Genomic DNA, 57,671 nt, shown 5'->3' with positions numbered 1-57,671 from the left:
CCCCATAACAATCACTGATCAGCCCGATGGGTATATGCAGCATTTCGTTAAGCAATTTGCCAAAGTAATAGCCTGTAGCACTAAAATTAGCCACAAACTCAGGCGAGGCTACGTGCCAGTCAGAAGGTTTGCTGTTTTCCTGTGCCTCGGTTACAGATGACCTTGGGACTGTATAAATGCGGATATGATCATTGCCCGATTTTAAAATTGCCTCAGTTGAACCAGCAACCGGCTGGCTTTTAAAGCCTTTCATTGGCATTTCCATATTTGACTGCCCGGTGCAAAGCCAAACCTCACCAATCAGCACGTTGTGCAGTTTAATGGTAGAATCACCCTTTATGGTTACAGTGTAGGGGCCGCCATAAACGGGAGTTGTTACTTTTACCAGCCATTTGCCGTTTGAATTTGCTTTTATGCTATAACTTTTCTTATTCCATGAGGTTGTTACCGTTACATTGGCGCCTGCTTTGGCCCAGCCCCAAACAGGTACCCGGCTCTGCTGTTGCAGCACCATATTATCAGTAAAAATCGACGGTAATTTTATTTGTGCATGTACAGCAATGTTAAAAAGCAAGACAAACGCTGCTAAGGTGAGTGATCTGATTTTCATCCGCATTATTTATTCAGTTTATTGGCGCGTTTGGCTTCAAGCCATCCGCTGAACAGTAAATTTTTATTAAGCTCCGGCTTAGGGAAAAATAAGCTGGCAATATAGCCAATAATAATTACCACTAAATGGCTATAAACGCCCAGCATGTATTTGTGTTGAGCAAAGTTATATTGCCCCATATCAAGCAGGATATGCTTATCGCTTCCCAATCCAATTTTTGTTGAGGTTAAGAAAGCATAGGCGGTGAATATGATACAGGCAATAATACCTATGTTAAGTCCCTGGCGATTTGCGCGGCTGCTAAATAGCCCTAAAAGAAATATACCCGCAATGCCCCCCGAAAATATGGCATACAATGTAAATACTATGCCTAATGCACCTTCATCACCCGCCAGTAGGTATAGGGTGGCAATAAGTACCGCGCCCAGGCCGGCTGCCACAACTATCCATCTGCCTGCCGTCAGGTATTCTTTATCTGTTTTATTGGGCCTGAATTTTTTGTAGTAATCCTCCACACCAATGGCCGACAGGCAATTCAGATCGGCGCCAAGGCTTGATATAGCCGCTGATATTAATGCCGCCAGTATTAAACCCACTACACCCGGCGGCAGTTTGCTCATAATAAAATAGGGGAAAACCGCGTCGGCTTTCATGCCCGGCGGCAAAGGGTTTTGTTGATAAAATACAAATAAAGCCGTGCCAATGAACATGAAAAGCGCCCATAACGGTACCGTTAAAGCTACACCCATTATAGATGCCCTGATGGCTGCCTTATCGGTTTTGGCGGTAAGGTAACGCTGTACCATAGTTTGATCGGTGCCGTATTTTTGTATGGCATAAAATACGCCATTGATAGCCATTACTACAAAGGTGAGTTTTTTAAAATCCCACGTATAAGGGCCGAAATTATTTTTATGGTTGATGCTGGCGATATGCCACAGCTCGGGAAACCCGCCTTTTATAGAAAAGATGAGGATGATAAAAGATACTATCCCGCCGCCTATCAGCAAAAATCCCTGTACCACATCGGCCCAGATCACGGCCTCAATACCGCCTATAAGCGTTATCACGATAATTACTATGCCAATGATCCAGATAATGGCATACGTATTTGTGTTGGTCATACTGGAAAGCGCCAGGGCCAGCAAAAAAAATACGGTGCCCATTTTTGAAAAATGCGTTAATACAAAGCTTATTGAGCTATAAAAGCGTGCAAAAGTGCCGAAACGTTTTTCAAAGTACTCATAGGTGCTTACTCCAATTACTTCGCGGTAAAGCGGAACAACGAACCATACCATCAATAACAGTATTATGGGTACCATTAACCCCTGCACCAGTAATATCCAGTTTGAAGAAAAGCCCTCGCCGGGGTAGGCCAGGAAGGTTACACTGCTGATGAGGGTTGCCATGAGCGACATGCCAATTGCCCAGGCGGGTATTGATCCGCGCGATACAAAATATTTTTTTGTTGAATTTTGTCCCTTTGAAAACCTTAAACCTATGGTTAATGAAATAGCCAGTGCTATGGCTATAATAATATAATCTATCAGGTGCAGGGTTTCATGTTTCATATTTAGCTATCAGTTAGTTGGTTGCCCAGACAGAGGCCGGCCACTTGTAGCTGCCGGGTTTTAAAGTTACATATAATTGGTTATCGCCGGCCACATTTGTCCTGATTACTCCCGCGCTGATCTGTTGCAGCGGATGTAATTTTGTGATGTTCAACTGGGCCAATATGGCCCAGGCGGTGGCTCCGCCTTCAATCAGCAGTTCATTTAAATGTACCTGTTGGTTTATATATTTTATGATATTACCCATTTTTCCCGCAAGCTGTACCGGATCAATGGGTTGCTCCCGCAGCGTATCGGAACTTATGGCTATAATGGCATTGCGATGGTCTGTAAGGTATTGTATTATCAGATCAAGATAATTTTCATATAAATGAGCCTTAACATCGTTAACAATGACCCTGGCCGGTATGTGAACCACCGGAATGTTATGTATTAACCCATCTATCACAGGGTACTTGCCCTGGTTAAATGTACTGCCAAATACAAACAAACGGGGTAGTAACGCCCCGGGAGCTTTTGCCGAAACAACATGTTTTTCGTAAAACAAAGCGAGCAGGCTGTTAAACAAGCCTGATGCTCCGGCGATAAGTGTTTTATTGTCGGCAAGTTCGGCCCAGTATACAAGGTCATGCGGGTCTGGGGCTTCGCCTATAACGATGCCGGTTTCGGGGAGCCGCTCATCCGTTTTTAATATGGGTAAGGTTTCATTGGCCCTGAGCATAACCCTTACGTTTGATGAAATTACCGGGAACGCCGGATCATGCGCGTAATTACTTAGGTGTACCGGTTTACCATTATAATAATAGATGCCGTTAATTACCTTTTTTCCGTGCTGCGGGTTGCCCGGAACAATCAATGCCCTTTTTAAGTGAGCCGCCTCCATCTGGCTTTCAATCTCATCCAAAACATGGCCGCGCAGTGCCGAATCTATCTTTTTAAATATTATTTGTGGCTTAAGCGCTACAAGCTGCCTGGTAAGATTGCTTATTATACTTTTAGCCTCGCTTTTGCGTAATGAACGTGTATCTGTAGCTATGATCAGCAGATCAGCGGTACAGGCAGGGTCAACAATAGTATTTATTTCTGTTTTTAGCTGATAATCCAGTCCTATACCAGCCAGTTCGGCTGCTCCGGTAAGGTCATCTGCAATTACAGCTATCATTGTTTTATTTAACTTTGTTTACTGAGCCTTACAGCCGATTCAATAGCCAATATCATGGCATCGCAGCTTGCAACACCCTTTCCTGCTATTTCAAAAGCGGTACCATGATCAACCGACGTACGGATGATAGGCAGCCCCATAGTTATGTTTACTCCTTTTACGCTATCCATTTGCTGTTTTTGGGCATTCCATTTAAAGCCGGTAAGCTTAAAAGGGATGTGCCCCTGGTCATGATACATGGCCACTATACCGCCATAATAGCCGGTTGAAGCCTTTGAAAACAATGTGTCGGCAGGTACGGGGCCTTCCACATCGTAACCTGCTGCCAGGGCTTCCTGTACCGCGGGCAAAATCTCCTGGTCATCCTCCGTACCAAACAGGCCTGAATCGCCGGCATGGGGGTTTAGCCCGGCAACGCCTATTTTTAAATTGGTTTCGCCCAATTGTATCAATCCGTTATGCAGCAGTTCAATTACCTGCACAATTCTTTCTTTTTTCACCAGGTCACAAGCCTGCCTTAACGAAACATGGGTTGAAACGTGGATAACCTTCATGTTCTCTTCTACCAAAAGCATAGCATACTTTTTGGTGCCGGTAAAATGCGCGTATATTTCTGTATGCCCGGCAAAATGATGCCCAGCCTCGTTAACCGATTTCTTGTTAATAGGCCCCGTAACCGTGGCATCAACATCGCCCGCAAGCGCGAGGTCAATTACTTTTTTAACCGCCTCAAAGGAGGCGTTGCCCGCCATGGCCGATATTTCGCCAAAGCTCAATTGGTTCATATCTACATTTTGCAGATCATAAACATCGGGCTGGCCATATATGAACCGGGCATCCTTAATGTTTTTTACAGGATTGATTTTGGCATCGATCCCCAGCCTGTTTATAATATCATTAAAAACGGCGGCATCGCCAATAATTACCGGGTTACATATTTCCAATATATGTTTGTTAAGAAGAGCCTTAATGGCTATTTCGGGGCCAATGCTGGCCGGATCGCCCATTGTAATTCCTATAATTGGTTTTCCGGTTTTCATTGATATATAGGCAGATTAAGGTTTTCCTGGGTAATGATATTTTGCAGCGCCTGCTGTAAACCGGCGGCATCATCAGCAGATACTTTTTCCAACGGCGGCATCACGTAATCCCGGCATAAACCCGCGCTTTGCATTAATGATTTTAACGCGGCCAGCGACCCGCCCAATAAACGTTTGCTTTGATAAAGATCGCCCAAAATATTGGAGTGCTTTTGCAGCGCAAGGGCCGCCTGCTCATCATTATTGTCTGCTGCTACCAGCATTTTATAATAAATATCAGGGAACAAGTTACCAGTACTTGGAACAAGGCCGTCGCCCCCCGCAAATAAGGCGTGCACAGATTGTGCTCCCCACCCCAAAAAGTGGCTGAAATCGGTCCGGTTAGCCCATAATTCAAGCGATTGCTTTAAACGGTCATGGTTGCGTTCAGAGTCTTTTGTACCTACAATACGGTCATGAAAACTCAGCTCATTCAATAAGGATAAAGGAATAGAGGTATGCGTAGTTGCGGGTATATTATAAATGATGAGCGGCAAAGGAATCTGATCGGCCAGATTTTCAAAATATATCCTGATTTCCTGTTCAGTTAAGGTAAAATAGGCAGGCAGGTGAACAACAGCCACGTCAACGCCTTCGTCGGCGCATTGTTTGGCCATAGTTACCGAGTCGGCCAAACAATTGGACGATATACCTGCATAAAGCAATTTGTTTGGCTGTTTAAGTTTTGAGGCCAGCTTTATAAAATCAAGCTTTACATCATTGGGCAAAGACGATGCCTCGCCGGTTGTGCCGAGTATAAACGGGACACCCCCATAATTGAAGATATTGTCAAAAATTTTTTCAACCGCTTCATGATCCAGCTTGTAATTTTCAGTAAGTGGCGTAATTGTTGGCACCACCAAGCCATTATATTTCTTTTTTAATTTCATTCTTTTTTAATAAGCTGCCTCATAAATGCCGATGGCATCAGCAAGATCTATCGTACGTGGGTTATTTTTTAGCAATCGGGTAATTTTCATGGCATCGGCGGCCATTGCCGGTATGGCAGCCCTGTTTATTCCGGCTTCGCCAAGCCTGGCTGGCAGACCGCACTGGGCTATCAGTTCCCTGATCCTGTCAACTCCGGCATATGCTGTATTTAAATCGGTCGCGCCGCTGTTAACGCCCAAAGCCCGGGCAACATCAGCATAGCGGGCAGGTGCCGCGGGTATGTTAAACTCCATTACATAAGGCAGCAACAGGGCGTTTGACAATCCATGAGCCATATGGAACATGCTGCCCAGCGGATATGACAAGGCATGAACCCCCGCTGTATTTACAGGCCCCAAACAAAAGCCTCCCAAAAGACTGCCAATGGCAAGCTGTGTACGCGCGGTTTCATCATGGGCATTGGTAATGGCCCTTACAAGGCTGGCCGAAATAAGCCTCATGCCCTCATAAGCATACATGTCAATAAATGGATGCGCAAACAGGTTGGTATATGCTTCAAGGCAATGCGTAAGGGCATCAAGCCCGGTTGCCGCTGTAATATCGGGCGGCAAATTATAAGTTAACGCGGGGTCTATGATAACCACGTCGGGCACAAGGTGCGGACTGATGATGCCTTTTTTTTGATTGTCGGCATTATCTATCAGGATAGCATTGGGCGATACTTCGCTGCCGGTACCGGCGGTAGTAGGTACGCATATCAGTTTTATACGCCGGTTTTTAAGCAGGCCAATTCCTGTTATTTCATTTAGGGTTTGGGTGTTATCAATTTGTGCTGCCGCCAGTTTGGCTATATCAAGCACACTGCCACCGCCTATACCTACAACCACATCAACAGGTTTATCGGTAACAGACCTTAGCAGCGAGCCAAAATCCTGAAACGATGGTTCCTGAATTATTGAGGTATTTATATGAACATTTATCCCTTGTTCCCTGAGTGTTTGTATTACCGGGTCAAGCGTTGCTAAAAGTACATTAATGGTAATTATCAACACATTGGAATGCCCGGCTGCAACCACCTCATCGGTCAGTTTCCCGAGCGTGTTTTTCCCGATAAGTATTTGGGCCGGAAACCTGACAGTGATGTCCCGGTAAGCATTATCTGTTTGTATCATATATTTTTTATATATGTGATATTTAAATTGGATACCATAAGCGATGAATGAACAGCGGTTTGGTCAATTGGTTGATATAAACAAAGATGTACAAAGACACTCCACATTTTTATCCATGTGTTATCAAATTATTGTACGATATTATCTAAAGCAGATTGGCCCCGGTCCGTTTAAAAAAATAACAGATGAATATAATATTCAGCTTGTTGGCTCCAATATTTGTCGCGTATCAGTTGTAAACCACTCTGCCAGGGGTAATGGTCGTTTTGGTAAAGGCAATTAATAAGTACAGGAAAGCTGTTAAAGCCTCAGGACAATTTATTATAGAAAAGCGATGGCGTTATTGAGGCGCGAAGAACGCTCTTTGCATACTCAGGCGGGGAAGTTTACGACGTTCCGGAAGGATACACACGTTTCAGACCGGGCATTTATATATTTTAATTTGAGGTATCAAAACTGGCGTATGCCCGCACCGGAAAGGTACCCGCGCCTTTAAATTTTGGCGGTACGGCATTAAACTGGTATCCGCTTGCGGGTAATTTATCAAGGTTGCATAAATGTTCCACTATCAATATTTCGGCACCAAGCAAAGTGGTATGCACCGGGCGGCTTTTGCCGGCGGTGTCATCAATATTATGGCTGTCAATACCCACCAGCTTTACCCCGCAATCTTTCAAATGCCCGGCAGCATTGGCAGTAAGGTAGGGGTGACCATCAAAATACTGTGGAGTATTCCAGTGTTTGGCCCAGCCAGTATGAACCAGCACAGCTTTGTTCCTGATCTCCAGGCCGGTAAAAAAGCTTTCATCAATCCTGGTTATGTTTTCTGCATTAATGGTGATGGCTTCCAGGCCGGCAAAGCGCTCCAGTTCAATTTCCGACAGATCTTTACCATGTTCAAAACGGTGAAAGGGACAATCGATATAAGTTCCGGTATTGGTTACCATTTCTATTTTACCTATCTGAAACTCGGTTCCCGGTTCGTAATTGGCCCTTGACTGTTCCCGGCTCAGGTAATCACAGACAATAGGCGAGGGCAGGCCCTTGTAAGTGACCAATCCATCAAAAATAGTATGGCTAAGGTCAATGTATTTATCATTGGGCAATATATTAACGGGTTGGCGTTTATGCTTTTCATTAATGTAATATTTATTTAAAATATCAATCTTGCCAACCATTAACAGTTGCATATCATTAACAATATAATCGGCCAGTTGTTGGTCGGTAATGGTATCGCCTGCAATATCAAGCCTGAAATCCTGTCCCTGGATGCCACCGCCATTGGTAAAGGAAATATTAAAATCAAAAACTACTCTTTTATCATTCATGGTTTTTCAGGTTGTTTGCAAATATTTGCGGATAAGAAATATAAGGCTAAATATACCTATTGCCGAAATAACTGAGCTCACCGTTATAGCATGTACAATAGCGGTAACGCCTCCATTGGCCATGGCGCCGAATACGGCAACGCCCATAGCGCCGGCGGCTTGCCGGCTGGTATTTAAAACCGCCGACGCCGTGCCCGACCGCGTTTTGGCAACTGTGGACAAAATACCGGTGGTCATGGCTGGTACAGCAAGACCCATACCCATTGGAATAGTAATAAAAGGAATAAACAACTGCCAGTATGGTGTTCCCGAACCAGCTATCAGTAAACCGGCAAAACCTATAGAGCCAATGGTTAACCCTGTTAAAATGGGCACACGCGTACCATATTTTGCCATAAGCCTGCCGCTGATAAGATTTGAAATAATAAATCCGGCCGTAAGGGGCAAAAAGGCCATCCCGGCTGTTAAAGATGAATAGTGCAATACATCCTGCAGATACAGGCTTAATACAAACACGGTTCCATAATATGTTGCATTTAGTACAATGCCCATTAATACCAACACATTAAAGGTAGACGATGTAAACAGGTCAAGCGGAAGAATGGGCGATGCGGCCCTTTGCTCTATCCGCAGGAACAGCAAAAACATTATGGCGCTGAATATTAAGCTCCCGTATATGACCGGATTGTTAAAACCCAGATGGTGCAATTCAATAATAGCGGCAATAAGGGCAGTAAGCGCCAGCATCCAGGTAAACTGGCCGGGGATGTCAAATCCTTTGTTCACGTGTTTTTCGCTGTCCTTTAGTTTTATACTTAATAGGATGCCTGCCAGGCAAATGGGGATGTTTACAAAAAATATCATTCGCCAGTTGCTGATGTGCAACAATAATCCGCCAAGGATGGGGCCTGCAGCAATGGAAACACCACCGGCGGCTGTCCACCAGGCTACGGCCTTGCTGCGCCGGGTTGGATCATGCGCGAAGCTCTGATTTAAAATTGACAGCGAACTGGGTATCATAGCCGCCGCGCCAATGCCCTGCAAAACCCTGAAACCGATTAAGCTAAAAGGGTTCCATGAAAGGCCGCAGCCCACAGAAGCTATCCCGAACGTTAACAACCCGAACTTAAACAAGCGTTTTGAACCAAGCAGATCGCTCATGCCGCCGGCAGATAACATAAGCACGGCAAAGGCAATGGTATAAGCATCAACTATCCACTGCAATTCGCTGATATCAGCCTTAAATGACCGGGATATCTGCGGCAGCGCAATGTTAACAATGGATACATCAAGTTGCGATACCACAAATGCCAGGCTGGTTGTGCCAACTATAAAAATAAAAGGGGATGGAGTTTTACCTTTAGTTTTTACCGGCTGTGTCATGTTGTAGATATATATTATGGTACGGCCGCAAATATAGAAACCCATTAACGGATAAAGTTCGGTTTAAAATGAAATGTGATGTTCATATTATATATAGATAAATATTTTTAATGTTTCTTTTTATAAAGATCTATTGCTTAGTATATTTAGATTTTACGGTTGAAGCATTCCCCTTGCTTTATTATATCTGCATAAAACAAAATGAAAAACATCCGCAGAAGAACATTCATTAAAAATACATTGCTGGCAGGTGCTGGCACCATTTTGGCCCCGCAGATCATGCAGGCAGCTCAAAGCGAAGAGAGCAAACCACACCACACCGGTGGAACTGGTTTGGCAAACGGTAAAAAAGTTATAGTGGCTGGAGCGGGTATTACTGGCCTGTGCTGCGCATATGAACTGATGAAGAGCGGGCATGATGTTATTGTACTGGAAGCCAGCGGAAGGTACGGCGGCCATGTGTTTACCGGCCGCGATGGTTTGGCCGATGGCTTATATGCCGATTACGGTGCCGACCATATAACCAAACCCGGTTATGAACGTTTTTTTGAATACGCGGATGAATTTAAATTAAAGGTGATCCCATATCCGCACGCTGAAGGTTCTGAAGCTGCCCCCGACAGCAATTCGCTTAAAATGATAGGCGGTAAGTTTTATACCCCCGATATGCTGAAAGACCCGGCTGTGCTAACCAGGTTTGGTTTTAATAAAAAGGAGGTGGAATTCCTATCTGTTAACCCGTTTTATGCTTTAAGTCCGTTTTACCTGAAACCTTATCTGAGCAAATTTACCGATCCGTACCAGCCTTTTGGGGTTGGATATGATGAATATGATAAAATACCGATTGCCGAAATTTATAAAAAAGAAGGAGCTTCACCGGCGGCACTCCGGTTTATGGGCGGCGCAACCACCAATGCCCTGTACGTGTTATGGCGCACAGCGATCATGGATTTTCGCGGCATACCGGCATCAGAGGGCGATACCTATCACCTGAAAGACGGGAATGAACAACTGCCCATTGCTTTTGCCAGGCGTTTGGGCACACGCGTAAAATTAAACCACCCCGTTACAGCCATTAAGCATAGCAGTACAGGTGTAACGGTTTCCTGCAGGCCATACGGTTCTGCCAGGGTACAGGAAATAAAAGCCGATGTATTGGTTAACTGTATCACTTTGCCCATATTTAAAAATATCCCAGTTAGCCCTCCGCTATCGCCGGCCAAGCAATATGTGGTTAATCGCATGGGTTACTCTTCGCATCCGTTTTATGTGTTTGAGGCCAGCTCAAAGTTTTGGCTCGATGACGGGTTTAAAAGCATCAATATGGAATTTGAACACCCCGATATATCTTCCATATGGGAAGAAACCAACGAGGTAGACACAAACCGTGTTATTCTAAAAGCTTTCGGCCCCGGTGGGATTTCGCCCGAGCGTGTTTTGGCGGCGTTCCGATCGGTTTACCCTGGCAAGCATGATACTATTGAGCAGGCATTAACAAAGGACTGGACAAAAGATACGTTTGCTCCCGCTTGCGAAATGCAGCCATTCCCGATAGGTACCATGCACAAATTCTGGCCGCAGGTTATGCTGCCCGAAGGCCGGATATATTTTGCCGGAACTTATGCCGACAACATGAGTCGCGGTATGGAGTCATGCATCCGGTCGGCACAAAGGGTAGCGCAGGAAATCAGTAAAATTTAACACTTTTTGGCCACGTTTAATGTTAAATTTGATGTTTTTTGATACAAAAAGAATGCAAAACAACTCAATTTAACACTGTATATGGGCTTAATTTTTTTAGGGTACCTGGTTAATGTGCGGCACAGAAAATTTTAATCCCATAATGCCAATCATGATCAGCGAAATAAAGAAGGCTTCTGTCCAGGTTATGGTTTTGTTGAAAAAGGCCGTTTCGGCAATTTTAATAAGCACCAGCGTGGCGGCAGTCCAAATGGCATAGGCTGTTGCTGTGGATAGCTCTTTAATAGCCAGCGAAAAAAAGTACACATTGCACACACCAAAAACAATATAGCCAAGCAGGGGCGCCAGTAAAGGCAAGCTTTGATCAACTTTGTAAAAATTATGCCAGGTGAGCAGTTTCAGGTCGCTTAGTTTAAAAAACTTAACCGAAAATGTCCATGCGGTTTCAAAAACCGCTGCTATGATAATGTATATCCAGGCCAAAGTTTATAGATTATTGCAAAATTTCTTGTTGTTCCTGTTTTGTTAAAGGTGTATCGAATATGTCGGTCCGGGGGGCAGCATCAGCTTTTGAGCTGTTTCTTTTCCACAGGCTTTGTAAAGCTGATAACAGGGCAGGCCTTAATCCATAATAACGTTTAAACCACTTGTATTTCAATAGTTTGTTCTCATCAAAACGTTTAACCGAAAAGGCATGCTGCAAAAAGTAATCTTTAGGATATTCATAGCCCAGGCCCCAGTTTTCGCGTTTGTTACCCGGCGCATGCCCAGGATCATAAGCCGTACCAAACAGGTGGTCCCAAATGGAAAATTTGGTGGAAAAGTTGGCATGAAAGACCTCCCGGTAATTGGCATGGTGCCATAAATGCAATTCGGGTGTGTTAATGATGTATTTAAGCTTGCCCAGCTTCACATTTATATTGGCATGAATGAACATGCCGAACATGGCATCGAGCAAGGCTTTAATGGGTATTACCGCCGGATCCGCTCCCAGTAAAACAATGGGGGCAAATTCAATGGTCTGGTTAATAATGATCTCGATTATATGCGAACGCGAACCGGATAGAAAATCAACTTCTTTGCCTGAATGATGGGCCTCATGTATGCGCCAGAATACTTTGTTGCTATGCTGAAAACGATGGAACAGGTAAATGTAAAGGTCATGCGTTACCAGGAAAAAGAGCACCTGCACAGCAATGGGCCAGTCTTTCACAAATTGAATGGCCGACCAATTGAAATGATGCTGAACAGGAGCGATCAGGTAATCAAATATCAGGATCTTTAAAAAATAACTCTGTATAAGCGTATACCAAACCAGGTCTATCCAAAATCCCTCCCTGAAAAAAGACAAACCTTTGCGATAGGGCGATATCCTTTCCCAGGCAATGATCAGTATTACCCATAAAACCAGTATGGTAGTGGTAACAGTAAGCAGTTTATCCTGTGGCATTGTATTAATTTATGCTTTAAAAAACACATATCCCGCGTCATTGCATCGTGCCTCGCGATTACGGTCTTTTTTTATTTTTAAACAGCTTCTAAGATTTCTTTTCGTTCCTCACCGAGCTGATATTTTTAGTTGTGTTTTGACGGTTATTTCGTTTAAATTGCAGTCCATCCGCCGTCAACTACCAGGTTGGCGCCGGTCATGTATGCCGAAGCATCGCTTGCCAGGAATATTAACGCACCCTGGTAATCATCAGCTTTAGCCATACGACCCAGCGGGGTTTTTGCAGCATAGTTCTCCACAAAAAAATCATTCTGGTTATTTTCAACCCCGCCCGGCGAAAGGGTGTTTACCCGTACGCCTTTATTGCCCCAGTAAGACGCTAAAAAGCGGGTAAAATTTATAACCGCACCTTTGGTTACCGGATACGCTGCCGATTTATAAAAATCCTGTTCGCCCTGCCGGTTTTTATATATCGACTGATCGGGCCCCACTATGCCGTAGGTTGAGGCTACATTAATGATACTGCCCGAACCTTGTTGCGCCATTACAGTACCAAACACCTGCGAACACAGGAACACCCCGGTTACATTAACATTAAGCGATTGCTGAAATGCATTGAGCGGATAATTTTCAAACGCCGAAAGCTCTTTGGCCATTGCCGGGTTCTCAAACATATCATTAATAGCCGCGTTATTTACCAGGATGTCAATACTACCATAGCGGGTCAATATCTTATCGCGGGCCATTATTAATGAGCTTTGACTGGTTACATCAACCATTAAGCCCCCATGTTGTTCGCCCAGGCCCGCTGCAAAAGCTTCAACCTTTTTCTCATCCAAATCAGCTGCCACCACATTGGCACCTGCCATAACCAAGGCTTCGCAATGTTTTTTACCAATGAGGCCCAGGGCTCCGGTTACAATAGCCGTTTTGCCCTTTAAAGAAAATAGTTCCATATAAACTACAATGCAGCAGCTTTAGGCCTGATGTTGTAATTGCTCACCTTTCTGAAAACTGCTTCAAGCACTTCGCCTTTCAGGTAGTTTTTGATGTTGCCGCTCAAAATGGCTTCTTTAACTACCGGCAAAACATCGCGATAGGCTAAAAGCGTATAATCAATATCTTCGGTGGTATGGCTGTAACACATATTATGAAACCCCGCCCAAAGTATTCCACGTTTTATCATCTCCTGCTGCATCAATGTTTTTAGCTCCAGCGCATTGCCAGCTTCGGGGGTAAAAGTTACCATGCTGCGGCAATTGAAACCAATACAACGGGTGTATTGATCCATGCCAAACTCAATTGCCAACTGGTTGTAGCCATCCTTAAGCAGTGCCCCGTTTTGATCAAGGTATTGCGGTACGTTTTTATCGCGCAGCTCATTGATGGTGGCAACACAGGCCGCCAGCGATAAAGCCTCGCCGCCAAAAGTGGTATAACTGAATACGTTTGAATTAAATAGTTCCATTACATCGGCACGGCCGGTAAGCAGGGCTATGGGCATACCATTTGCACAGGCTTTTGAAAAAACTGCCAGATCGGCCTTTACGTTAAAATATTCCTGCGCCCCGCCCAGTGCAATGCGGAAACCCGTCCACATTTCATCAAAAATAAGCAGGGTGCCGTTTTCGCGGCATACATCGGCCAGTTGCTGTAAAAAGCCCGGCTTAGGTGCTTCAAAAATAAAAGGTTCCAATATCAGGGCGGCAACGGTTTCGTCAAGCGCGGCTTTTATTGACTCAATATCATTGTACTCAAAAGTATAAGTAAGCTCCTGTATGGTTTCGGGGATACCGGCATTGCGGCTGGTAATGCCTATATACCAGTCATGCCAGCCGTGGTAACCGCAGCAAAATACCTTGTCGCGACCGGTAAAGGCGCGGGCAACCCGTATGGCAGCCGAGCAAACATCGGCACCGGTTTTTGATATTTTAACCGCCTGAGCATTAGGAACCACTTGTTGTACCAGTTCGGCCAGTTCAACTTCAAGCGGGTGCATTAATGAAAAAGTAATGCCATCATTTAACTGCGCGCGGATGGCATCATCAACGGCAGGATAGGCATAACCCAAAGAAACAGGACCTATGGCCGCATTAAAATCAATATATTCATTACCGTCGGCATCCCAAACATGTGAGCCTTTGCCTTTTACCAGGTATTTTGGCGCCACCCCGTTGCTAAACTGACCCGGACCTTTGGCCAGGGTTTGGGTAACCGGTTTTTGTACTTTTAAAGCGCGTTCAAACAACTTGTTTGATTCGCTGATGTCAGGAAAATTATTTGTCAGCTGTATTTTATTAGCCATGATGTACGGTATTTATTCTGAAAAGGCATGAGTTAAAGGAGCTGGCTGCAGGTGTCCGGTTTGATGATTTAATATTCTTTGCGCTATTTGCTTGCCGGTAAAGCCCTCATACTGCAGGGTATCAGCCAGCAGGGCTGGTTTAAACCATTTTTCGCGCAAGGCTATGGGCAGTACTTTAGCGGTTAGCTGGTGTTTCAGCAGCACTTCGGCTACAATGGTATAAAGCCCGCCGGTTAAAAAATGGTCTTCCAACGTAACTATCAGGTTAGTGGTGGCAACCGTTTTTAAAATAACTTCTTCGTCAACAGGTTTAAGGCTGCGCATGTTGACCAGCCCAACAGAAAAACCTTCATTTTTTAGTATGTCCACGGCTATAAGGGCCTGTTCAAACAGTAAGCCATAGGTTAAGATGGTTACATTGCTGCCGGTACATACGACTTCGGCCTTGCCCAGCTCGAAGGGCTCGTGCTCATAGCCGGTTTGGCGGGTATTGATACGGGTGTACGCGGGATTGGGCGATTGCCATATCTGCGGCAGCATTTTTATCAGATCGTCCTCATCGGCAGGGGCAAACACTGTTACATTGGGGATACCTCTCATGATCGATACATCCTCAATAGCCTGGTGGGTTGGTCCGTTGGCATCTGATAAAAAGCCGGGTATAAAGCCGCTCAGTTTAACAGGTAAATTGGCTATACCCAAATCGGTACGTACAAACTCAAATGAACGCATGGTTAAAAAAGCAGCCAGCGCGTGTACTACGGGAATACGGCTGCGCAATGCCAGCCCGGCTGCCGCGCCTATCATGGTTTGCTCAGTAATACCTGTATCAATAAAGCGTTTTCCTAAAATAGCGGGGAGGTTACGCACCAGCGCACGGTTCTCGGCCGTCATCACTACCACCTGTTCATTCTGCAGGGCTGTTGCTGTTAATAATTCTTCGTAAGTCATATGCTTATCTTACAATTAAAGTTTCTGATGTTAATGAGGTAGTATGCTCGCCATACAATTCCAGCAGGAGCTGATCGATCTCCGGCGCCGAGAAGTTACAGAACCAGCGGTCGGCCCGTTCCTCAATACTGGGCAGCCCCTTGCCTCTAACGGTATCGGCAATTACAACATTGAGTTTTCCTTTTTGAAATGGGTAGGCGTTAAAGGCATCATGCAACTCTGTATAGCTATGGCCGTTTATACGCTTTACCGCCGCGCCAAATGATTCAAATTTTTGTATAAGCGGTTCAAGCGGAATCAGGTCTTCGGTGCGCATATTAGCCTGAAAATGGTTGCGGTCGATCACAAAGATCAGATTATCTAAACCATAGGCATTGGCCACCAGCACCGATTCCCAGCAGGAACCCTCGTTCAGCTCGCCATCGCCCATAATGCATACTACTTTATTATCGCTTCCGCATATTTTCAGATCCATAGCCACACCCATAGCTACTGATGGCAAATGACCTAACGAACCCGAATGAAACTCAATACCGGGGATATTGGTGTTTGGGTGCCAGTATACGTGGTCATCTGATGAAAGGTGTTTGCTGAGCCTTTCTTTTTGCAGGAAACCCAGTTCGGTTAATGTACCATATAAAGCAGGCACGTCATGCCCCTTTGACAGAAACAGGTAATCGCGGTTGGGATCGTTTAAATTAAATGGAGTGACATTTAAAAATTCGGTGTACAGGAACACGATCAGGTCGACCGCCGAAAGTGAAGCTCCGATGAAACAGCCACCTGCCGTTGACATGCGAACAATATGCTCCCTTACCCGCAGAGCGATAGCTTGTGTTTCCTGGTATTGATGTTCTTTATTTTCCACTGTATATGTTTTTTTGGTTCAGCTGTCTAACAAAAAGCCGGATATTTGCCTGGTTTGCTCCGGATGTATGGTTTTTAATTCGTTTAAATGATAGCGATACCAGTTAACCCCGGCGTATTCGGCGTTGATCTGGTAAATGTGGGGTTTGCGGTTAAGCAACCGGATAATATCAAGACAGGAGAAGTTTTTATTGTGCTGGTAAAGTTCTTCAAATACCGTTTTGATAAAATTATAGTCTTCCAGATAGTCAATAGTAAAACGATGCGACATGGAATAGTCCAAACCGGTTTCCCAGCTCACATTACCAATACTGAACAGTTGCGGGTTTTCCCATATATGAGGCGTAGTGTGCTCCAGTTCCATGCTTTTATCCGCGTTTTTCCAGGTTTGTTTTAAGCAATCCATCGTCATGATCTCCACATCGTTGCCATCGGGATAAGTAGCCGGGTGCAGGTTACTCACATAGTCATACATTCCCCTGTGCTTAAAGTAATAACTAAGTACATCGTCAATGATACGTGGGTCTATCAACGGGCAATCAGAAGGGATCTTTAATACCACATCAGCCTGATGTATCACAGCTGCCTGGTAGTGGCGGTCAAGCAGGTTATACTGGTCGCCCCTGTAATAAGGGACATCCAGCATATTTGCCTCCTCCACAATGATATCATCATCAGGACTAACCGTAGTGGCAATCACTATAGTTGCCTTATGCTGTATCATTTGCAGCCGCTCTATCATTAACGCCAACAGGCTTTTGCCCATTACAGGCAACATTACTTTACCAGGTAAACGGCTTGATGCCATACGCGCCTGTACAATGATCAACACTTTATCTGCCATTTATTTGTGTATTTGGTTTGTCAATAATTAGTCGTTTAAATTTCTGATAACTGGCCGGTTAAAGCCCTTTTGGGGTCAAAATCCTTTTTATGGCCGGTATGGTTAATATATTCGCGGCATATCTCGGCTATGTTTTTAGCCGAACTGCCCCCGTTTTGCAGCGGACTGAGCTTTTTTAACTGCTCAAGGTTAAACCATGAATGCACCTTTTTGCCTAAAGCGATACCGGTGTACACCACTGTAGAGTACTGGGTTATTAATTCGCTGCAATTAGCTATCATGTGCTGTGTATTTCCGGTGCTGAAAATCATTGTTCCGGCGGGGGCGTACCTGCGGATCTCCTTTTCTGCGCGTTTTACTATCTCATTAGGATGAAGCTTAAAAAGCATCGGCCGTCCATTGGCTATCTGCACAGCCTTTTTAATAAAGGCCGGCCGGTTTTCAAAGCGGTAGGTTTCGCGCATATCAGTAGTAGCCACCATAACATAGTTATGGTGCGGAAAATCATTATTTAAAAACTGGGCAAGGTTATCATAATTGGGCATGCCGGTAACTACTGTTTTTTTGCCGTCGGCGCCTTTTTCAATAAAAAACTCCTCATACCCGGCAGACGCTAAACAATAAACATCGCACACGTTTGAAGAGCCGTTCAATGAAGTGTTTCCGCAAAGAAAAGGGGGCAAACCCAGGCTTTTTACCAACTTGCTCATGATGGTGTACTTATCAACCATGCCTTCCTGTACCCAAATGGTTTTGAATTGGCGCATACGCGCGGGTACCACCAGGTCTGAGCAGTAAACTACCAGATCATAATGGTTTAATTTTGCTCCCTGGTCAATTTGCAGGTTATGCTGGCGCAGGTATTTTTCGGCAGTTGTTTTAAACTGGCCTGATAATACAGTTCCATTTAGTAATGTGGTATGTTTTATGAGCAGGTTTAATATACGGTTATCTGTAAACAGCTGGCTAAACCAGCAATCAAAGTCGGGGAGTTCTGTCGCTATCTGGTGCATTTGCGATGTTTGGTTTACAGAACCGGTGATAAACAGTATTTTCTGCATCTATAATGATCGATATTTGTTTGTGAGGTAAATATTTACTGCAAATACGCTTTATGCCGTACTAAATGGGGGTAGAAATTTATAATAATACGCTCCGCATTTTTAAGTTACCGCGATAATTAAATGTATGGCTGTTACTTTTATATAATGATAACTTTAGGTTATGATATAATTAATTATGTATTAATACAGTTTAAACTGAATGTTTAAAAAATACACAGGGTTTACTTATTTTACATTTGCCGAGAAGGTAACCCGGCTGGTAAGGAAGTTTTTAAGTTCGGGAAGCTTATCGGTATTAATCAGATCGACGCCGCACTCCAGCAGTTCGTTCCACACAACCGGGTTTTCTGGCGAGGCCCATAGCCTTACTTTTTTACCGTACCTGTGCGCCATGGCGACATAGTTGCGCAGTCGCTGTTTTTGCGGTACAGGGAATGCGCCGTTGCCGTTCCAGTTTACCAGTTTTGAATACCGACAGCTTGCGGTACGGTAAACATCAGTTGATGATGTATCCTGCTGAACTTTCAGCAAATCCTCATCTATAAACGCGAGGCGGTTTTGCTCGCTTTTTAGTATGTTAAACGGTTTGTGACCGGTTATTACAATAGTAACCTGGCGCTGCACAAATACGCCATCCTCATACCCGGAAAGTATGCTTTTATATTTTTCAAGCACCACTGACAGCGCCTCATAAGTTTTAGCGGCATTTGATTTGATATCGATCATGAGCGTGAGCGGATAAACAATGCGGGGCGCCTGCCCGTTTGTGCCATTGATACATGCCGCGAGTGGGTCAAGATAAAGGCGCTCCAGTGTGCGGTGCCTTTTAAAAAGCGGGAACAGGTGGGCAACAATTAATTTGCCATGCCTTAAGTAAACATCTGCTTCTATGTGTGTGTAACCGTTATCAAGCGCGTCATAAAGCGGGCGTTTGTGCCAGTAGTCATTATGCGCGAAGGCATTGGCGAGCGGGATGTTTTGAGAGCAGGAATTAAAGGCAGAAAATACCAGAAGAGCTAATAACAATGATTTAAGGTGCTTTTGGCAAAGGCTTGCTGCTTGCATCATTAATTGTTTTTGTTGCCCAAAGGTACCTGTTAAGTATATTTAGAATGTTAGCTTATAGTTAAAGAATCTTTTATTTATATTAATATTCAGTAAACAAAAAGGGGTTGCTTAATAAGCAACCCCTTTTTTTACTTGTTCATGTATTTTATTAATAACCCGGGTTTTGTTTCAGGTTAGGATTTGTTTTTAACTCGGTAGAAGGAATAGGGTATAACCTGCGGGTTGGGTCGGTATTCATTTTCAGATCATCCGTTTTCCCCCCGGCAACCGGCAGCGGATATTCTTTTTCAAACAGACCGTAGCGAATCAGGTCATTGCGGCGCCATGCTTCCCATGAAAGCTCACGTGCACGTTCATCCAGCAAGCCATCAAGGTCAATTGATGTAGCAGTTTCAGCATGAGCGCGGGTACGCAGTTTGTTTACCAGCGTTAACGGGGTTTGTGTTTCGCCGTTTATGGTGGTTGGTGTGGCTCCGCGCAGTATAGCTTCGGCCTTCATGAGGTATATATCGGCTAAACGGAATACGGGTACGTCATTACTGTTTAAGCGGGTGGCCTGTATGATATTAACATCCGGATAGTATTTGATTGACCTTACACCCTCTGACTGTGAGGTAAGTATACTGTTACCCAAATCCATCGGTTTTAATCCGGTTAGGGTTAATGTAGGTATAATGTTAACTTGTGTGTTTGGCGGAACCCCATTTGCTGCAGGATAGTAAACCGGCTGATTGGTAAAGCCGCCATTGCCATCCGGATAAAATTGCGGGCCGGCCAGCCATGTTTTTGAACGGTCGTCTCCCGGGATGTTAAAACGGTTGTAAAACTCCGGAGTAGTGCTCATGGCAATACTTAAATTTACATTGAAACCATAGGCCTGTGCCAGGTAAAAGAAGAACCCGAAACGGGTAAACTGGTTGCCCGGTATTTGCTGGTCATAAGGAACGGCAAATATGGTTTCATTGATCGTAGGACCATTATTGGGTAAAAATATATCCCTGTATCTGGCATCCAGAAAATAATTGGTATTAGCCTGTACGCTATCGCACATGGTTACTGTTTCCTGGTAGCGGTTAGTTCCAACATATACACCAGAGTTCAGGTACATTTTTGCCAACAAGGCAAATACCATTCCCTTAGTAGGGCGGCCATATTGCATTGTATTTGTTACCGAGCTATTGCTTTTGGCAGGTAGCAAAGGTAAAACAGCCTTTAATTCACTTTCAATAAAAGCGTACACTTTGGCACGTGGTTGTGTTGCCGGTTGTCCGTTTACGGGGAAATCAGTAATGATTGGCACATTACCATACAGGTCCATCATAAAGTACAAGTATAATGCGCGCATGGCTTTAACCTCGGCAATTGATGATTGCTTTTTTGCCTCAGATGACGGAGATGAATTGATAACGCTAATGATACGGTTACAGGTGTTAATACCACCAAAACCCCATTGCCAAACCCCAATAACGTTCGGATGGTCAAAAGTCCAGGTATGATAATGTAATTGCCTGTATTGGCCACCGTCGTCAAAGTTACCGTCGCGGGCAGGTAAAATAGCCTCGTCGGTTGATAGGTCCTGCATCCTCCAGTAAGGAACAGCGTAGCTTGATGACAGGTTTGAATAAATGGTGCCCAGCAATGCCGTATAATCGGCATCGGTTACCGGGAAATTTGATTTTACGTATTGCGATTCAACAGGTACATCTAATTTTGTACAAGAGAATGTGCCCATCGTCACAACTATCGCGGCACATAATATGAATATCTTTTTCATTTTTGTTTGTTTAACTGTTATTAAAATGATGCGTTTATGCCTAAGCTGAAAGTGCGTGTTTTAGGATAAAAGTTTCTGTTATCGATCCCGGGAGTTAAACCGCCCATATCAATTTCCGGGTCAACGCCGCGGTATTTTGTAATGATGAAAAGATTATTACCTGAGGCATAAAAACGCAGGCTCTTAAACGCCTGGATATGTGGCTTAATGGTATAACCAAGGGTAGCGTTATCCAAACGCAGGTAGGAACCGCTTTCAAGGAAACGATCAGAGATCAGATAAGCATTGATATCTTTGAATGATTCGCCTAAAGTAAATTGTGGAATATTTTGGATTTTTGAGTCGGCGGGGTTATTTAAACCGGCAAGTGTTGCATTTAAAATTTTGTTACCATACACGCCGCGAACCAGGAAGTTAAGGTCGAAGTTTTTATAGAAGAAACTGTTGCTCCAACCATAAATAAGTTTGGGCTGTGCATCGTATTTAATAAACTGATCGTTGGTAGACGGCTGCGCTGCTATTACTGACCCATTGGCAGTTTGATAAGTACTTATACCGTCGGCGTTTTTACCCATATAATGCCAGAGGTCAAAAGTGCCAATAGCATAGCCCGGTTGTATGATCTGGCTATAAAGAAACGATTGTCCTTTGCCGCCCAACTGAGCAGTTTGTATGGAAGGAAGTGTAAACTGGTTATTTGATAAACTTTGCACCACGTTTTTGTTATGTGAAAAGTTTAGTGAGGTACGCCAGGTAAAGCTTTGTGATTTTATCGGTATGGCATTCAGAACAACCTCAACACCACTATTTTTAATTTTACCTACGTTAGCCGTATAGAATGGATAAAAATACAGCGTTGTTGATACCGGATAGGTATATATCAGATCAGATGTTTTCTTGATATAATAATCAACAGAACCAGTGATGCGGTTGTTGAGTATGCCAAAATCCAAACCAATGTTGGTAGTGGCCGTACTTTCCCATTTCAGGTCCGGATTGTCATTACGCACCGGGCCAATAGGGTTAACAATATTGCCGTTGTTTAGAAATTTACCACCACCCGGAGGTACGCCGTAAATTAACTGGGCGGTAAAAGCATCGAATCCTAAACTGTTACCTGATACGCCATAGCCAGCCCTAAATTTCAGATCACTGATAACCGGAACCGATTTCATGAAATCTTCGCTAATTATTTTCCAGCCTACAGAAACCGCAGGGAAATAACCGTGACGTGTGTTTAAACCAAATGCCGACGAACCATCTTCTCTTAATGATGCCTGTACAAGGTACTTATCAGCAAACTGGTAATTTGCACGTGCATAAAAAGATATTAACCTTAAAGTAGAAATATAGGTTGGCGGGGTAGTGCCGTTTATATTATAATTTGGATTAAAAACAATTTGCGAAAGCTGGGTAGGGTTAGAGAAAGCTAAGTAATTATAGGCCAGAGCGTCATTGGAGAAGTTTTGAGTTTGTACACCAAAGCCATCGTTATTACGGTCCTGCTGGTAGGTATACCCACCTAATAACTTTAATGAATGCTGACCAAAAATACGGTCATAGTTAAAATAAGCTTCCACAACGTTACTGGTATTGGTATAGGCGCTACGCACCGCTACCCCATTTTGGTTAACATATATACCCGATTTGCTGGTAGAGTAGGTATTAACGTTGTTTTGTTCTTTTTGGGTTGACCCTGATATAGTAAATTTTAAACCGTTTAAGATATCAACCGAAGCAAAACCATTGATCAGCGTTTTGTTGTTTTCTGTCCTTGTAAAGTTATTATCAATTAAAGATAGCGGATTCAATGGCCCGCTGCCTGTACGGGTGAAGTTTTCTTTGTAAGAGCCATCAGGGTTAAACGGACTAACTGTTGGTAAATAGAATAAAATACCCGATAATACCTGGCTTTGGAATATATCGTTGTTTTTGGTCGCACTGTTGGTAAGGGTAATGCCCAGCTTTAAACGATCGTTAAAAAAACGCTGGTTGATATAGCCTTTGTAAATGGTACGCTGCAAACTACTGTTTTTCAGTATGCCGTTATTTTTTAAATAGTTTACGCTTGCACCGTATTCTGAATTGGTACCCGCGCCACCATATGAAATGTTATGGTTTTGAGAATAACCGGTTCTTTCGGCCAGCTTTTGCCAATCGGTATTTGACCCATCATCATCAGCCACGCTCAATTTAGGCACACCATTATCGGTTAAATATTTGCGCAGTTCGTCGCCGGTAAGTACATCAATGTTTTTTGATACCTTTTCCATAGCGCCATAAGCGCTGTATGTTAAGCGGGTCTGACCGGTTTTAGCCTTGCGTGTAGTAACAATAATTACACCGTTCGCGGCACGTGAACCGTATATAGCTGTTGACGACGCGTCTTTTAATACATCGATACTCTCGATATCGGCAGGTGCCAAAAGGTCAATCGATGCTCCCGGTACGCCATCAATTACATAAAATGGCTGTTGCGCGGCGCCTTCGCGAAGGGTTGAGGGCCCCCTTAAAATAGTTGACGGTTGTTTGTTAGGGTCGCCGCTTTTGGTAATGTTCAAGCCCGCTACCTTACCTTGTAACAACTCGGCAGGAGTAGTTAATACACCGGCGTTAAAATCTTCGGCCTTTACCGAAGTTATGGCGCCCGTAACATCCTTGCGGCTTGATGTGCCATAACCAATAACTACCACATCTTTTAGTTGTTTGGTATCAGTTACAAGGGTAACGTTAATTGCTGTTTTGTTTCCAACGGTAACTTCTTTTGGTACCGAACCCAGGAACGTAAATTTTAAAACGTCATCAGGACCGTTGACGGTAACTGTGTAGCCGCCGTTATTATTAGTAGAGGTTCCTTTGCCCGAACTTTTAACCGTTACCACAACGCCCGGCAAAGGGGTGTTGGTTTCGTCGGTTACGGTTCCTTTTACAATAGTGCCGGTTTGTGAAAACGCCTGCAATGAGGTGAGTAGTACAGCGCAAGCTATCATTAAGCATTGCCTGTATAGGTGGTTTTTTTTAAAAAAACTTGGGTAAATTTTTTTCATAAATGAATTATATAAATTATGAACTTAATTGAACTCAGAAAATCGCATTTTCCGCTGCAAAGGAATGATGCGCATGTTAGGAAATTGTCAAGTGAACATTAGCTTTTGTGTGTGATAACGGTTAGTAAATGGTTTGTTTTTGTATAAGTTGTTGATAATTTGTTTGTTGCAATAATATTGGAATGAAACAGGTAAAAGGAGGGTTATATCCCCTTAATTAAAAGCTAACGGTTACTTAAAAAGGGCATAATGCAAAACTGCTGTACGGATCAAGCTTTAAAAAGCTGCAGGTTTTTAAGTTTGGTTTTAGGCATTGGTAAATCATTTGCAAGTGTTTTTTTAGTTTATTATTCGTGATAAAGATTATTTAACAAGCTGCTTTATGATGTAATTAATTGGTTTTATGAGGTTTATCGTAATTGAAAATTTGAAACAACAATGCCATGTCATATAACATAACTAAATAAAAATGCGACCGGAAGTTGATTTATAATTTGGTTTAACCTGTAATCAGTTAGATAGATGTAAGTAAAATTTACGTAAATAAAAGTAAGTGTATTAACATTAATTTAATTAGCTGCAATATTACTTAAACGTTTTCTGTTTAAAAATAATTTAATTTTAGCTTAATAAAGCTTTTAATATTTTGCAAAAGCGCTGTTTACAGGCAGTAAAATTGGCAAATAGGACCGGATTTTATGGCAATCGCGTTATTTCTATAAAAGGAAAAACACTATACCGATGCAGATTTTTTCTTCTTTCCTTCAATGTTGGGTAAAAACATGGTGAGGATACCTATTAGCGGTAAATAGGCGCACAACTGAAAAATATAATTAATGCTGGTACTGTCGGCCAGTCTGCCCAGCACAGCCGAACCCAAACCACCCATGCCAAAAGCAAACCCAAAAAATAACCCGGCGATCATACCCACCTTTCCCGGCATAAGCTCTTGCGCGTAAACCAATATGGCCGAAAAGGCCGACGATATGATAACGCCAATAATTACTGACAGAACGCTTGTCCAGAACAGATTGGCGTATGGAAGCATCATAGTGAACGGCGCTGCGCCCAGTATGGATATCCAAATGATGTATTTGCGGCCAAAACGGTCGCCCAACGGCCCCCCGGCCAGCGTGCCTGCTGCTACTGCGGCCAGGAATATAAATAAATGAAATTGTGAGCCTTGTACGCTCAAATGGAATTTATCGATCAGGAAAAAAGTGTAATAACCCGTTATGCTTGACAGGTAAAAGAATTTTGAAAAAATAAGGATCAAAAGGATAATAACCGAAAGTGTAACCTTTTTGGCAGATAAAGAATGATGGTTGTGCTGTACCACCTTTGCGGCCTTTGATGTCCTTATCATAGCCCCTTTATACCATTTACCTATATAAATGAGGATGATGATGGCCAGCAATGCTGCTAATGAAAACCACAAGACACCTGTCTGGCCAAACGGAACTATAATCAGCGCTGCCAGTAAAGGCCCAAGGGCACTTCCGGCGTTGCCACCAAGCTGAAAAATAGATTGAGCAAGTCCGCGCTTTCCGCCGGATGCCAGATATGCCACTCTTGAAGATTCCGGATGAAATACCGAGGAGCCTATCCCTATAAAACATACAGACAACAGCAGCCAATAAAATCCCGATGCAAAAGCCAGGCATATTAACCCTAATAACGTAAAACCCATACCAATTGATAAGGAGTAAGGTTTTGGCCTTTTGTCGGTATAAATGCCTACAAAGGGCTGCAGGAGCGAGGCTGAAAGTTGAAAGACCAGCGTAATTAAACCAATATCACCAAAACTTAAATTATACTTGGTTTTAACCACGGGATAAATAGAAGGTATAAGAGACTGCAGCATGTCATTCAATAAATGCGACAAGCTGATGGTGAAAAGTATAGAGTATACCGTTTGTTCGGCTATAGTTTTGGTCTTTTCTAATGGTTTGGTTACAGAATTATTCGTCATATCATCTGATGAATTTGTAGACAAAATTATTTATTAATGATCTTTGCAATGCAGTTCCAGGCTTTTTTACCATCACGGGCTTTAATACTTTCATAAAGATCTTCGTGTAAAATATCGGTCTCTCTGAATTTATCCATATTAACATGAACCTTTAAAAACCAGCTTTTAAGCTGCAATGAAAATGACTGATACAGATCGGTAAGGATTGGGTTGCCGGCAGCTTCGGCAATGCTCATATGAAAGTCAATATCGGCCTGGATACAATCTTCCAGCGGACCGGTTTTCGCCAGTGCATTTCGTTTATCAAGCATGGCTTTTATTTTTTTGATACCGGTTGCGGTATGATTGGCGGCTGCTTTTTCAGCGATTTTCATTTCAAGCAGCTGTCGCACTTCGTCAAGATCTTGTGATTCGGCCCGTTTTAAACGCTGGTGAAACGGTTCTGTGATACCGGCAGGGGCCTCAATAAAAGTACCCACTCCCTGCTGCACCCTTAACAGGCCCGAATTGGCCAGGATACGTATGGCCTCGCGAACCGACGATCGCCCAACGCCAAACTGTTTCATCAGTTCGGGCTCTGTAGGCAGCTGTTCGCCCGCCTGGTATTTACCGTCGGCAATGGCTGCCCGCAATTGCTCGGCAACTTCTTCGGCAAGTGATCTTTTATGTATAGCGGTAATCATCATATCATCTGATGACTAAGGTAGGGGTTTTCCATTTAAAACAAAATTTTTTGGAAAAAAATAGCACATGGCAGGACAAATAGCAATGCTCTGTAGTTTTAGGAGGGATATTAAAACGGCTGATGGGGGTTTTATAAATTACTTTCTTTAATCTGCAATATTTATAATTTTATAGCTTGATAAATCATAATTTCACGGCTCTATTTATAAAACTTAAAAGCATCGCATATTAAATAAAAAATGAAAAAAGTAATCTTGGTAACCGGAGCTTCATCTGGTTTGGGTTTAGCTACGGCCAATGCACTTTCGGCCCAGGGACATATTGTTTATGGTACCAGCCGCGATTTAAAACGCGTACAGGGGGTATCATTCAAACCTTTGGAAATGGACGTTACCGACGATGCTTCGGTAAATGCAGGTGTGCAAAAGATAATTAATGCCGAAGGCAGGATAGATGTACTGGTTAATAATGCCGGTAACGGAATTACCGGCCCATTGTACGCCATGCCTGTTGACGCTGCAAAAAAGCAATTTGAAGTGAACTTTTTTGGCGTGGTACGTGTAAGCAGCGCCGTTTTACCCGGTATGATCGAAAGAAAGCAGGGCCTGGTGATCAACATTGGTTCATTGGCGGGTTTATTTGGCTTGCCATACCAGGGTTTATATAGCGCCTCTAAGTTTGCTATTGAAGGCTATTCGCAAAGCCTGCGTATGGAACTGCAAAATACCGGTGTAAAAGTCTCAGTAATTAATCCCGGCGACTTTAAAACCGATTTTACCGGCAGTCGCGAAAAATTGCCCTTTACCCTGCCTAATGAGCAGCTGAAAAAGGAGTTTGAAGCAGCAGTAGCCAACATGGAAAAAGACGAAAGTATTGGCGGCGATGCCAGCAAGGTGGCTAATCAGGTTTGCAAAATAGTTGCCAAATCAAACCCTGCCCATAACTACCTGGTAGGGGCGTTTGGGCAAACCATTGTACCCACGCTTAAAGCCATATTGCCCGGCTCTATATTTGTAAAACTGATGAATGACCATTATGGGATAAAGTAGTGGGTTTTAGTAGTGAGTGCTGAGTTTTAATTAAAGTTAATCTCCAAGAACATCACTCACTGCTACACCCAACCGCTCATCACTCAGCAGACCACTTCAATGAAAGAAAAGAACGATAAAAAAACCATATGGGCTTGGGCCATGTTTGACTGGGCCAACCAGTCGTATAATATGGTTATCCTTTCAACCATTTTTCCGGCTTATTATGTGGCTATTACAGCTAATAAGCAAAATGGCAACATGGTTACTTTTTTGGGTCATAAGTATATAAATACGGTACTGTCCAGCTATATATTAGGATTATCATATCTTATTATAGTAGCCATATTACCCATATTAACTTCCATTGCCGATTATAAAGGCCATAAAAAGCTGTACATGCAGCTGTTTACCTGGATGGGTAGCCTGGCGTGTGCCGGTTTGTTTTTTTTTACGATGGATACCTTTGTGTTCGGGATGATCTGCTTTGGCCTGGCATCTGTGGGGTATTGCGGCGGCTTTGTATTTTATAATTCATATCTCCCCCAAATAGCAACAGAAGATAAGCAGGACGCGGTAAGTGCCAAGGGTTTTATTTATGGTTTTGCAGGCAGTATTGTAGTGCAGGTACTTTGTTTTGTGTTTGTATTGTCGCCCAAAACATTTGGCATTACTGATGATGTTGCCGCACGTTTATCATTCCTTATCGTAGGCATCTGGTGGATAGGTTTTTCGCTCATCCCGTTTTATCTGCTGCCTAAAGGCGTTCCGAATGCAGGGTCACATGAGTATAATGTACTAACAGGCGGGTTTAAAGAGCTGGTTAAGGTTTGGCGAAAAGTTAAGGAAATGCCATTATTAAAACGCTTTTTACCGGCTTTTTTCTTTTACTCGGTGGGGGTACAAACTATCCTGCTGGTAGCCGCCAATTTTGGCGCAAAAGAGCTTAAAATGCCCGAGGAAGATCTGATAACCATTATCCTCCTCATCCAGATAGTAGCCATTATTGGGGCAGCCATTACGGCTAAAATGTCGGCTAAATATGGTAACACCAAGGTGTTAGCAGGTATAATTGCCATCTGGTGCGTTATATGCGGGGCTGTGTACTTTGTGGCCAACGCACACCAGTTTTATGCAGCGGCAGTTGTGGTTGGTTTGGTTATGGGCGGTGTACAATCGTTGTCAAGGTCAACCTATTCTAAATACATTCCGCAAAACATCCCGGATACGGCTTCGTACTTCAGTTTTTATGACGTTACCGAAAAATTATCCATTGTGGTTGGGCTCTTTACTTTTGGCTTTGTTGAGGCCATAACCCATGAAATGCGCGACTCTGCCCTGGTACTGGATTGTTTTTTCGCGGTAGGTTTCATACTGCTGATATCGCTCATGGTGGTTGAAACAAGGGTGCGGTCGGCCGAATCTGTGGCAGCGTAGTTGTTTGAGCAGGAATTTGTCTGAACCAGACAAAAAACATAATTAGAGATTGAAAAGACACAGCATCAATCAAAACTAAGTACATTTGCGGCTTGTTATTTAATGCAATGGCTAAAGTTTCTATCAACCTGGCAACAGGTTCCATACAAAAAGAGGATATTATTGTTGGTATTGATCTGGGCACTACCAATTCGCTGGTGGCATTCATCAATCCGGATAAACAACCGCATGTAATCAATGATACAGGTAAAGGTGTTTTAGTGCCTTCTGTGGTTCATTTTGGACCAACCGGCGATGTTTTGGTTGGTAATGAGGCCAAAGAGTTTTTGATCACTGATCCGCAAAATACCGTATTCTCGGTTAAGCGCCTGCTTGGCCGCAGCTATCATGACATTGAAAATTATAAAGACTTTTTCTCATACAAGGTTATTGATGATGATACCGAAAGTTTGGTGAAAATAAAGGTAGGCGACAAATTTTACACGCCGATAGAGTTATCGGCCCTGATACTGAAAGAGTTAAAAGGCAGGGCCGAACACGCTTTGAAAACACCCGTGAACCGTGCTGTTATTACGGTACCCGCCTATTTTAATGATTCGCAGCGCCAGGCAACGCGTGATGCCGGTAAACTGGCCGGCCTTGATGTATTACGTATTGTGAACGAACCAACTGCCGCGAGTTTGGCCTATGGTATAGGTTTGGATCCCGAAGAAACAAAAACAATTGCCGTTTATGACCTGGGCGGCGGTACGTTTGACGTGTCCATACTGCAAATACAGCATGGTATTTTTGAGGTACTGGCCACCAATGGCGATACCTTTTTGGGCGGCGATGATTTTGATCGCATTATTGTTGACTACTGGATAGGAAAAAATAATCTTGACAAAGCCCTTATAATTGCTGATAATGAGCTTGCCCAGCAACTGCGCCTTAAAGCTGAAGAAGCAAAAAAATCATTTGCACACCAAAGTTTGTTTAATGAAAAAATAGGCGACATCTGGTGCACCCTTGACCGTACCACTTTTGAAGAACTGATATTACCAAAAGTACAGCAAACCATTGCCTGCTGCCAAAACGCACTGAAAGATGCCAAGCTAAATATTACCGATATTGATGAGGTAGTGATGGTTGGCGGATCAACCCGTACCGCGCTGGTTAAAAAAATGGTGGAGGAGTTTTTCGGTCGCCCGGTACATGACGATCTTAACCCTGACGAAGTAGTTGCCCTGGGAGCCGCTATTCAGGCTGATATTTTAGCCGGCAACCGTAAAGATATTTTATTGCTTGATGTTACCCCGCTATCGTTGGGCATCGAAACCATGGGCGGGCTGATGGATGTGATCATCCCGCGTAATTCCAAAGTACCTACCAAGGGCGGCCGTCAGTATACTACATCTGTTGACGGACAGGTGAATATGAAAATAGCCGTATACCAGGGCGAGCGCGACCTGATCAAAGAAAACCGCAAACTGGCGGAATTTAATCTGAAAGGTATACCATCTATGCCGGCCGGTTTCCCTAAGGTTGATATTAACTTTTTGTTGAATGCAGATGGCATACTTACCATTCAGGCTATTGAACTGCGTTCGGGGGTTAAGCAGGAGGTGGAGGTAAAGCCTACTTATGGTATTACCGACGAGCAGGTTGAGCAGATGCTGATGGATAGTATTACGCACGCCAAAGACGATGTGAGCCAGCGCATGCTGATAGAGGCCCGTACCGAAGGTGAACAAATGATATACACTGTGGAACGCTTTTTGCAAAAGAACGGCAGCTACGTTACAACTGAAGAAACCGAAAAGACCAATGAGCACCTGGCTGCTTTAAAAGCGGCCATAGCTACGGGTGATAAGGATTTGATATTGAAACGTATTGACGAGATAAACGAGTTTACCCGCCCGTTTGCCGAGCGTTTGATGGATCAGGCCATCAGCACAGCCATGAAGGGTAAGAGTATTGAATAGCATACACCATAAATAAGGTTACAAATTTTGAAGAGGATCACAAGGGTATCAGCATTGTTAATAGTTACGGTTGTTTTTTTAACCGGTTGTTCAAATAGGGTTTTCGCGCGTTTAACTAAGGATACCTCCGGTAAAAGTGCTCCTGCGCTTGACACCCTAAGGTACGATTCATTAATGACCCGCCTTGCCAATGGCGATAAAACCGGGAAATGGCCGGTAAAGAATGCTCCTTATCCGCTGCCGGGGGCTATTTTACCATTTAATCGTATTGTGGCTTATTACGGTAATTTATACTCCAAAAATATGGGGGTTTTAGGCCAGTATGCGCCCAAAGAGATGTTAGCCAAGCTAAAAGGCGAGGTTAAGGTTTGGGAGGCTGCAGATACGCTTACGCCCGTGGTACCGGCCCTGCACTATATTTGTGTAACCGCCCAGGCCGATGCCGGCCGCAATGGGCTACACAATTTGCGCATGCCTTTTAGCCAGATTGACAAGGTTTTGGATATGGCCAAAGAGATTAATGCCCTGGTGTTTTTAGATATACAGGTGGGTTTTAGCACGGTAAAAACCGAACTGCCGCTGCTGGAAAAATATATGCGTATGCCAAATGTACATTTGGGTATTGACCCGGAATTTTCAATGAAAGAGGGGAGTGTGCCCGGAAAGCGTATAGGAACTTTTGATGCCGATGATATTAATTATGTAACCGGCTATTTAAGCAACCTGACTAAAAAATATAACCTGCCGCCAAAAATATTTGTAATACACCGTTTTACAAAACGCATGGTAACCAACTATAAGGATATTAAGCTGCGCAACGAGGTACAGGTAGTGATGGATATGGATGGATGGGGCGGACCAGAGCTTAAAAAGGGCACCTATAAATACTTTATAGCGCAGGAACCGGTGCAGTTTACGGGTTTTAAATTGTTTTACAAGAACGATATTAAAAACGCGCCCCACCGTATGCTTACGCCAAAAGAAGTTTTAAGCTTAAAGCCAAGCCCCATTTATATCCAATACCAATAGCGTGTTTAAAGCATTTCGGGAGGTGGCGTTACCCCTTTTAAACGAAGGTAAACGGTGGTTTGCCCGCGATGATGTGTTTGGTGTTCAAAGGCTTTACCTAAAACAGTGGCTTTTGACACATCTTTTCCGCCAAATTTAACAGTTTCCTGTTGTTGAGCTGGGGTCATGCCCTGTATAGCGCTGATCACATAATCATAGCTGTCCATCACCGCTTTGGTGGTAGCCGCTTTTGTTTGTTCAACGGTTTTTTCGGCTGATGTTTTTCCAAGCGGGCTTGGCTTGCCGCTCGCCGTAGAACCGAAAAAGTAATTGGCATCTGTTAAGTGCAGCATCTGTCCGGCAAATGATCGCATTTCGGGGGTTGGTTTAAAGCTGTAACCGTCATCGGGCATGGCGTCAAGGTAGGCCTTGGTGTAGTTTTTGGCACGTTGCCAATCGGCCAGCATTTGGTCGTTGCTAACCTGGGCACTTGCTGTGGCGCAGGCGAATACAGTTACCATCAAGGTAAACAGCAAAGTTAACTTTTTCATGATTTATAATTAGTGGTGGTTAATAGTACTAAGTTATTAAATTAATATAGTGTGATCAGGTATTAATAAAATAATTTTAATTGCGTTGTCGTCATTTCTATAATGTAATAAGGGATTGTTTATTTGTGATTAAAATTGCAGTTTTAAGCCATCTAAACTTTATTATATGAAAGCTATTTACAAGGGCTGCACTCTTATTTTATTTACTGTACTCGCGCAGCATGCCAACGCTCAGAACATGAGGGCTGTTAATAATGTCCTAAGTCAGCACAGCATGCAGTTTAACATGCAAATGCAGCAGAACACGATGAGGCAAATGATGTTTAATCATGACAATGGTATTAATCCTAAATATGATTATCTGGTAACGATGAATGATAGCTCGAAGATTGTTGTGCGCTCCAAAATATATTCGGATACGGCCAAACATAAAACCTACTTGTTATTCGTTGATAAAAATTATAGCAAAAATGATACTAACCGCAATAAAAAAATATACGTATCTCAAACGTTAAGTATTGCACGTAACCTGGGTAGCAGGGGATCAAAAGAGGTTTGGTATAGAGGGGTATCAGCTGATAGTTGCTGGATGTTTAAAGCCGTATCCGGTACTATAAACGCTTATTCCGCTTTTAGTTTCATTCAGCCAGACGGTTTCGGATTTAGTCCCCCAGTGCTGATGGGCATCCAAAAGGGAGATGGTCCGATTGTAGAATTGACACTCGAAAATTTAAAGCGTATGGTTGGACAGGACATTGACGCCCTTGAATATATTCAAAGGAAAAACTATTACAAAGCCATCAAAAAATACAACCACAATGCAGAAAAGGTTGCCAAAAAATAAATCCCCGTTTTCGGGGATTTATTTTTGATTATTTATTAAGGGCTTCCTGGTCTTTTAACGCCTGTATGTTATTACTGTCGCTAAAGTTATCGGTTTGTTTAGCAAAGTCTTCAAGGATGCTGACAATGTTGTCCAGGTTGTCTGACACACGCTGGTGCATATCAGGCAGGTCTTTTTCCAATCTTTTATCACCCAGCTCTATATTGTCTACTTCAATTTTAGCCAGTTTAGTAATAATAGCCTGCTGACTGTTTTTCAGATCTTCCAATTCATGGACAATTTTCTCCATCAGTCCAAACTTCTTTAACTTATCCATAGTGTTGAGTTTTTTAATTTAAAGTATACTCTCATTAACTATAGGAAATAAAAATTGTTTAGGATTTGGATAATTTATAAATAACTAATACTTTAGTTATAACTAATAAATTAGTTATTTATGAAAAATCTTATATTATCTGTTTTCTTAATTTTTTGTTTGTCAGTTACATCAAAGTCCCAGCAAAAGCCTGCGGCGAATGATTCTTTATTGCTTGATTATTATCAGAACCAGCGGTTTGCAGAAGCAGCTGAATATCTGAAAAAAGCAAACCCCGAACCTGTAAGTAACATGCAAGTGCTTAGTAAGCTGGCCTATACCTCGCAAATGGCAGGGCGGCTTTCTGATGCCGAAGCTTACTATCAGCGTATGTACACTGCCGATTCCACCAACACGGCCGTGTTATTTAGCCTGGGCACAATAAACATGCGCAGGGGCAATAGCTTAAAGGCTGAAACTTATTATAAGCTAATAGCTAAAAAGGACACTACCAATTTTTTGGTGTACAAGCAACTGGCTAAAATAGCGGGAGATAAATTTGATTTTGGAAGCATGACCTATTATTTTCAGAAAGCAAATAAACTTAACCCTGCTGAACCGGATGTAGCATCTGACCTGAGCGACCTGTACGTGAACCTGAAGCAATATATCGCGGCGGAAAAGGTATTGAATAAGGCAATTGAAAATGATCCCGAGAACATTATTTTATTACAAAGCCTGCTCAAGCTTACTTCATCGCAGGATAAGTTTGAAGAAACCAAAAATACTTGTTTAAAACTGATAGAACTGGGAAGCCGTTCGGGATATGTTTTAACAAAGCTTGGCGCCGCTTATTATAACCTAAAGAATTATGCGTGTAGTGTAGAAACCTTTGCCGATATTCCTGCTTTAGAACAATCAGAAACCAGTTTTTATATAGCCGCTCTTGCATATAAGGAGCTCGGGGATCAACCACGGGCGATCTTGAATCTTAATAATGCAATTAATGAAGGCATATCCTCAAATATAAGTGATTATTATGCTGAAATGGCCGATAGTTATCAAACCCGCAAAAAATATCAGAAGGCAGTTTGGGCTTATCAAAAAGGGTTACAATTTTCAGAAAAACCTATTATATATTATTTGTTGGCTTCTGTTTACGATAACGATTTGAAAAATAAGCAGTTAGCTTTAAAGTATTATAAAAAATATATGCAAAGCAAACCGCCCGGAAAACAGCAAAAATACCTTGCTTATTCCAGGCTTAGGGTTACCCAGCTGGCACGTTAGCGCTGCATTAACCGGGCTACGTATTTGCCAATGATATCAAATTCAAGGTTTACTATTGACCCTTCACCAACATTGTGCAGATTGGTGTGCTCAAAGGTGTAGGGGATAATGGCCACTGAAAAACTATTTGCTTTTGAATTTACTACCGTTAAACTGATGCCGTTAACGCATATAGACCCTTTTTCGACAGTTACATTGCCCGTTGAGGCGTCGTATTCAAAAGTATACTCCCAGCTGCCGCCGAGTTCTTTAAATGAGGTACAAACAGCCGTTTGGTCAACATGCCCCTGCACAATGTGGCCGTCCAACCGGGCATTCATTTGCATACAGCGTTCCAGGTTTACCGGTTCGCCAACTTTAAGATGGCTGAGGTTGGTTTTATTCAGTGTTTCATCAATTGCGGTAACCACATGCAAGCCATCAGCCAGTGCTACCACCGTTAAGCAAACGCCATTATGGGCTACAGACTGGTCGATCTTTAGCTCATGCGAAATGGCAGATTCAATGGTGATGTTTAAATTGCCCTGATCTTGCTGCAGGTCGGTTACTTTTCCTAACGTTTCTATAATTCCTGTAAACATATGTGCCCAAAGCTAAATATATTACTGTTGTTTTTTGTCAGGACAATATGAAAATCAAAGATTTGTGCCGAAGCGGGTTCGGCACGACGGGCGGTATTATTTATTTAAAACTTGTAAACAGATCAACCCGTTTATTTCTCAGGTCCTTGCCGCCTTCAATTATCGATTTCAGGTTGGTCAGGTAAAATGTCCATCCGATCTGGCATTGAACGTAGAGATTTTTTGAAGGGTCATCTTCTGGCGGGATGTTTTCCTGGGTTAGTTCAATCAATGTTAGTCCATATTTATTCTGGATATCAACGGTTACAATGCTGCCGCCCGAAAAAGTGAACTTTAATAGATCGGCACCGTTGTTTTCCAGCACCTGTCCATTTTCAACGGTTTCGTCGTTATAACCATGCCAGTACCAGGAATATGTATCTTCTTTTTTTATAAATTCTTCTGCTTCGCGTTGGCGCCCGGCAATAGTATAAAAATCAGCTTTGCGTAAAAACCAGCTTTGGAGACCGGCAGGAGTAGCCCAAGCCTCATAAATGCTGCGAACATCGCTATCAAAATCAGCAGTCAGTTTAAATTTTGTCCACCTGTTATCTGTCATATCCTTATTAAAAGTACTTAGGTTTGTCATAAAAATAACAATAAAACATTGTGCTTTTATTAACTTGCTTTTAAATATTAATTTATGCGCAAACAAAGTGCCGGAATACTATTGTATCGTAAAAATGGAGGTACGTTTCAGGTGTTCCTGGTGCATCCCGGCGGCCCGTTTTTTATGAACAAGGACGATGGCAGTTGGTCGATACCCAAAGGGGAATTTTTAAATGACGAAGACCCGCTGGAAGCTGCTAAACGCGAGTTTGAAGAAGAAACAGGAAAAGTTATTACCGGGAAATTTATCCCGCTGAACCCCATTACTCAAAAAGGCGGTAAAACCGTGTTGGCATGGGCCGTTGAGGGCGATATTGACCCAGCTATTATAAAAAGCAACCACTTTGAAATAGAATGGCCGCCACGCTCGGGCAAGCAAAAATCGTTTCCTGAAATAGACAGGGCAGCCTGGTTTGATCTTGATATCGCCAAAATAAAAATTAATACTGCACAGGCGGATTTCATAACGGAACTGGCCGCAGATAATGAATGAGTTTGACTAACTCCATACCGATGCTTGTATATTAAAAACTTCCGAAGTTTTTAATACTTCGGAAGTTTGAACGGTTAGCTTAAATGTATATGGTATTTGTTCTACCAGGCTTCGTGTAATTCTACAGCCCGGTATGGTACTTGGCTATTGCAAGGAGTGTTTTATTCCACTAATCCGGGTATGGCTACCATTTCGTCGACATCTTCCTGGTAATTTACTCCTGGTACTTCAAAGCCGAAAAGGTTCATGAAATCAGCTCTGTAACCCTTCAGGTCGCCCAGTTGAGGGAGGGTTTCAGTAGTCGACTGCAGCCATAATTCGGCCACTTTAGCCTGCACATCCTCCCGCATCTCCCAGTCGTCAACCCTAACGCGGCCTTCGGCATCGGTAGGTATATCACCGCCGGTGTACAAACGTTGTTCAAATAAACGCTGTATCTGCTCAATACATCCTTCGTGTATACCTTCTTCCTTCATGATCTTATAAAGCAGGGAAATATATAACGGTATAACCGGAATGGCCGAGCTGGCCTGTGTTACCAATGCTTTGTTTACTGATACCAGCGCTTTGCCATTGATGTCTTTTAGTTGTTCGCTGATATGTTTCGCCGTAGCTTCCAGGTGATCTTTTGCGCGGCCTATTGTGCCTTTACGATAAACTTTTTCGGTAACCGCAGGACCAATGTAAGAGTAAGCAACTGTTAAAGCGCCATCGGCAAGCACGCCGGCCGCTTTTAGGTCGTTTATCCAAAATTGCCAGTCTTCGCCACCCATTACGGCTACGGTATTAGCAATTTCCTCCTCGTTGGCGGGGTTAATGGAAATTTCTGATACCACACCCGTATGAAAATCAACCGTTTTATTGCTAAAAACTTCGCCAATGGGTTTTAATACAGAGTTGTGGGTTATACCTGTTTTGGGATTGGTACGGCGAGGCGAGGCCAGGCTGTATATCACCAGGTCAACCTGGCCCAGATCAGCTTTGATCAGGTCGATAGTTTTTTGTTTGATCTCGTCAGAAAATGCGTCGCCGTTAATACTTTTAGCATACAAACCTGCTTCGTGCGCCTGTTTTTCAAAAGCAGCGGTATTATACCAACCTGCCGATGCGGGCTTGCCGGCAGCTGGCGGTTTTTCAAAATAAACGCCCAGTGTTGAGGCTCCCGATCCAAACGCGCTGGTGATCCTTGAAGCCAGTCCGAAACCTGTTGATGCCCCAATGATGAGCGCTTTTTGCGTGCCTTTGGGATTATTTTTTGATTTAACGTAATTGATCTGATTTATAACGTTTTGTTCACAGCCTTTTGGATGTGTTGTTAAACATATAAAGCCACGTATTCTGGGTTCGATGATCATAAAGGTGAAATAGATTTTTTAAATATGGGGCATATATAAGGAAACTTTCTGAAAAGTTCTAAAAACTTTTACCGGGACTGTCATTGGGGTAATACAGTTACAATAACACGTTTGTACCTGGTTAGCGCGGGCGTACCTTTGTCAGTAACCTTTAAAATAAAATGAATTGTTTGTGCCGCGGTAACCACCGGAGCGGTGACTGGCAGGTCATACAGGTTTGAAGAATAAGGCTTAAAGCTAACCAATCCCTTGTAAGTTCCTGCTTCCGGGTACTGTAACCAAAGATAGCTTAGCGAATCGCCGTCGGGGTCATAAGTCCCTTTAGCATTCAAATGGAACAGCTGTCCCGACTTTACAGTGAAATGATCTGCATGAGCTAACCGGACTACGGGAGGATGATTGGTTTCTGCGAAGCTTTTGGTAGTCCAGGCCATGCGCGCTGCAAAATCGTTTTGAAATTCCTGCCGCCAGCGCCATATGGTGGTCTGTATACTTTTATAGCCTTTTTTATCAGATGCGGAGTAAACGGAATCTTCGGCATTTGTCCATAGCGGACGGGTTTCCTGTAGGGTAACGGGCCAGTTGGGCCGCGCGAAGGGGTCTGGGACCTTTGACAGCTCAGGCGTATAAAATTCATACCTGCCGCCCCAGCCGCCATAATCAGGATGTTCGGGATCATTCAACCCGTTTGATATCAACCCTAAAAATGACGGGGTATCGCCTTCCATGCCATAAGCAACATCTGGGTAAGCCGCACCAAGCGGGCCATGGCCCTGCTGTATGTTTTTGGCGAGCCATTCGTTACTTACCACCTGCGCATTGGAGCCCGGAAACGAAAAGGACATACCCAGCCAGGTTGCCTGCCCGTAGGTATAGCCGGGGCTGCATATAAAAAACAGATCGGGAAAGGTTTTACGTATCCACGGACCAGAGTCGTCCTGGTCAGATATGGTATAAACTTTTATTTTTTTATACAGCGCCTGGGCCTGTGCAGCAGTTTTTGTATGCTGAATTTTCCAGAGGGCCTGCGCCAGGCAATTAGTGCCGCCCCAGGCGCAGATCCAAACCGGGCGAGGGTCGGGTTTTTCCAAAGCTTGGATAATCCATTCAGAACCTTCCGAGTCATGATCTTTACCAACACCCTCCATGCCGTAAACCGGCAGCCCTTTTTTTACCAAAAGCGCCAGGTGTTCATAGGTGGGGTAGCCCTTTTCATGTTTTAATAAATTAGGCTGAACCTTTTTATAGGCATTTAAAATTTCATGGATAGTTTCGGGCGCTACCCTTGTTTTTTGATGAATGGAGGTAGTGGCAATCAGGCCTTCAATGTCCCACTGGTTACTGTAGGTCAAAAAACGAATCATGGATTGTGAGTCATCCGGATCGGCTTCAATATCGGTTAGCACCAACACCCTCAGCTTATGGGTTGCCTGGGATAAAGCGGTTACCGGTAAAATTAGCGTAAGTATTATAACTGAAATAAGCTGCCTTAATGCTGCCATAAAGATTTAGTTTAAAGTTTGTTATAATATTAGGCATAAACTAAGCTTAATACAAAAAATAACAACGAGGCAAAATCAAATAGTGTGGTTATGGCGAATGATCGGGCGCTTCACTTGTTAAGTGCTCTTAAGCCAAACAAAAAATGGCTGTTAAAAGATTCAGGAAAATGGCTTTTCATAAAGTTGGCGAAATAAATACTAAGGTGTAAGTATTTCAATTTTTCCTTGGTGGGCGATGGCTAATTGTTTCGTATGCCGGTTAAAGATAATTTGAGGTAACCTATCGTATTGCTGAATTATCGAAGAATTCTGTATCCCGCTATCAATAATTTCATTTTTATCGATAATCTCACCAGTGTGGATATTTATAATTTTAGGAAATGACAATGTGTCCCAGGCCCAATCATCATTTATTGTAAAAAGGTTTCCGAAATCTCCCTTTACTTTTATTGGTTTTGAAATGTGATTATTTTCCAAATCCCATACCGCTATATGTTTCGGCGGTAAACGAAGATCTTCGTCATCTATAGTCTCAGCAGATGAACCTATAAGCACCTTTGTATTATTTATAAAACTGGCTGTACAGATTTCAGCACTTACATTTGGATATAAACCTGGTTTGTCAAGAAGGGCTGGATTTAATATACAATCGTTTATATTAAAAACTCGTATAACATCCAAAGGATGCCATACCCAGCCTTTGCTGATTAAAAAAGTATTATCAGGGCTTATTTCTAATCTTGAATGAAATACATCTTCTGATTCTGGGTTTCTTGTATTTATATTTGTTATTATTTCGCCTGTTTCAACATTTTCAAAATCAAGTTGACAGTATTTTACCGGACAATGAATAAGATAGGTAATCTCGTTCACTGTAGTAAAAGCGGCCGGATATTCATAAACATCAGCGTAATAGTAGGATCGATTAATCTCCCTGAGAAGTTCACCCTCTTTTAACAATAGCCCTTTGGTACCAAATCTTTGGTAAATAAAAGCGTATTTACCATTTGACGACATGATGGCTCCATTGAAATTAAGTGCGAAATTATATTGCCCTAAAGTTTTTACTTCTCCATTTGGAAAATATACGTTTCCGCTATTTGCCCAATCAATAATGGTGTTATTAAACCAACTTATTGTTCTTAAATCATCAGGTATTAACGTTTTACGTTCCATATGTAAGGTTAGGTTTGTACAACTCGAAGCTGATTTATAAGCACATAGTTAATTCAAATTCAGGACATAAAAAAATAGCGATGGGACATTCGTCCCATCGCTATTTTAAAATTCTTTAAGCTAATAACTATTCGCTTTTGTAAATATTGTTTTTCAGGTTAATATCGGGCAGTTCATGCGCAGGATCTATCACGATGGTTTTGATTGCTGAAACAGACGGATATTTGAACGTCCACGTGCCGCTGCGCTGCCAAATATTTACCGGCAGGTGTATGATCTCGGTCTTACCATTGGCCTGTGTAATTTTCAGATCAACCGGCATAGCCATTTTTTCGTTATTGGTAAGGGTGATCATGGCACCGTTGGCTGCGTTGTCTTTTACATATTTAACCGAAGTGATGGCCTGGTCAAGTTTCCAGGTGGTAAAGAACCAGGGCTTCCAAAACCAGTTTAAATCTTCGCCGGCCGCGTCATTTATAGCCCTGAAAAGATCGTAAGGCAGCGGATGTTTAAACGCCCAGTGTTTAATATATTCACGAAACGCGTAATCAAAACGTTCGGGACCCAGTACTACGTTGCGTAGCATATTCAAACCTAAGGCGGTTTTATTGTAATACTGACCATAATCATTTAAGCCAATGGCCTCGGGCGCGGTCATGAGCGGGTCTTTACTGTTCCTGAAAGAAGCGAGTATGTTTTGGGCCTGTTTTGTGGTATCATTATACTCGCCATTATTAAACTGCTGGCTGGCGTATTCATTAATGAAGGTGTTAAAGCCCTCGTCCATCCACATGTATTTGCGCTCGTTTGACCCTACGATCATCGGGAACCAGTTATGGCCTATCTCATGGGTTACATCCCCCCAAAGCTGGCCTTTTTTTAGGTTGCTCAGGCAGAATATAGCGCCCGGATATTCCATACCCAATGCAACGCCTGATACGTTTACGGCCGAGTTCCACGGATATTCAAAGTAGCCTTTAGAGTATATTTCCATGCTATGTTTGAGGTACTCGGTTGAGCGGCCCCAGGCATCGTTACCTGCACTTTCGATGGGATAGGCCGACATGGCGATACCCTTACGACCCGATGGGAAATTAACCTGAGCGGCATCCCATATAAACGCGTTCGACGCGCCCCAGGCAATATCGCGACTATTTTCCATTTTAAAGTGCCAGGTTAATGTGCCTTTGAACGGGCGCGTTGCAGCTTTGCCCACTTCGCTGGCCTTAATAATCATTTCGGTTTTATCGCTGGTTTTTGCTTTGGCAAGCCTGCTTATCTGTGTTGGACTAAGCACTTCTTCGGGGTTTTGAAGGTCGCCAGAGCCTACCACGATCATATCTGCAGGAGCGGTTATGTAATAATCAAAATTGCCGTATTCGCAGTAAAACTCGCCCAGGCCCATGTAAGGCAGGGTGTTCCATCCTTCTACATCATCGTACACGCACATGCGGGGGTACCATTGGGCAATTTCATATACATAGCCCTGTTTGAATTTTTTGCGTCCCATGCGGTCGGCGCCATAAAAAGGGATGGCAAAATCATAATTGATCTTGATCTGTATCTTTTCGCCTTTGCCGTCAAGCGGTGTATTTAAACGCAACTGCATACGGGCATCGGTTATTACAGGAGTTGCTGTATAGGTTTCGCCTTTGCAGGTAACCGTAACAGTACCAATATGATATCCGCCGCGGCTAAACCCGCGGACATCAAACCTATCGCCTGTCACAGGGGTGGTGGCAGCCCCGCGTGAATCTGGCCTGAACAGGTTTTGGTCAAGCTGCAGCCATAAATAATCAAGCTTATCGGGGCTGTTGTTGGTATAGGTGATAGTTACCTCACCATTTATAGTAGTGTCACGGCCCTCATTAAGGGTAGCTTTGATCTGGTAGTCGGCACGGTTTTGCCAGTAGTTTGGAGATGGCTGTCCACCGGCAGAGCGGGTATTTTCGCCGGTAACAGGCCAGGTCATGGGGCCAAACACATCCTGGTGGTTGTATTTTGAAGTATCGGCAGTTTGCGCTGCCACGGGTATTGCACCGGCCATTAAGCCCAGTGCGCATAAAAGGTCGATCAGTTTAAAATAGCGCATTTGAGTTTTTAATAATAAAGGCGCAAAGAAACCAAAATAATTTGTGAGTTTGGTAATTTGTGTACTTAAGTGATTGCAGATAAGTGAAATTCGCTCACTTTTTAGCCGTAGGTAATACAAATATTACTTAGTAGGATGGCTATTAGACTCACCCGATCTGCGCTACGCTGGATCGCTACGCCGCAAAGAGGGGACGGAAGCCGGATAAAGGAAAGATAAAAGAAAAGACTTTTTCTCAACCCTCTTTGCGCCACAGGCGAAGAGAGGGTCGGCGAGCGAAGCAAGGCCGGGGTGAGTCTAACCGCGTTCATAAAAATATGTTTGTAAAAAATCTCAACCCTCTTTGCGCACAGGCGAAGAGAGGGTCGGCGAGCGAAGCAAAGCCGGGGTGAGTCTAACCCGCGTTCATAAAAATATGTTTGTAAAAAATCTCAACCCTCTTCCCGTCGCAGGCGAAGAGAGGGTCGGCGAGCGGAGCAAAGCCGGGGTGAGTCGGTTCCCCGCCTCGCAAAAAACATCTTACTTTAAAACTTTTATAAATAAACCCGGTATATATAATAGGTGCAATTATATCCGCACTTTTGCACACAAACAGTATATACTTATGAACCGTTTGGCCAATTCCACTTCGCCCTATTTGTTACAGCATGCAAACAATCCTGTTAACTGGTACCCCTGGGGGAAAGAGGCCCTTGACAAAGCTAAAGCCGAAAATAAGCTGATATTGGTAAGCATTGGTTACTCGGCCTGCCACTGGTGCCACGTAATGGAGCACGAAAGCTTTGAGGACGAAAGTGTGGCTGCCGTAATGAACGAATACTTTGTTTGTATAAAGGTTGACCGTGAAGAACGGCCCGATGTTGACCAGATATACATGAGCGCCGTACAACTCATGAGCGGGCGTGGCGGCTGGCCACTTAACTGCATCTGCCTGCCCGATCAGCGACCTATTTATGGGGGTACCTATTTCCGAAAGAACGATTGGGCATCATTGTTATTTAACCTGGCCGATTTTTATAAGCAGAAACCCGAAGAAGCAGAAGATTATGCCGTACGCCTTACAGAAGGCATCCGGAAATATGAATCGGTAGAGTTTATAGCAGATCAGTCTGAATACTCAAGAACCGACCTGGAGCTGATTGCTGATAACTGGAAACGATACTTTGATAAGCAGGATGGGGGCACGGGAAACGCGCCCAAATTCCCTCAGCCAAATAACTGGCAGCTTTTAATGCGCTATGCTCATTTAATGAAAGATGATGATGTAGCTAAACAGGTAAAGCTCACCTTGCATAAAATGGCTTTTGGTGGTATTTATGATCATGTGGGCGGTGGTTTTGCCCGTTACTCGGTTGATGGCCGCTGGCATGTGCCACACTTTGAAAAAATGCTGTATGACAATGCCCAACTCATCAGCCTGTACGCTGAAGCTTATACCTGGCAGCCCGACGCGCTTTACGAACGGGTGGTAGATGAGGTTATTCATTTTTGTACTACGGAGCTCGCTTCAGCCGATCTCGGTTTTTACTCGGCCCTTGATGCCGATAGTGAAGGCGTGGAAGGTAAGTTCTATATTTTTACAAGGGACGAAATTGAACAGATATTAGGAGATGATGCGGACCTGTTTTGTATTTATTATCATATTACCGAGGATGGCAACTGGGAAGAAGAGCATTCCAATGTTTTATTCCGCCGGGAAACGGATGAGCAACTCGCTGAAAAATTAGGTTTGGGAGTTGATGACCTGTTAACTCAAATAAAAGCATCGCGAAAAAAAGTATTTGAAGCCCGCCGCCACCGGATAAGGCCTGGATTGGATAATAAGATACTGGCCTCATGGAATGGCTTGTTGCTGAAGGGGCTGTGTGATGCTTACCGTGCCTTTAATAAACCAAATTATTTGGATGTGGCGCTCAAAAATGCAAACTTCATTGTAGATAAACTAATAGGCCAAAATGGCAGACTATCACGAGTTTATAATAGCAATAAGGCAGATAGCGATGCTCCGGTAGCATTTTTAGATGATTATGCCAACATTATAGATGCGCTGATAGCTTTGTATGAAGTAACTTTTAATGAAGAATGGCTGCAACAGGCTAAAAAGCTTACTGATACAGCCATAGCGCACTACTATGACACAGCGAGCGGCGTATTTTTTTATACAGCTGATGACGACGAACAACTGATAGCCCGCAAATCTGAAATTATGGATGGGGTAATACCTGCCAGCAATTCGGTTATGGCCCGCAATCTGCAAAAATTGGGCTTGCTTTTTGATAATGAAAACTATACAGCGGTTTCGGCGCAGCTGTTACGTAATATTATGCCACAACTGGCTAAATATGGTACCGCATATTCAAACTGGACTATGTTATTGCTTGATGAAGTGTTTGGTACATATGAAATTGCGATAACAGGTGACGATGCCGAAACTGTGCGAAAGGAAATGGAAAATAATTACATCCCCAATAAAATAATATTGGGTGGTAAAAAAGGAAGTTTACCTTTGTTGCAGGATAAGTTTGGTAAATCAACACAAATTTTTGTTTGTAAAGATAAAACCTGCGGATTACCTGCTGATAACACGGCCGATGCTTTAAAACAAATTACGGCCTGATTGCTTATTTATAAAATACTTTACAATGAAGATTGAACCAAAGCACGTAGTGTCATTAACTTACGATTTGTATGTTGACCAGGACGGTACTGAAACTTTAACAGAAAGTGCCACTCAAGAACAACCGCTGACCTTTTTATTTGGAGCCGGCCAGATGTTGCCAAAATTTGAAGAAAACCTGAGCACGTTGTCAACCGGCGATGTTTACGAATTTCGCCTTTCGGCGCAGGACGCTTACGGCGAATATGATGAAGAAGCCGTAGCCAACCTGCCTAAAGAAATGTTCCAGGGACAAGAGATGCCCGAAATTGGCAGTATATTACCTTTACAGGATAATAATGGCAACCGTTTTCAGGCACAGGTGGTGTCTGTTGCAGAAGATGCCGTTATTGTTGACCTTAACCACCCTATGGCTGGTCAGGAATTGCATTTTAAAGGCAGTATACTCAACGTACGCCCTGCAACTCCCGAAGAATTGTCACATGGCCATGCACATGGTCCGGATGGTCACCACGCTCACTAAGCGGGTGCCGATTGCATAAATTAAAAGCCTGCTATGTAAATGGCGGGCTTTTTATGTATATTCACTACCAGCGAGAAGCAATATAAAGACAGCAGCTACGGGCCCAATTCATTACTTGGAAAACGAGAATCTCCTGGATTACAAGGATCTGATTTTTTCCTTTCATAAATTAAAGCCACAGCAAGTTGGTTTTAATGGTGACATTAATAACATGAAAGAATTATCGTCTGATAAACTATACTATAAATCTTTGATAGGTTTAATCGTAGGTCCGGTACTTATAGCCGCATTTATTGGGTTTTTTTGGAAAAATAATTTTTCCGATAGTGTTGTAAATGTATCCTATGCTGTATTAGCCATTTTTACAATAAATCGATGGATTGTATGGTTTCATAATAAGAAAGTATATTACAGTGGAGACAGTCTGATATTAAAAAACTATTTCGGCGATAAATCTCAATCTATTTCAATTGTTGATATTGTAAATGTGAAATTTATGTATAATTTTTCAGTTAAAAAAGAAAGAAAGCTAATCAAAGTGTCCTTTAAATCTAAAGGTAATTCATCTTATATATATTTTTTTAGGAATTCTGATAAAACAACCTTAGGTGAATTATTAGATCAAATTGATGTCAAAGGGTATCAAGAACTTCTATAGCTTCCAACGCGGCCACACCAGCCCTTTTTTGTATCATCTTTTTCAGGCCTCAAACGTTCTATGGTCTAAGCTTATCATCCCGCTAATATACACGACAACCAGTTAGGATATGTTTTAGGAAGCTTGAAAATCAACATCGTCTTGTCGCAAACAACCCCGAAATTGTCGTTTTTACCCTTCTTGGTTACAGGGTTCCGGATTAAATTTGTTCTATACAATTACTGTCATGAGTAAAACAGATAAGACCATCATCACTGCTGAAACCGAAGTGAACGCGCCAATTGAAAAAGTTTGGAAATTATGGAACACCCCAGCCGACATTATGCGATGGAACAATACATCTGATGAGTGGCATACCCCAAAAGTAGAAAATGATTTGCGCGCGGGCGGCCGCTTCTTGTTTGTTATGGGGTTAAAAGACGGAAGCTTCAGCTTTGATTTTGCCGGTACTTATGACGAAGTGAAAATCAATAAGCTGATCAGTTATACTTTAGATGACGGCCGAAAAACAACTATTACTTTTACAGCCGACGGTCCCGTTAAAATAACGGAGATGTTTGAAGCCGAAAGCACTATGCCTGTCAATATGCAAAAAGATTTTTGCCAGGCAGTACTTGATTCTTTTAAAAAATACGCCGAGTCCTAAAATTAGCTTCTTGACCGGTTTTCATAATGTCCCTGAAACGCATTTATGGCTATGCTTTCTTGTTTTTCTGACATTTATTTGACATTGCGTGAAATAAATTGCATGGTTCAGAGTTTTAACTATGAGCATTAAGTTTAATACGCTGTGCATTTTACACAAAATTAACCTGCAACAATGGAAGGACAAAACCTTTTCTGACAAAATATATTCATATTGCCATAACAATCAGTCAATTATAAATCGTAGCTCAAAGGGTTATTCCTAAAGGGTTTAAGCTTTTGCAGAGATTGGGCAACTCCTTATATTATTTCTTTATAAAATGACAATTTGGTGATATTATATCACTACATTGTGAACAAATAAACTACTCCCTTTTTTTAACTATTAACCCCAAAAACTTAATGGCATTTTTAAAATCAGTGCTTGAACCACCTTCCTACGGCTGGACGGATGAGGACGGAAACCTGTCGAGACCCAGCAATGGCAGAATTGTAAAAGAATTTTTTTCAAGACTGAATGTATTCAAAGATAAAAAGAACTGGCTGTCATTCCTGAGCTGGTTTTTAGTGCTGGCGTTGGTGCCATTTTTAGGCCTGTTTATATTTAAATATTTTAGTATTACGGGTTTAATAGTTGCTTTTGTTTATAGCATGATCATTATGGGTACTCATGGTACCATTTGGCACCATAGGTATTGTACGCATGGCGCATATACATTCAGCAACAAGTTTTGGCGGTTTTTTACGCAAAACCTTACCCTCAAAATCATCCCCGAAGAAATTTACGCTGTATCGCACCACGTGCACCACGCCTTGTCTGATCAGCCTGGCGATCCGTATAACGCGCAGGGCGGTTTTATGTATTGTTTTCTGGCCGATGTAAACCACCAGCCAATTGCCCGCAATATGGACGAGGCCTGCTATAAAAAATGCGTTAACCTCATGAAACATGTTGGTGTTACGCCAAACTCTTTCAAACAATATCAAAAATGGGGAACTATCGCTAATCCGTATCGCACCATTGCAGGCATTATACTAAACTGGGGTTTTTGGTTCCTGGCATTTTATTTATTAGGAGGCATGGCGCTGGCCTGTGCTGTTTTTGGCTCTGCCGGTATCTGGGCTGTGGGCGTACGAACCTTTAATTATGAAGGCCATGGCAAAGGGCAGGATAAACGGCGTGAGGGTATTGATCATAACCGCGAAGATATGTCCATAAATCAGCTATGGCCCGGTTATGTTGCCGGCGAGTGGCATAATAACCATCACCTGTTCCCCAAAAGCGCGCGCTCAGGTTTTAAATCGCACCAGTTAGATTTGGCCTGGTGCTATATTAAGTTTTTAAGTATGATTGGGGCAGTAAGCTCCTACCGCGATTCAAAAAAGCAATTCCTTCTTGAATATTGCAGTAAGGAAGCCATTATTGAGCCGAGCCTCAATTACGCCAAGGTTAAACCGGCGTTGGTGAGAGCCAAGTAAACTCATTTAGATTATAGTATTTAAAAAGGAGGGATAACTTAAATTATCGCTCCTTTTTTGTTAAAACAGGCATAAGGTGTCGTTTAAAATATGTGTTATTGGTAAAAAAGTACTATTTTATTTACGAATGTAATTTATAACTTAGTAAACCGATTATAGTGTACCTTAAACACCCGAACCATGTGTACTAAAATACTTTGTTTATTTTTTTGCCTGTCATGTGTTGTCACTCTTCATCAAAAAGCAAATGCGCAAGCCGCCGGCCCGGGTATATTTGATGCCCAAACGGATGTGGGCACAGTAAAGCACAAAGGCAGTGCGCTCTATGATCCCAAATTGCAGCAGTACCAGTTGGAAGGATCGGGTGCTAATATATGGGCCAAAAGTGATGCTTTCCATTTTGTATGGAAGCGCATGAAAGGCGACTTTATACTACGCACCAATGCAGCTTTTATAGGCAAAGGCGTTGAGGATCATCGTAAAATAGGGTTAATGATACGTAGCTCGCTCGACTCGGGCTCAAAACATATCAATGCGGTGGTTCATGGCGATGGCCTTACATCATTGCAATACCGAAAAACAACCGGCGGTATCACTGAAGAAAAAAAATCAGGTATCACCGGGGCGGGCGTTATTCAACTGGAAAGAAAAGGGAATACCTATACCATGTCGGTAGCGCGCAAAGGCGATATGTTTGTGAGTGAGGAGATGAGTGATCTTGACCTGGGCGATGAGGTTTATGTAGGTATTTTCATCTGCTCACACAATGCGGATGTAACCGAGAAGGCAGTTTTTAACAATGTACGCATCGTGGTACCTGCGCCTGCGTCGCTGGTTCCGTATAAAGAATACCTGGGCAGCAGTATTGAACTGCTTGACCTGGCTACACAAAACAGTACCGTTATTTATCAGTCGCCAAAATCATTACAGGCACCAAACTGGATGAAGGATGGTAAATCGCTTATTTATAACAGTGAAGGATCATTGTACAAGTTTGATCTTAAAACCAACACGCCCGCTGTTTTAAATACCAGTCCCGCAAAAAATAACAATAACGACCATGTACTGTCATTTAACGGCAAAATGCTGGCAATAAGCAGTGGCGACGGTGGCCCGTCAATTGGCTATACAGTGCCCGTTACCGGCGGAACCGCGAAACGGGTATCGGCAGTTGGTGTTGGTGCCAGCTATATGCATGGCTGGTCGCCTGATAATAAATACATTGTATTTTGCGGCGAACGCAATAAAGAGTTTGACGTATACCGGATCCCATCAGGAGGCGGCCCCGAAAAAAGGCTTACCACCAGCCCCGGCCTTGACGATGGCCCCGAGTACACACCGGATGGTAAATACATCTACTTTAATTCGGCACGCAATGGTTTAATGCAGATCTGGCGTATGAAAGCCGACGGCAGCGAGCAAACCCAGATCACCAACGACGATCATAATAACTGGTTTCCGCACATATCACCCGATGGCAAATGGATAGTTTATATCACTTTTCTAAAAAATGAAGTTGAGCCTGGCGACCATCCGTTTTATAAACATGTATTTATAAGGATGATGCCTGCAGGTGGCGGCCCTTCAAAAGTAGTAGCCTACCTGTATGGCGGACAAGGAACTATCAATACGCCGTCATGGTCGCCGGATAGTAAGCACATTGCGTTTGTTAGTAATTCGCAATTGTTGTTCCCTGTATTTCCAATGAGTAAATAGCTGTTTAATGTTCATGAATTTTTTAACAATTTTTAAATAAATACCATGCAAAACTCTCGCAGATCATTTTTAAAAACCAGCGCCATAGCAATAGCAGGTGCGGCCCTATTGCCCGATAATTTATTGGCCACAGAAAAGCGCCTTCAGCGAGTAGGGGTACAGCTTTACAGTGTGCGTGATGCCATGAAGGTTGATCCGAAGGGAACACTTAAAAAACTAGCGGATGCCGGCTATAACCATGTAGAGCATGCCAACTATGTTGACCGTAAGTTTTATGGTTATACAGCTAAGGAGTTTAAAAAGGTTTTAACGGATCTGGAATTGAAAATGCCAAGCGGCCATACCGTAATGACAGCCCAGCATTGGGATGCTGCCAAAAACGATTTTACCGACGCCTGGAAATATACCATTGAGGATGCAGCTACAGTGGGGCAAAAATATGTAATAAGCCCCTGGCTTGACGAAAGCCTGCGCCATGATACCGACGCCCTAAAGCGCTTTATGGATCAGTTTAATAAATGCGGTGAGTTGTGCAAAAAATCGGCAATGAAATTTGGGTACCATAACCACAACTTTGAGATCAGCACCAAGGTGGGTGATATTACCCTGTATGATTTTATAATCCAAAATACCGATCCGGCGCTGGTGGCCCAGCAAATGGATATTGGCAATATGTACAGTACCGGTGGCGTAGCGCTTGACTTTATTGAAAAATATCCGGGCCGCTTTGAATCATTGCACGTGAAGGATGAGATCAAAGTACCTGTTAAAAGCGATGGCGATGATACCGAAAGTACTATACTGGGTGCAGGTGTATTGCCTGTTAAACAGATTGTCAGGGCTGCAAGCAAAAAAGGCGGCACCGTACTGTTTATTATTGAACAGGAAGCCTACCAGGGCAAAGACCCGGTTGATTGTGTAAAAATTGATTTACAAATCATGAAAAAATGGGGTTATTGATAATATTAGGGTAACTTTCGGAGTATAGAAATAAATTGCCGCGTTACTCTTTTAAAGCGACCGAAATTATTAAGTTTGAAAATCTGTTATTTACCAAACTACACTTGTTAACAAAAACATACTTGTACGCAATTAATCGTATACACTCTTTAATAAAAAGTGCTAAAACCATTTACCAATATGCATAGGCGCACAGCCATAAAGAACCTGGCTTTAATTATTGGAGGAGCCGCGTTATTGCCATCCTGCGTGCATGACAGTGGCCAGGCATCAGTAAAGCTTAAAAATATTGACATTAATGCCGACCAGGAAAAGCTGATAGGCGACATGGCTGAAACCATTATACCCAAAACAAATACACCGGGTGCAAAAGACCTGCAATTACACTTATTTGTGTTGAAAATGGTTGATGATTGCTGTACCAAGAAGGATCAGCAGGATTTTATGACCGGTATGGAACAGTTTAATGATCTGGTTAAAAAACGTTACAGCGTTTCATTTAGCCAATGTAACGTAAAACAGCGCGAACAAACGCTTCTGAGTATTGAGCAGGATGGTAAGGACGCTAAAAGCACCGCTTATCCTGCCAAATTGAAAACTTTTTATGGTATAGTTAAAGGTCAAACAGTTAACGGTTATACCACCTCAAAATATTTTATGACCAAACAGGTGGTTTATGAGTTGGTACCGGGCAGGTACAACGCGTTTTACCCGGTTAAGAAAAAGCAAGCAGTATAAACATGGCTAATTTAAATATTGATAGCGTTAAGGACCGTACTTTTGACGCTATAGTAATTGGTTCGGGAATGAGTGGTGGCTGGGCTGCTAAGGAGCTTACCGGAAAAGGACTTAAAACCCTTATGCTTGAGCGGGGGCGCGACGTAAAACACATTAAAGATTATCCCACAACCAATATGTACCCCTGGGAGTTTGAGCACCGTGGCGAAATGCCAATGGCTGTTCAGGAAGCTAATCCTATTGTGAACCGCTGTTATGCCTTTCATGAAGATGCTGCCCATTTTTTTGTAAAAGATAAAGAGCATCCTTATGTACAGGATAAACCGTTTGATTGGATACGGGGTTACCAGGTAGGGGGCAAATCATTACTGTGGGCCCGGCAAACACAACGCTGGAGCGACTTTGATTTTGAAGGCCCGTCACGTGATGGCTTTGCTGTTGATTGGCCTATCCGTTACAAGGATATCGCGCCATGGTACAGTTACGTGGAGAAATTTGCAGGTATATCAGGCAATAAGGACGGTTTAGCCGAACTGCCCGATGGCGAGTTTCTGCCTGCTTTTCCGTTAAACAGTGTCGAATCGTATTTCAGTAAACACGTTAAAAATAAATATGGCAGGCACGTTATCAGTGCACGTTGCGCGCATTTGTCAAAACCCAACCAAATCCACCTTGATCAGGGCAGGGCACAATGTCAGGAACGTATCCTTTGCCAGCGGGGCTGTCCGTTTGGAGGTTATTTCAGCGCTAACTCGTCAACCATACCCTGGGCATTAAAATCAGGCAATTTAACATTAAGGCCGTTTTCCGTAGTACAATCCATTATTTACGATGAAAAGAAAGGAAAAGCTACCGGTGTACGTATTGTTGATACCAACACCAAAGAAACTATTGAATACTTTGCCAACATCATTTTTGTAAATGCTGCCGCATTGAACACCAACCTGATCTTGTTAAACTCAACCTCACACCGTTTCCCTAATGGATTAGGGAATGACAGTGGTGTATTAGGTAAATATGTTGCTTTTCACAATTACTCGGCACACATCAGTGCCCAATATGATGGTTTATTGGAGTGGACAACTGACGGGCGTAACCCGGCTGGCGGGGGCTATATCCCGCGGTTCAGAAACATACATAAACAGGAAACAGACTTTTTGCGGGGCTATGCGTCGGGCTTTAGTGCTTACAGGCGCCAGCAGCGCAGCTGGGATGGCGTAGGCGGCAGTCTTAAAGAAAATCTTGTGAAAGATAACCTGGGGCCCTGGTCGGTAGGTTCGCATATGATGGGCGAAACCATACCTAAAGAAGCCAGCTACGTAGCGCTTGATGCCAAATTAAAAGATGACTGGGGTGTGCCTTTGTTGAAGATATCGGTGGACTATGATGATAACGACGAAAAGATGAAGAAGGATTACATTGAGCAGTTAACAGAAATGTTTACCAGCGCGGGCTTTACCAATATTAAGGCCGAAAGCGACCACCGGGCACCCGGTTTGGATATCCACGAGATGGGCGGCGCACGTATGGGTAATGATCCTAAAACATCGGTACTTAATAAATGGAACCAGCTGCATGCCGTTAATAATGTTTTTGTAACAGATGGAGCCTGCATGACCTCAACATCATGCCAAAACCCATCATTAACATATATGGCTTTAACGGCGCGGGCGGTTGATCACGCCGTTAGCGAAATGAATAAAGGGAACATATAATAATGGACCTTGCAAGGCTAAGTTTGGAGTCATATACTGAAAATCTGAATGTTAGCTTTTGCTTGGCTTTAAACTCCGTAGCCGGTAGTTAAAGGCAGGCGAGGCAAAGTGTAAAAAAAACACCATGAAATATTTGTAAAATAATTTTTATTCATACATTTAACGATGTAACCAAGTACTAAACAAAACCATTTAACCGAATAAATATGTCTGCAAACACTTATGACGCGATAGTCATTGGCTCAGGAATTTCAGGCGGGTGGGCTGCCAAAGAATTAACAGAAAAGGGTTTAAAAACCATCATGCTGGAGCGTGGTCGTAATATTGAGCACATAAAAGATTATGTGAATGCCAACAAAGCACCGTGGGAATTTCCGCACAGGGGAGGTCGTACACAGAAAATGATCGACGACTACCCGGTATTAAAACGTGACTATCCATTAAACGAAACCAATCTGGATTATTGGGCGAGTGATAAAGACAGTCCGTATACCGAGATCAAAAGATTCGACTGGTTTAGGGGCTATCACGTTGGCGGCCGCTCATTAATGTGGGGCAGACAATCATACCGTTGGGCCGATGTTGATTTTGAAGCCAACTTAAGGGATGGAATAGCTGTTGACTGGCCTATCCGTTATAAAGATGTTGCGCCATGGTATAGTTATGCAGAGAAATTTGCAGGTATATCAGGTAACAAAGATGGTTTGGCCATTTTACCCGATGGCGACTTTATGCCGCCAATGGAAATGAACTGCGTAGAAAAAGATGTATCCAAGCGGTTAAAGGAATATTATAAAGAAGCAAGGAATATGATAATTGGCCGTACAGCCAATATTACTGTTCCGCATAACAATCGTACAAATTGCCAGTACCGCAATAAATGCTGGCTGGGCTGTCCGTTCGGGGCTTATTTCAGTACCCAATCCGCAACGTTGCCGGCAGCTATGGCTACAGGTAATTTAACAGTTCGCCCATGGTCAATCGTTACTAAAATATTGTACGATAAGGATACTAAAAAAGCCAAAGGTGTTGAGATCCTTGACGCCGAAACCAATAAAACCTATGAGTACTTTGCTAAGATAGTTTTCTTAAACGCGTCAACGCTTAACTCGGCCTGGGTGTTAATGAACTCGGCTACTGATGTTTGGGAAGGTGGTTTAGGCAGCAGCAGCGGCGAGCTTGGTCATAACCTGATGGATCATCACCTGGGCGTGGGCGCTTCAGGTCGTTTTGACGGTTATGAGGATAAATACTATTTCGGCAGGCGTGCAAACGGTTTCTATATACCGCGTTACCGCAACCTGAATGGCGAAAAACGCGATTATATACGTGGTTTTGGTTACCAGGGAGCTGCAAGCCGCGAAAATTGGGGCCGCGATATTGCCGAGCTAAATATAGGCGGTGCATATAAAGATGCACTCACCGAGCCAGGTTCATGGCAAGTGGGTATGGGCGGTTTTGGCGAAACATTGCCATATCATGAAAATAAGGTTACACTTGATAAAACCAAAAAAGATAAATGGGGGCTGCCCGTTTTGGCCATTGATGCCGAGTTGAAGGATAACGAGAAAAAGATGCGGATTGATATGGAAAACGATGCCAAAGAGATGCTGGAAGCGGTAGGCGTTAAGGATGTACAAACCCACAGTGCAAATCCTTTTTTGGGCAGGGGTATTCATGAAATGGGTACTGCACGCATGGGCCGTGATCCTAAAACATCAGTATTGAATGAGTGGAACCAGGTATGGGATGCTAAAAATGTGTTTGTGACCGATGGTTCGTTCATGACTTCGGCCGCATGTCAAAATCCGTCTCTTACCTATATGGCTATGACTGCACGTGCAGCAGATTATGCAGTAAAAGCTTTAAAAAAGAACGAGATCTAAATAAACCTGATATCAAAATACAATAAACCAATGACTGAAGAACAGGACAAAAGCACACCTAATCCATCAAGACGGGAGTTTCTTAAAAACAGTACAATTGCCGCGGCAAGTTTCATGATCGTTCCACGGTTTGTACTGGGCGGCAAAGGTTTTATCGCACCAAGCGATCGCTTGCTCATTGCAGGTGTTGGCGCGGGCGGTAAGGGCCAGAGCGATATTGCCAACTTTTATAAAAGCGGGAAAGCAGAGATTGCTTTCTTATGTGATGTAGACGATAGAAGATCGGCTAATTCACGTGCAAAATTCCCTAAGGCCAAATATTATAAAGATTGGCGCGAAATGTTTGATAAAGAGTCAAAGCATTTTGACGCGGTATCTGTATCAACACCAGATCATAACCACGCCATTATTACTTACCACGCCATGCAGTTGGGTAAACACGTTTATGTGCAAAAACCACTTACGCATGATATCTGGGAAGCCCGTTTATTAACAGAAGCTGCCAAAAAATATAAAGTAGTTACGCAAATGGGAAACCAGGGTGCATCAAATGACGGTACCCGCCTCATGTCTGAATGGTATGATGCCGACCTGATAGGTGATGTACATACCGTTTACTGCTGGACAAACCGCCCGGTATGGCCGCAGGGTATTGCATGGCCGTCGCCAGCAACAGAGATCCCTAAAGAACTGGATTGGAACCTGTGGCTGGGTACAGCACCTAAAAAGGATTACGTTGATAAGCTGGTGCCGTTTAACTGGCGCGGATGGTGGGATTATGGAACCGGCGCTCTTGGCGATATGGGCTGCCACCTGGTTGAAGCTCCGTTCCGTGTACTTGGGTTGCAATATGTTAAGGATGTACAGGCCAGTGTAGGCAGTGTTTATGTAGATGAATTTAAACAAGGTCATTTCCCTGAAAGCTGCCCTCCGTCAAGCCACATTACCTTAACGTTCCCTAAAACCGATAAAACCAAAGGTGATATTACCATGCACTGGATGGATGGTGGTATTCAACCCGAAAGACCTAATGAATTACTGGCAAGTGAAAAATTTGGCGGTGAAGAAGGTAATGGTACTCTTTTCATCGGTACAAAAGGTAAAATGTATGCCAGCACTTATTCTGATGCGGCAACCTTATTGCCTAAAGCACTTACCAAAAGCGCTAACGCGCCTCAAAAATGGAAACGGGTACCCGGTGGTGCCGAAGGCCATTACGCGCAATGGGTTGAAGGTTGCCTTGCAGGGTACGGTAAAACAGAACTAAGCTCATCATTTGATAAGGCTGGTCCGCTTACCGAAGCGTTGCTGATGGCTAACCTTGCTGTACGTGGTCATGACCTTAATGGCGGCCAGGTAAAATTATTGTGGGATAACCAGGCCATGAAGGTTACCAACTTTGACGATGTTAATAAATATATCCAAAGGGATTATCCTGATGGGTTTAAACTCAAAGCATAAATTAGTTACCGGATACTGAATTAACGAGTTAAGATAAAAGATCATTAAATTCATTAATTCAATAATCCGGTAATAATAATCACTAA

The 57,671-nt window shown here is 43.1% G+C and carries 48 protein-coding genes (1 of these 48 cut by a window edge); 19 read left to right on the top strand and 29 right to left on the bottom strand.

The window, feature by feature from the left end; genetic code table 11:
* From J2W55_RS20850 to J2W55_RS20815, 8 genes are all read right to left on the bottom strand, one after another.
* Positions 1-610: the 5' end (the start) of a sialate O-acetylesterase gene (locus J2W55_RS20850; RefSeq protein WP_310100422.1), read on the bottom strand. The gene continues 818 nt to the left of window position 1, outside the view; the window shows 610 of its 1,428 coding nt (coding positions 1-610); its start codon is at positions 608-610; the stop codon falls past the left edge of the window.
* Positions 611-615: 5 nt separating this feature from the next.
* Complete coding sequence (locus tag J2W55_RS20845; RefSeq protein WP_310100419.1) at positions 616-2,181, bottom strand: sodium:solute symporter family protein; 1,566 nt, start codon at positions 2,179-2,181, stop codon at positions 616-618.
* 13 nt (positions 2,182-2,194) lie between these two features.
* Positions 2,195-3,343, bottom strand: coding sequence for a four-carbon acid sugar kinase family protein (locus J2W55_RS20840; protein ID WP_310100416.1), 1,149 nt, complete (start codon positions 3,341-3,343; stop codon positions 2,195-2,197).
* 8 nt (positions 3,344-3,351) lie between these two features.
* Positions 3,352-4,383, bottom strand: coding sequence for a 4-hydroxythreonine-4-phosphate dehydrogenase PdxA (gene pdxA, locus J2W55_RS20835; protein WP_310100413.1), 1,032 nt, complete (start codon positions 4,381-4,383; stop codon positions 3,352-3,354).
* A complete protein-coding gene (locus J2W55_RS20830; protein WP_310100410.1) occupies positions 4,380-5,312 on the bottom strand; it encodes a dihydrodipicolinate synthase family protein in 933 nt (310 codons plus the stop codon). Before J2W55_RS20830 ends, pdxA begins: the two co-directional genes overlap by 4 nt.
* 6 nt (positions 5,313-5,318) lie before the next feature.
* Positions 5,319-6,485, bottom strand: a complete 1,167-nt coding sequence (locus tag J2W55_RS20825) for an iron-containing alcohol dehydrogenase (RefSeq protein WP_310100407.1) — start codon at positions 6,483-6,485, stop codon at positions 5,319-5,321.
* A gap of 437 nt (positions 6,486-6,922) precedes the next feature.
* Entirely contained in the window at positions 6,923-7,813 is an 891-nt protein-coding gene (locus J2W55_RS20820; protein WP_310100404.1) for a cyclase family protein, read from the bottom strand.
* Positions 7,814-7,819: 6 nt separating this feature from the next.
* The gene (locus J2W55_RS20815; RefSeq protein WP_310100400.1) at positions 7,820-9,196 is read right to left on the bottom strand and encodes an MFS transporter; all 1,377 of its coding nucleotides are present in this window, start codon (positions 9,194-9,196) and stop codon (positions 7,820-7,822) included.
* A 201-nt stretch (positions 9,197-9,397) separates the two neighbouring features.
* Here J2W55_RS20815 and J2W55_RS20810 point away from each other — a divergent pair, with 201 nt between their 5' ends.
* Positions 9,398-10,897 carry a flavin monoamine oxidase family protein gene (locus tag J2W55_RS20810; RefSeq protein WP_310100397.1) on the top strand — a complete coding sequence of 500 codons (1,500 nt, stop codon included), beginning with the start codon at positions 9,398-9,400 and terminating at the stop codon, positions 10,895-10,897.
* 96 nt (positions 10,898-10,993) lie between these two features.
* Here J2W55_RS20810 and J2W55_RS20805 read toward each other — a convergent pair whose 3' ends face one another.
* From J2W55_RS20805 to J2W55_RS20745, 13 genes are all read right to left on the bottom strand, one after another.
* Entirely contained in the window at positions 10,994-11,380 is a 387-nt protein-coding gene (locus J2W55_RS20805) for a DMT family transporter (RefSeq protein WP_310100394.1), read from the bottom strand.
* A 10-nt stretch (positions 11,381-11,390) separates the two neighbouring features.
* Positions 11,391-12,347, bottom strand: coding sequence for a sterol desaturase family protein (locus J2W55_RS20800; protein ID WP_310100391.1), 957 nt, complete (start codon positions 12,345-12,347; stop codon positions 11,391-11,393).
* A 152-nt stretch (positions 12,348-12,499) separates the two neighbouring features.
* Positions 12,500-13,303, bottom strand: a complete 804-nt coding sequence (locus J2W55_RS20795) for an SDR family oxidoreductase (protein ID WP_310100388.1) — start codon at positions 13,301-13,303, stop codon at positions 12,500-12,502.
* 5 nt (positions 13,304-13,308) lie between these two features.
* Entirely contained in the window at positions 13,309-14,652 is a 1,344-nt protein-coding gene (locus J2W55_RS20790; protein WP_310100386.1) for an aminotransferase class III-fold pyridoxal phosphate-dependent enzyme, read from the bottom strand.
* A 12-nt stretch (positions 14,653-14,664) separates the two neighbouring features.
* Complete coding sequence (locus J2W55_RS20785) at positions 14,665-15,603, bottom strand: transketolase family protein (RefSeq protein WP_310100383.1); 939 nt, start codon at positions 15,601-15,603, stop codon at positions 14,665-14,667.
* A 4-nt stretch (positions 15,604-15,607) separates the two neighbouring features.
* Positions 15,608-16,471 (bottom strand): transketolase, encoded by an 864-nt coding sequence (locus J2W55_RS20780; RefSeq protein ID WP_310100381.1) that lies wholly within the window; start codon positions 16,469-16,471, stop codon positions 15,608-15,610.
* A gap of 18 nt (positions 16,472-16,489) precedes the next feature.
* Positions 16,490-17,314: a cytidylyltransferase domain-containing protein gene (locus J2W55_RS20775; RefSeq protein WP_310100378.1), complete on the bottom strand. Its 825-nt coding sequence runs from the start codon at positions 17,312-17,314 to the stop codon at positions 16,490-16,492.
* 35 nt (positions 17,315-17,349) lie between these two features.
* Positions 17,350-18,375 carry a hypothetical protein gene (locus tag J2W55_RS20770; RefSeq protein ID WP_310100375.1) on the bottom strand — a complete coding sequence of 342 codons (1,026 nt, stop codon included), beginning with the start codon at positions 18,373-18,375 and terminating at the stop codon, positions 17,350-17,352.
* Between the two features lie 228 nt (positions 18,376-18,603).
* Positions 18,604-19,446, bottom strand: a complete 843-nt coding sequence (locus J2W55_RS20765) for a phosphatidylinositol-specific phospholipase C/glycerophosphodiester phosphodiesterase family protein (RefSeq protein ID WP_310100371.1) — start codon at positions 19,444-19,446, stop codon at positions 18,604-18,606.
* Positions 19,447-19,594: 148 nt separating this feature from the next.
* Positions 19,595-21,220, bottom strand: a complete 1,626-nt coding sequence (locus J2W55_RS20760) for a RagB/SusD family nutrient uptake outer membrane protein (protein WP_310100368.1) — start codon at positions 21,218-21,220, stop codon at positions 19,595-19,597.
* Positions 21,221-21,240: 20 nt separating this feature from the next.
* Positions 21,241-24,267 carry a SusC/RagA family TonB-linked outer membrane protein gene (locus J2W55_RS20755; protein ID WP_310100365.1) on the bottom strand — a complete coding sequence of 1,009 codons (3,027 nt, stop codon included), beginning with the start codon at positions 24,265-24,267 and terminating at the stop codon, positions 21,241-21,243.
* 733 nt (positions 24,268-25,000) lie between these two features.
* Complete coding sequence (locus J2W55_RS20750) at positions 25,001-26,239, bottom strand: MFS transporter (RefSeq protein WP_310100362.1); 1,239 nt, start codon at positions 26,237-26,239, stop codon at positions 25,001-25,003.
* A 26-nt stretch (positions 26,240-26,265) separates the two neighbouring features.
* Positions 26,266-26,925: a FadR/GntR family transcriptional regulator gene (locus J2W55_RS20745; RefSeq protein WP_310100359.1), complete on the bottom strand. Its 660-nt coding sequence runs from the start codon at positions 26,923-26,925 to the stop codon at positions 26,266-26,268.
* Positions 26,926-27,162: 237 nt separating this feature from the next.
* On the opposite strand from J2W55_RS20745, the gene J2W55_RS20740 reads away from it, so the two are divergent.
* The 4 genes from J2W55_RS20740 to J2W55_RS20725 all read left to right on the top strand — a co-directional run bounded on the left by J2W55_RS20740 (position 27,163) and on the right by J2W55_RS20725 (position 32,381).
* Positions 27,163-27,972, top strand: coding sequence for an SDR family oxidoreductase (locus J2W55_RS20740; RefSeq protein ID WP_310100356.1), 810 nt, complete (start codon positions 27,163-27,165; stop codon positions 27,970-27,972).
* A 99-nt stretch (positions 27,973-28,071) separates the two neighbouring features.
* Complete coding sequence (locus J2W55_RS20735; RefSeq protein ID WP_310100353.1) at positions 28,072-29,388, top strand: MFS transporter; 1,317 nt, start codon at positions 28,072-28,074, stop codon at positions 29,386-29,388.
* A 107-nt stretch (positions 29,389-29,495) separates the two neighbouring features.
* Positions 29,496-31,352, top strand: coding sequence for a Fe-S protein assembly chaperone HscA (gene hscA / locus J2W55_RS20730; RefSeq protein ID WP_310100350.1), 1,857 nt, complete (start codon positions 29,496-29,498; stop codon positions 31,350-31,352).
* 27 nt (positions 31,353-31,379) lie between these two features.
* Positions 31,380-32,381: a hypothetical protein gene (locus J2W55_RS20725; RefSeq protein ID WP_310100348.1), complete on the top strand. Its 1,002-nt coding sequence runs from the start codon at positions 31,380-31,382 to the stop codon at positions 32,379-32,381.
* A gap of 5 nt (positions 32,382-32,386) precedes the next feature.
* On the opposite strand, the gene J2W55_RS20720 is transcribed toward J2W55_RS20725, so the two are convergent.
* Positions 32,387-32,911 carry a DinB family protein gene (locus J2W55_RS20720; protein ID WP_310100345.1) on the bottom strand — a complete coding sequence of 175 codons (525 nt, stop codon included), beginning with the start codon at positions 32,909-32,911 and terminating at the stop codon, positions 32,387-32,389.
* 166 nt (positions 32,912-33,077) lie between these two features.
* Between J2W55_RS20720 and J2W55_RS20715 the strand changes: the two genes are divergently transcribed.
* Positions 33,078-33,755 (top strand): hypothetical protein, encoded by a 678-nt coding sequence (locus J2W55_RS20715; protein ID WP_310100342.1) that lies wholly within the window; start codon positions 33,078-33,080, stop codon positions 33,753-33,755.
* 28 nt (positions 33,756-33,783) lie between these two features.
* On the opposite strand, the gene J2W55_RS20710 is transcribed toward J2W55_RS20715, so the two are convergent.
* Positions 33,784-34,071, bottom strand: a complete 288-nt coding sequence (locus J2W55_RS20710) for a hypothetical protein (protein WP_310100339.1) — start codon at positions 34,069-34,071, stop codon at positions 33,784-33,786.
* 120 nt (positions 34,072-34,191) lie between these two features.
* Between J2W55_RS20710 and J2W55_RS20705 the strand changes: the two genes are divergently transcribed.
* A complete protein-coding gene (locus J2W55_RS20705; RefSeq protein WP_310100336.1) occupies positions 34,192-35,340 on the top strand; it encodes a tetratricopeptide repeat protein in 1,149 nt (382 codons plus the stop codon).
* Here the strand turns inward: J2W55_RS20705 and J2W55_RS20700 are convergent.
* Together J2W55_RS20700 and J2W55_RS20695 are read right to left on the bottom strand one after the other, a co-directional pair.
* Complete coding sequence (locus J2W55_RS20700) at positions 35,337-35,921, bottom strand: riboflavin synthase (protein WP_310100333.1); 585 nt, start codon at positions 35,919-35,921, stop codon at positions 35,337-35,339. The genes J2W55_RS20705 and J2W55_RS20700 overlap by 4 nt on opposite strands.
* A gap of 100 nt (positions 35,922-36,021) precedes the next feature.
* Entirely contained in the window at positions 36,022-36,549 is a 528-nt protein-coding gene (locus J2W55_RS20695; protein WP_310100328.1) for an SRPBCC family protein, read from the bottom strand.
* Between the two features lie 54 nt (positions 36,550-36,603).
* On the opposite strand from J2W55_RS20695, the gene J2W55_RS20690 reads away from it, so the two are divergent.
* Positions 36,604-37,062: an NUDIX hydrolase gene (locus J2W55_RS20690; protein ID WP_310100322.1), complete on the top strand. Its 459-nt coding sequence runs from the start codon at positions 36,604-36,606 to the stop codon at positions 37,060-37,062.
* 161 nt (positions 37,063-37,223) lie between these two features.
* On the opposite strand, the gene fabV is transcribed toward J2W55_RS20690, so the two are convergent.
* The 4 genes from fabV to J2W55_RS20670 all read right to left on the bottom strand — a co-directional run bounded on the left by fabV (position 37,224) and on the right by J2W55_RS20670 (position 43,187).
* The gene (gene fabV / locus J2W55_RS20685) at positions 37,224-38,417 is read right to left on the bottom strand and encodes an enoyl-ACP reductase FabV (protein ID WP_310100319.1); all 1,194 of its coding nucleotides are present in this window, start codon (positions 38,415-38,417) and stop codon (positions 37,224-37,226) included.
* Between the two features lie 80 nt (positions 38,418-38,497).
* Positions 38,498-39,919: a DUF1593 domain-containing protein gene (locus J2W55_RS20680; protein ID WP_310100315.1), complete on the bottom strand. Its 1,422-nt coding sequence runs from the start codon at positions 39,917-39,919 to the stop codon at positions 38,498-38,500.
* Between the two features lie 198 nt (positions 39,920-40,117).
* Entirely contained in the window at positions 40,118-41,095 is a 978-nt protein-coding gene (locus J2W55_RS20675) for a hypothetical protein (protein WP_310100312.1), read from the bottom strand.
* A 127-nt stretch (positions 41,096-41,222) separates the two neighbouring features.
* Positions 41,223-43,187, bottom strand: a complete 1,965-nt coding sequence (locus J2W55_RS20670) for a M1 family metallopeptidase (RefSeq protein ID WP_310100309.1) — start codon at positions 43,185-43,187, stop codon at positions 41,223-41,225.
* A gap of 415 nt (positions 43,188-43,602) precedes the next feature.
* On the opposite strand from J2W55_RS20670, the gene J2W55_RS20665 reads away from it, so the two are divergent.
* From J2W55_RS20665 to J2W55_RS20615, 11 genes are all read left to right on the top strand, one after another.
* A complete protein-coding gene (locus J2W55_RS20665) occupies positions 43,603-45,804 on the top strand; it encodes a thioredoxin domain-containing protein (RefSeq protein WP_310100306.1) in 2,202 nt (733 codons plus the stop codon).
* A 25-nt stretch (positions 45,805-45,829) separates the two neighbouring features.
* On the top strand, positions 45,830-46,327 hold the full coding sequence (locus J2W55_RS20660) for an FKBP-type peptidyl-prolyl cis-trans isomerase (protein ID WP_310100304.1): 498 nt from the start codon (positions 45,830-45,832) through the stop codon (positions 46,325-46,327).
* A gap of 211 nt (positions 46,328-46,538) precedes the next feature.
* A complete protein-coding gene (locus J2W55_RS20655) occupies positions 46,539-46,985 on the top strand; it encodes a hypothetical protein (RefSeq protein WP_310100302.1) in 447 nt (148 codons plus the stop codon).
* Positions 46,986-47,211: 226 nt separating this feature from the next.
* On the top strand, positions 47,212-47,631 hold the full coding sequence (locus J2W55_RS20650) for an SRPBCC domain-containing protein (RefSeq protein ID WP_310100299.1): 420 nt from the start codon (positions 47,212-47,214) through the stop codon (positions 47,629-47,631).
* A gap of 401 nt (positions 47,632-48,032) precedes the next feature.
* Positions 48,033-49,109: a fatty acid desaturase gene (locus J2W55_RS20645; RefSeq protein WP_310100296.1), complete on the top strand. Its 1,077-nt coding sequence runs from the start codon at positions 48,033-48,035 to the stop codon at positions 49,107-49,109.
* A 180-nt stretch (positions 49,110-49,289) separates the two neighbouring features.
* Complete coding sequence (locus J2W55_RS20640) at positions 49,290-50,825, top strand: TolB family protein (protein WP_310100293.1); 1,536 nt, start codon at positions 49,290-49,292, stop codon at positions 50,823-50,825.
* 45 nt (positions 50,826-50,870) lie between these two features.
* Positions 50,871-51,785 carry a sugar phosphate isomerase/epimerase family protein gene (locus J2W55_RS20635; RefSeq protein WP_310100290.1) on the top strand — a complete coding sequence of 305 codons (915 nt, stop codon included), beginning with the start codon at positions 50,871-50,873 and terminating at the stop codon, positions 51,783-51,785.
* Between the two features lie 180 nt (positions 51,786-51,965).
* Positions 51,966-52,523 carry a gluconate 2-dehydrogenase subunit 3 family protein gene (locus J2W55_RS20630; RefSeq protein WP_310100287.1) on the top strand — a complete coding sequence of 186 codons (558 nt, stop codon included), beginning with the start codon at positions 51,966-51,968 and terminating at the stop codon, positions 52,521-52,523.
* Positions 52,524-52,525: 2 nt separating this feature from the next.
* Positions 52,526-54,238 carry a GMC oxidoreductase gene (locus tag J2W55_RS20625; RefSeq protein ID WP_310100284.1) on the top strand — a complete coding sequence of 571 codons (1,713 nt, stop codon included), beginning with the start codon at positions 52,526-52,528 and terminating at the stop codon, positions 54,236-54,238.
* 206 nt (positions 54,239-54,444) lie between these two features.
* Complete coding sequence (locus J2W55_RS20620; protein WP_310100282.1) at positions 54,445-56,124, top strand: GMC oxidoreductase; 1,680 nt, start codon at positions 54,445-54,447, stop codon at positions 56,122-56,124.
* A gap of 30 nt (positions 56,125-56,154) precedes the next feature.
* Positions 56,155-57,585 (top strand): Gfo/Idh/MocA family protein, encoded by a 1,431-nt coding sequence (locus J2W55_RS20615; protein ID WP_310100279.1) that lies wholly within the window; start codon positions 56,155-56,157, stop codon positions 57,583-57,585.
* The last annotated feature ends 86 nt before the right edge of the window (positions 57,586-57,671 follow it).

It is taken from the genome of Mucilaginibacter pocheonensis (assembly GCF_031456535.1).
Lineage (GTDB): Bacteria > Bacteroidota > Bacteroidia > Sphingobacteriales > Sphingobacteriaceae > Mucilaginibacter > Mucilaginibacter pocheonensis.
Note: the sequence above shows the minus strand (reverse complement) of the source record. Positions and strands in the feature narration are given on the sequence as shown.

What these genes read in the sequence shown, in the direction of transcription:
- J2W55_RS20845 (WP_310100419.1), bottom strand. Translation starts at nt 2,181, where the DNA reads ATGAAACATGAAACCCTGCACCTGATAGATTATATTATTATAGCCATA.
- J2W55_RS20840 (WP_310100416.1), bottom strand. Translation starts at nt 3,343, where the DNA reads ATGATAGCTGTAATTGCAGATGACCTTACCGGAGCAGCCGAACTGGCT.
- pdxA (WP_310100413.1), bottom strand. Translation starts at nt 4,383, where the DNA reads ATGAAAACCGGAAAACCAATTATAGGAATTACAATGGGCGATCCGGCC.
- J2W55_RS20830 (WP_310100410.1), bottom strand. Translation starts at nt 5,312, where the DNA reads ATGAAATTAAAAAAGAAATATAATGGCTTGGTGGTGCCAACAATTACG.
- J2W55_RS20825 (WP_310100407.1), bottom strand. Translation starts at nt 6,485, where the DNA reads ATGATACAAACAGATAATGCTTACCGGGACATCACTGTCAGGTTTCCG.
- J2W55_RS20820 (WP_310100404.1), bottom strand. Translation starts at nt 7,813, where the DNA reads ATGAATGATAAAAGAGTAGTTTTTGATTTTAATATTTCCTTTACCAAT.
- J2W55_RS20815 (WP_310100400.1), bottom strand. Translation starts at nt 9,196, where the DNA reads ATGACACAGCCGGTAAAAACTAAAGGTAAAACTCCATCCCCTTTTATT.
- J2W55_RS20810 (WP_310100397.1), top strand. Translation starts at nt 9,398, where the DNA reads ATGAAAAACATCCGCAGAAGAACATTCATTAAAAATACATTGCTGGCA.
- J2W55_RS20800 (WP_310100391.1), bottom strand. Translation starts at nt 12,347, where the DNA reads ATGCCACAGGATAAACTGCTTACTGTTACCACTACCATACTGGTTTTA.
- J2W55_RS20795 (WP_310100388.1), bottom strand. Translation starts at nt 13,303, where the DNA reads ATGGAACTATTTTCTTTAAAGGGCAAAACGGCTATTGTAACCGGAGCC.
- J2W55_RS20790 (WP_310100386.1), bottom strand. Translation starts at nt 14,652, where the DNA reads ATGGCTAATAAAATACAGCTGACAAATAATTTTCCTGACATCAGCGAA.
- J2W55_RS20785 (WP_310100383.1), bottom strand. Translation starts at nt 15,603, where the DNA reads ATGACTTACGAAGAATTATTAACAGCAACAGCCCTGCAGAATGAACAG.
- J2W55_RS20775 (WP_310100378.1), bottom strand. Translation starts at nt 17,314, where the DNA reads ATGGCAGATAAAGTGTTGATCATTGTACAGGCGCGTATGGCATCAAGC.
- J2W55_RS20770 (WP_310100375.1), bottom strand. Translation starts at nt 18,375, where the DNA reads ATGCAGAAAATACTGTTTATCACCGGTTCTGTAAACCAAACATCGCAA.
- J2W55_RS20765 (WP_310100371.1), bottom strand. Translation starts at nt 19,446, where the DNA reads ATGATGCAAGCAGCAAGCCTTTGCCAAAAGCACCTTAAATCATTGTTA.
- J2W55_RS20760 (WP_310100368.1), bottom strand. Translation starts at nt 21,220, where the DNA reads ATGAAAAAGATATTCATATTATGTGCCGCGATAGTTGTGACGATGGGC.
- J2W55_RS20755 (WP_310100365.1), bottom strand. Translation starts at nt 24,267, where the DNA reads ATGAAAAAAATTTACCCAAGTTTTTTTAAAAAAAACCACCTATACAGG.
- J2W55_RS20750 (WP_310100362.1), bottom strand. Translation starts at nt 26,239, where the DNA reads ATGACGAATAATTCTGTAACCAAACCATTAGAAAAGACCAAAACTATA.
- J2W55_RS20745 (WP_310100359.1), bottom strand. Translation starts at nt 26,925, where the DNA reads ATGATGATTACCGCTATACATAAAAGATCACTTGCCGAAGAAGTTGCC.
- J2W55_RS20740 (WP_310100356.1), top strand. Translation starts at nt 27,163, where the DNA reads ATGAAAAAAGTAATCTTGGTAACCGGAGCTTCATCTGGTTTGGGTTTA.
- J2W55_RS20735 (WP_310100353.1), top strand. Translation starts at nt 28,072, where the DNA reads ATGAAAGAAAAGAACGATAAAAAAACCATATGGGCTTGGGCCATGTTT.
- hscA (WP_310100350.1), top strand. Translation starts at nt 29,496, where the DNA reads ATGGCTAAAGTTTCTATCAACCTGGCAACAGGTTCCATACAAAAAGAG.
- J2W55_RS20720 (WP_310100345.1), bottom strand. Translation starts at nt 32,911, where the DNA reads ATGAAAAAGTTAACTTTGCTGTTTACCTTGATGGTAACTGTATTCGCC.
- J2W55_RS20715 (WP_310100342.1), top strand. Translation starts at nt 33,078, where the DNA reads ATGAAAGCTATTTACAAGGGCTGCACTCTTATTTTATTTACTGTACTC.
- J2W55_RS20710 (WP_310100339.1), bottom strand. Translation starts at nt 34,071, where the DNA reads ATGGATAAGTTAAAGAAGTTTGGACTGATGGAGAAAATTGTCCATGAA.
- J2W55_RS20705 (WP_310100336.1), top strand. Translation starts at nt 34,192, where the DNA reads ATGAAAAATCTTATATTATCTGTTTTCTTAATTTTTTGTTTGTCAGTT.
- J2W55_RS20700 (WP_310100333.1), bottom strand. Translation starts at nt 35,921, where the DNA reads ATGTTTACAGGAATTATAGAAACGTTAGGAAAAGTAACCGACCTGCAG.
- J2W55_RS20695 (WP_310100328.1), bottom strand. Translation starts at nt 36,549, where the DNA reads ATGACAAACCTAAGTACTTTTAATAAGGATATGACAGATAACAGGTGG.
- J2W55_RS20690 (WP_310100322.1), top strand. Translation starts at nt 36,604, where the DNA reads ATGCGCAAACAAAGTGCCGGAATACTATTGTATCGTAAAAATGGAGGT.
- fabV (WP_310100319.1), bottom strand. Translation starts at nt 38,417, where the DNA reads ATGATCATCGAACCCAGAATACGTGGCTTTATATGTTTAACAACACAT.
- J2W55_RS20680 (WP_310100315.1), bottom strand. Translation starts at nt 39,919, where the DNA reads ATGGCAGCATTAAGGCAGCTTATTTCAGTTATAATACTTACGCTAATT.
- J2W55_RS20675 (WP_310100312.1), bottom strand. Translation starts at nt 41,095, where the DNA reads ATGGAACGTAAAACGTTAATACCTGATGATTTAAGAACAATAAGTTGG.
- J2W55_RS20670 (WP_310100309.1), bottom strand. Translation starts at nt 43,187, where the DNA reads ATGCGCTATTTTAAACTGATCGACCTTTTATGCGCACTGGGCTTAATG.
- J2W55_RS20665 (WP_310100306.1), top strand. Translation starts at nt 43,603, where the DNA reads ATGTTTGTAAAAAATCTCAACCCTCTTCCCGTCGCAGGCGAAGAGAGG.
- J2W55_RS20660 (WP_310100304.1), top strand. Translation starts at nt 45,830, where the DNA reads ATGAAGATTGAACCAAAGCACGTAGTGTCATTAACTTACGATTTGTAT.
- J2W55_RS20655 (WP_310100302.1), top strand. Translation starts at nt 46,539, where the DNA reads ATGAAAGAATTATCGTCTGATAAACTATACTATAAATCTTTGATAGGT.
- J2W55_RS20650 (WP_310100299.1), top strand. Translation starts at nt 47,212, where the DNA reads ATGAGTAAAACAGATAAGACCATCATCACTGCTGAAACCGAAGTGAAC.
- J2W55_RS20645 (WP_310100296.1), top strand. Translation starts at nt 48,033, where the DNA reads ATGGCATTTTTAAAATCAGTGCTTGAACCACCTTCCTACGGCTGGACG.
- J2W55_RS20640 (WP_310100293.1), top strand. Translation starts at nt 49,290, where the DNA reads ATGTGTACTAAAATACTTTGTTTATTTTTTTGCCTGTCATGTGTTGTC.
- J2W55_RS20635 (WP_310100290.1), top strand. Translation starts at nt 50,871, where the DNA reads ATGCAAAACTCTCGCAGATCATTTTTAAAAACCAGCGCCATAGCAATA.
- J2W55_RS20630 (WP_310100287.1), top strand. Translation starts at nt 51,966, where the DNA reads ATGCATAGGCGCACAGCCATAAAGAACCTGGCTTTAATTATTGGAGGA.
- J2W55_RS20625 (WP_310100284.1), top strand. Translation starts at nt 52,526, where the DNA reads ATGGCTAATTTAAATATTGATAGCGTTAAGGACCGTACTTTTGACGCT.
- J2W55_RS20620 (WP_310100282.1), top strand. Translation starts at nt 54,445, where the DNA reads ATGTCTGCAAACACTTATGACGCGATAGTCATTGGCTCAGGAATTTCA.
- J2W55_RS20615 (WP_310100279.1), top strand. Translation starts at nt 56,155, where the DNA reads ATGACTGAAGAACAGGACAAAAGCACACCTAATCCATCAAGACGGGAG.